The 53,977-nt window shown below is 66.1% G+C and carries 57 protein-coding genes, 2 tRNA genes and 2 pseudogenes (2 of these 61 only partly in view); 39 read left to right on the top strand and 22 right to left on the bottom strand.

The genetic code is table 11. From position 1 onward, the window contains the following. A protein-coding gene (locus HALKA_RS0105070) for a DNA polymerase sliding clamp (protein ID WP_018256963.1) crosses the window boundary here: on the bottom strand, positions 1-592 show its 5' portion. The gene continues 152 nt to the left of window position 1, outside the view; only the first 592 of its 744 coding nucleotides appear in the window; it begins with the start codon at positions 590-592; the stop codon falls past the left edge of the window. A gap of 73 nt (positions 593-665) precedes the next feature. After that, complete coding sequence (gene nirK / locus HALKA_RS0105075) at positions 666-1,760, bottom strand: copper-containing nitrite reductase (protein WP_026190161.1); 1,095 nt, start codon at positions 1,758-1,760, stop codon at positions 666-668. Positions 1,761-2,238: 478 nt separating this feature from the next. Between nirK and HALKA_RS0105085 the strand changes: the two genes are divergently transcribed. The 5 genes from HALKA_RS0105085 (at position 2,239) to HALKA_RS0105105 (ending at position 5,574) form a co-directional block, all read left to right on the top strand. Next, positions 2,239-3,027 (top strand): 23S rRNA (uridine(2552)-2'-O)-methyltransferase, encoded by a 789-nt coding sequence (locus HALKA_RS0105085; protein WP_018256966.1) that lies wholly within the window; start codon positions 2,239-2,241, stop codon positions 3,025-3,027. A gap of 91 nt (positions 3,028-3,118) precedes the next feature. Continuing rightward, the gene (locus tag HALKA_RS0105090; protein WP_026190162.1) at positions 3,119-3,739 is read left to right on the top strand and encodes an SWIM zinc finger family protein; all 621 of its coding nucleotides are present in this window, start codon (positions 3,119-3,121) and stop codon (positions 3,737-3,739) included. 102 nt (positions 3,740-3,841) lie between these two features. Then, on the top strand, positions 3,842-4,279 hold the full coding sequence (locus tag HALKA_RS0105095; RefSeq protein WP_018256968.1) for a TRAM domain-containing protein: 438 nt from the start codon (positions 3,842-3,844) through the stop codon (positions 4,277-4,279). Between the two features lie 139 nt (positions 4,280-4,418). Next, positions 4,419-4,754, top strand: a complete 336-nt coding sequence (locus HALKA_RS0105100) for a hypothetical protein (RefSeq protein WP_018256969.1) — start codon at positions 4,419-4,421, stop codon at positions 4,752-4,754. Positions 4,755-4,791: 37 nt separating this feature from the next. Next, complete coding sequence (locus HALKA_RS0105105; RefSeq protein WP_018256970.1) at positions 4,792-5,574, top strand: SDR family oxidoreductase; 783 nt, start codon at positions 4,792-4,794, stop codon at positions 5,572-5,574. Here the strand turns inward: HALKA_RS0105105 and HALKA_RS0105110 are convergent. Then, positions 5,571-5,807 carry a hypothetical protein gene (locus HALKA_RS0105110; RefSeq protein ID WP_018256971.1) on the bottom strand — a complete coding sequence of 79 codons (237 nt, stop codon included), beginning with the start codon at positions 5,805-5,807 and terminating at the stop codon, positions 5,571-5,573. The genes HALKA_RS0105105 and HALKA_RS0105110 overlap by 4 nt on opposite strands. A gap of 57 nt (positions 5,808-5,864) precedes the next feature. Beyond that, complete coding sequence (locus HALKA_RS0105115; RefSeq protein WP_018256972.1) at positions 5,865-6,863, bottom strand: mannose-1-phosphate guanylyltransferase; 999 nt, start codon at positions 6,861-6,863, stop codon at positions 5,865-5,867. Between the two features lie 106 nt (positions 6,864-6,969). Here HALKA_RS0105115 and HALKA_RS19935 point away from each other — a divergent pair, with 106 nt between their 5' ends. Beyond that, positions 6,970-7,398 carry a hypothetical protein gene (locus HALKA_RS19935; RefSeq protein ID WP_018256973.1) on the top strand — a complete coding sequence of 143 codons (429 nt, stop codon included), beginning with the start codon at positions 6,970-6,972 and terminating at the stop codon, positions 7,396-7,398. Positions 7,399-8,095: 697 nt separating this feature from the next. On the opposite strand, the gene HALKA_RS0105125 is transcribed toward HALKA_RS19935, so the two are convergent. Beyond that, on the bottom strand, positions 8,096-8,389 hold the full coding sequence (locus tag HALKA_RS0105125; RefSeq protein WP_018256974.1) for a DUF7091 family protein: 294 nt from the start codon (positions 8,387-8,389) through the stop codon (positions 8,096-8,098). Between the two features lie 215 nt (positions 8,390-8,604). On the opposite strand from HALKA_RS0105125, the gene HALKA_RS0105130 reads away from it, so the two are divergent. From HALKA_RS0105130 to HALKA_RS0105140, 3 genes are all read left to right on the top strand, one after another. Further along, on the top strand, positions 8,605-9,537 hold the full coding sequence (locus HALKA_RS0105130; protein WP_026190163.1) for a replication factor A: 933 nt from the start codon (positions 8,605-8,607) through the stop codon (positions 9,535-9,537). A gap of 1 nt (position 9,538) precedes the next feature. Continuing rightward, complete coding sequence (locus HALKA_RS0105135) at positions 9,539-10,150, top strand: RPA family protein (RefSeq protein ID WP_018256976.1); 612 nt, start codon at positions 9,539-9,541, stop codon at positions 10,148-10,150. Positions 10,151-10,251: 101 nt separating this feature from the next. After that, a complete protein-coding gene (locus HALKA_RS0105140; protein WP_015762002.1) occupies positions 10,252-10,689 on the top strand; it encodes a DUF8146 domain-containing protein in 438 nt (145 codons plus the stop codon). Here the strand turns inward: HALKA_RS0105140 and HALKA_RS0105145 are convergent, their stop codons facing one another. Then, positions 10,690-11,142 carry a DUF5814 domain-containing protein gene (locus HALKA_RS0105145; RefSeq protein ID WP_015762003.1) on the bottom strand — a complete coding sequence of 151 codons (453 nt, stop codon included), beginning with the start codon at positions 11,140-11,142 and terminating at the stop codon, positions 10,690-10,692. Between the two features lie 101 nt (positions 11,143-11,243). Here HALKA_RS0105145 and HALKA_RS0105150 point away from each other — a divergent pair. After that, positions 11,244-11,314 (top strand) — tRNA-His (locus tag HALKA_RS0105150). Between the two features lie 104 nt (positions 11,315-11,418). Beyond that, positions 11,419-12,297 carry an HNH endonuclease gene (locus tag HALKA_RS19125; protein ID WP_044956484.1) on the top strand — a complete coding sequence of 293 codons (879 nt, stop codon included), beginning with the start codon at positions 11,419-11,421 and terminating at the stop codon, positions 12,295-12,297. On the opposite strand, the gene HALKA_RS20780 is transcribed toward HALKA_RS19125, so the two are convergent. From HALKA_RS20780 to HALKA_RS0105180, 4 genes and pseudogenes are all read right to left on the bottom strand, one after another. Then, positions 12,222-12,611, bottom strand: a complete 390-nt coding sequence (locus HALKA_RS20780; RefSeq protein WP_155119363.1) for a hypothetical protein — start codon at positions 12,609-12,611, stop codon at positions 12,222-12,224. The genes HALKA_RS19125 and HALKA_RS20780 overlap by 76 nt on opposite strands. A gap of 80 nt (positions 12,612-12,691) precedes the next feature. Next, the gene (locus HALKA_RS0105165) at positions 12,692-13,885 is read right to left on the bottom strand and encodes a site-2 protease family protein (RefSeq protein WP_018256979.1); all 1,194 of its coding nucleotides are present in this window, start codon (positions 13,883-13,885) and stop codon (positions 12,692-12,694) included. Positions 13,886-13,933: 48 nt separating this feature from the next. After that, positions 13,934-14,532, bottom strand: a pseudogene (locus tag HALKA_RS22350) (DUF5789 family protein). 151 nt (positions 14,533-14,683) lie between these two features. After that, on the bottom strand, positions 14,684-15,367 hold the full coding sequence (locus HALKA_RS0105180) for a DUF4013 domain-containing protein (protein ID WP_018256981.1): 684 nt from the start codon (positions 15,365-15,367) through the stop codon (positions 14,684-14,686). Between the two features lie 140 nt (positions 15,368-15,507). Here HALKA_RS0105180 and HALKA_RS0105185 point away from each other — a divergent pair, with 140 nt between their 5' ends. From HALKA_RS0105185 to HALKA_RS0105245, 13 genes and pseudogenes are all read left to right on the top strand, one after another. After that, positions 15,508-17,601: a DEAD/DEAH box helicase gene (locus HALKA_RS0105185; RefSeq protein ID WP_018256982.1), complete on the top strand. Its 2,094-nt coding sequence runs from the start codon at positions 15,508-15,510 to the stop codon at positions 17,599-17,601. Positions 17,602-17,838: 237 nt separating this feature from the next. After that, positions 17,839-19,793 (top strand): annotated as a pseudogene (locus tag HALKA_RS19135) (SLC13 family permease). Positions 19,794-19,858: 65 nt separating this feature from the next. After that, positions 19,859-19,931, top strand: a tRNA-Pro gene (locus HALKA_RS0105195). Between the two features lie 382 nt (positions 19,932-20,313). Next, a complete protein-coding gene (locus HALKA_RS0105200; RefSeq protein ID WP_015762010.1) occupies positions 20,314-20,529 on the top strand; it encodes a DUF7557 family protein in 216 nt (71 codons plus the stop codon). After that, entirely contained in the window at positions 20,530-20,931 is a 402-nt protein-coding gene (locus HALKA_RS0105205; RefSeq protein WP_018256983.1) for a type II toxin-antitoxin system VapC family toxin, read from the top strand. A 565-nt stretch (positions 20,932-21,496) separates the two neighbouring features. Continuing rightward, positions 21,497-22,390 carry a hypothetical protein gene (locus HALKA_RS0105210; RefSeq protein ID WP_018256984.1) on the top strand — a complete coding sequence of 298 codons (894 nt, stop codon included), beginning with the start codon at positions 21,497-21,499 and terminating at the stop codon, positions 22,388-22,390. A gap of 123 nt (positions 22,391-22,513) precedes the next feature. Beyond that, positions 22,514-26,044, top strand: coding sequence for an LAGLIDADG family homing endonuclease (locus HALKA_RS0105215; protein ID WP_018256985.1), 3,531 nt, complete (start codon positions 22,514-22,516; stop codon positions 26,042-26,044). Further along, positions 26,045-26,317 carry a DUF7854 family protein gene (locus HALKA_RS0105220; RefSeq protein WP_018256986.1) on the top strand — a complete coding sequence of 91 codons (273 nt, stop codon included), beginning with the start codon at positions 26,045-26,047 and terminating at the stop codon, positions 26,315-26,317. A gap of 48 nt (positions 26,318-26,365) precedes the next feature. Further along, positions 26,366-26,926: a DUF7504 family protein gene (locus tag HALKA_RS0105225; RefSeq protein ID WP_018256987.1), complete on the top strand. Its 561-nt coding sequence runs from the start codon at positions 26,366-26,368 to the stop codon at positions 26,924-26,926. A gap of 39 nt (positions 26,927-26,965) precedes the next feature. Continuing rightward, complete coding sequence (locus tag HALKA_RS0105230) at positions 26,966-27,301, top strand: DUF7855 family protein (protein WP_018256988.1); 336 nt, start codon at positions 26,966-26,968, stop codon at positions 27,299-27,301. Further along, entirely contained in the window at positions 27,298-28,095 is a 798-nt protein-coding gene (locus HALKA_RS0105235) for a DUF7856 family protein (protein ID WP_018256989.1), read from the top strand. Before HALKA_RS0105230 ends, HALKA_RS0105235 begins: the two co-directional genes overlap by 4 nt. A 25-nt stretch (positions 28,096-28,120) precedes the next feature. Further along, positions 28,121-28,897 carry a DUF7857 domain-containing protein gene (locus tag HALKA_RS0105240; RefSeq protein WP_018256990.1) on the top strand — a complete coding sequence of 259 codons (777 nt, stop codon included), beginning with the start codon at positions 28,121-28,123 and terminating at the stop codon, positions 28,895-28,897. Beyond that, complete coding sequence (locus tag HALKA_RS0105245; RefSeq protein WP_018256991.1) at positions 28,894-29,568, top strand: MinD/ParA family ATP-binding protein; 675 nt, start codon at positions 28,894-28,896, stop codon at positions 29,566-29,568. Before HALKA_RS0105240 ends, HALKA_RS0105245 begins: the two co-directional genes overlap by 4 nt. Positions 29,569-29,598: 30 nt before the next feature. On the opposite strand, the gene HALKA_RS0105250 is transcribed toward HALKA_RS0105245, so the two are convergent. Then, positions 29,599-30,459 (bottom strand): transcription initiation factor IIB, encoded by an 861-nt coding sequence (locus HALKA_RS0105250; RefSeq protein WP_018256992.1) that lies wholly within the window; start codon positions 30,457-30,459, stop codon positions 29,599-29,601. Between the two features lie 193 nt (positions 30,460-30,652). Between HALKA_RS0105250 and HALKA_RS0105255 the strand changes: the two genes are divergently transcribed. Continuing rightward, a complete protein-coding gene (locus tag HALKA_RS0105255; protein ID WP_018256993.1) occupies positions 30,653-31,159 on the top strand; it encodes a DUF7858 family protein in 507 nt (168 codons plus the stop codon). 193 nt (positions 31,160-31,352) lie between these two features. Here the strand turns inward: HALKA_RS0105255 and HALKA_RS0105260 are convergent, their stop codons facing one another. Both HALKA_RS0105260 and HALKA_RS0105265 read right to left on the bottom strand, forming a co-directional pair. Then, positions 31,353-32,066: a ParA family protein gene (locus HALKA_RS0105260; RefSeq protein WP_018256994.1), complete on the bottom strand. Its 714-nt coding sequence runs from the start codon at positions 32,064-32,066 to the stop codon at positions 31,353-31,355. A 47-nt stretch (positions 32,067-32,113) separates the two neighbouring features. Further along, the gene (locus tag HALKA_RS0105265) at positions 32,114-32,533 is read right to left on the bottom strand and encodes an HIT family protein (protein WP_018256995.1); all 420 of its coding nucleotides are present in this window, start codon (positions 32,531-32,533) and stop codon (positions 32,114-32,116) included. Positions 32,534-32,730: 197 nt separating this feature from the next. On the opposite strand from HALKA_RS0105265, the gene HALKA_RS0105270 reads away from it, so the two are divergent. The 5 genes from HALKA_RS0105270 to HALKA_RS0105290 all read left to right on the top strand — a co-directional run bounded on the left by HALKA_RS0105270 (position 32,731) and on the right by HALKA_RS0105290 (position 36,862). After that, complete coding sequence (locus HALKA_RS0105270) at positions 32,731-33,111, top strand: secondary thiamine-phosphate synthase enzyme YjbQ (protein ID WP_018256996.1); 381 nt, start codon at positions 32,731-32,733, stop codon at positions 33,109-33,111. 125 nt (positions 33,112-33,236) lie between these two features. Continuing rightward, positions 33,237-34,478: a hypothetical protein gene (locus HALKA_RS19140; RefSeq protein ID WP_018256997.1), complete on the top strand. Its 1,242-nt coding sequence runs from the start codon at positions 33,237-33,239 to the stop codon at positions 34,476-34,478. A gap of 242 nt (positions 34,479-34,720) precedes the next feature. Further along, the gene (tnpC, locus tag HALKA_RS0105280; protein ID WP_026190087.1) at positions 34,721-36,136 is read left to right on the top strand and encodes an IS66 family transposase; all 1,416 of its coding nucleotides are present in this window, start codon (positions 34,721-34,723) and stop codon (positions 36,134-36,136) included. A 17-nt stretch (positions 36,137-36,153) separates the two neighbouring features. Further along, positions 36,154-36,513, top strand: coding sequence for an ArsR family transcriptional regulator (locus HALKA_RS0105285; protein WP_018256998.1), 360 nt, complete (start codon positions 36,154-36,156; stop codon positions 36,511-36,513). A gap of 1 nt (position 36,514) precedes the next feature. Continuing rightward, complete coding sequence (locus HALKA_RS0105290; RefSeq protein WP_018256999.1) at positions 36,515-36,862, top strand: DUF7521 family protein; 348 nt, start codon at positions 36,515-36,517, stop codon at positions 36,860-36,862. A gap of 125 nt (positions 36,863-36,987) precedes the next feature. Here HALKA_RS0105290 and ileS read toward each other — a convergent pair whose 3' ends face one another. Both ileS and HALKA_RS0105300 read right to left on the bottom strand, forming a co-directional pair. Beyond that, the gene (ileS, locus tag HALKA_RS0105295) at positions 36,988-40,212 is read right to left on the bottom strand and encodes an isoleucine--tRNA ligase (protein ID WP_018257000.1); all 3,225 of its coding nucleotides are present in this window, start codon (positions 40,210-40,212) and stop codon (positions 36,988-36,990) included. A gap of 89 nt (positions 40,213-40,301) precedes the next feature. Continuing rightward, on the bottom strand, positions 40,302-40,487 hold the full coding sequence (locus HALKA_RS0105300; protein WP_015762029.1) for a hypothetical protein: 186 nt from the start codon (positions 40,485-40,487) through the stop codon (positions 40,302-40,304). A 145-nt stretch (positions 40,488-40,632) separates the two neighbouring features. On the opposite strand from HALKA_RS0105300, the gene HALKA_RS0105305 reads away from it, so the two are divergent. Then, positions 40,633-41,454, top strand: coding sequence for a bacteriorhodopsin (locus HALKA_RS0105305; RefSeq protein ID WP_026190164.1), 822 nt, complete (start codon positions 40,633-40,635; stop codon positions 41,452-41,454). Positions 41,455-41,561: 107 nt separating this feature from the next. Here the strand turns inward: HALKA_RS0105305 and HALKA_RS21300 are convergent, their stop codons facing one another. After that, positions 41,562-41,735: a hypothetical protein gene (locus HALKA_RS21300; protein WP_018257002.1), complete on the bottom strand. Its 174-nt coding sequence runs from the start codon at positions 41,733-41,735 to the stop codon at positions 41,562-41,564. Between the two features lie 85 nt (positions 41,736-41,820). Between HALKA_RS21300 and HALKA_RS0105315 the strand changes: the two genes are divergently transcribed. Continuing rightward, on the top strand, positions 41,821-43,299 hold the full coding sequence (locus HALKA_RS0105315) for a RecJ family nuclease (protein WP_018257003.1): 1,479 nt from the start codon (positions 41,821-41,823) through the stop codon (positions 43,297-43,299). Positions 43,300-43,324: 25 nt separating this feature from the next. Next, positions 43,325-43,564, top strand: coding sequence for a hypothetical protein (locus HALKA_RS0105320; protein WP_018257004.1), 240 nt, complete (start codon positions 43,325-43,327; stop codon positions 43,562-43,564). Between the two features lie 11 nt (positions 43,565-43,575). Here HALKA_RS0105320 and HALKA_RS0105325 read toward each other — a convergent pair whose 3' ends face one another. The 4 genes from HALKA_RS0105325 to HALKA_RS0105340 form a co-directional block, all read right to left on the bottom strand. Then, positions 43,576-43,983 carry a DUF8057 family protein gene (locus tag HALKA_RS0105325; RefSeq protein ID WP_018257005.1) on the bottom strand — a complete coding sequence of 136 codons (408 nt, stop codon included), beginning with the start codon at positions 43,981-43,983 and terminating at the stop codon, positions 43,576-43,578. Continuing rightward, the gene (locus HALKA_RS0105330) at positions 43,980-44,666 is read right to left on the bottom strand and encodes an RAD55 family ATPase (protein WP_015762035.1); all 687 of its coding nucleotides are present in this window, start codon (positions 44,664-44,666) and stop codon (positions 43,980-43,982) included. Before HALKA_RS0105330 ends, HALKA_RS0105325 begins: the two co-directional genes overlap by 4 nt. Positions 44,667-44,802: 136 nt before the next feature. After that, positions 44,803-45,051 (bottom strand): DUF7577 domain-containing protein, encoded by a 249-nt coding sequence (locus HALKA_RS0105335; RefSeq protein ID WP_018257006.1) that lies wholly within the window; start codon positions 45,049-45,051, stop codon positions 44,803-44,805. 497 nt (positions 45,052-45,548) lie between these two features. Then, the gene (locus HALKA_RS0105340) at positions 45,549-46,451 is read right to left on the bottom strand and encodes an acyltransferase (RefSeq protein WP_018257007.1); all 903 of its coding nucleotides are present in this window, start codon (positions 46,449-46,451) and stop codon (positions 45,549-45,551) included. Positions 46,452-46,610: 159 nt separating this feature from the next. Here HALKA_RS0105340 and HALKA_RS0105345 point away from each other — a divergent pair, with 159 nt between their 5' ends. The 5 genes from HALKA_RS0105345 to HALKA_RS0105365 all read left to right on the top strand — a co-directional run bounded on the left by HALKA_RS0105345 (position 46,611) and on the right by HALKA_RS0105365 (position 51,576). Continuing rightward, complete coding sequence (locus tag HALKA_RS0105345; RefSeq protein WP_018257008.1) at positions 46,611-47,621, top strand: CPBP family intramembrane glutamic endopeptidase; 1,011 nt, start codon at positions 46,611-46,613, stop codon at positions 47,619-47,621. Between the two features lie 160 nt (positions 47,622-47,781). Continuing rightward, positions 47,782-48,876, top strand: a complete 1,095-nt coding sequence (locus HALKA_RS0105350; RefSeq protein ID WP_018257009.1) for an aldo/keto reductase — start codon at positions 47,782-47,784, stop codon at positions 48,874-48,876. A gap of 87 nt (positions 48,877-48,963) precedes the next feature. Continuing rightward, the gene (gene rnz, locus HALKA_RS0105355) at positions 48,964-49,884 is read left to right on the top strand and encodes a ribonuclease Z (RefSeq protein WP_018257010.1); all 921 of its coding nucleotides are present in this window, start codon (positions 48,964-48,966) and stop codon (positions 49,882-49,884) included. A gap of 43 nt (positions 49,885-49,927) precedes the next feature. Then, complete coding sequence (locus HALKA_RS0105360) at positions 49,928-50,863, top strand: NAD(P)H-binding protein (RefSeq protein ID WP_018257011.1); 936 nt, start codon at positions 49,928-49,930, stop codon at positions 50,861-50,863. Then, on the top strand, positions 50,860-51,576 hold the full coding sequence (locus tag HALKA_RS0105365; protein ID WP_018257012.1) for a DUF7530 family protein: 717 nt from the start codon (positions 50,860-50,862) through the stop codon (positions 51,574-51,576). Before HALKA_RS0105360 ends, HALKA_RS0105365 begins: the two co-directional genes overlap by 4 nt. On the opposite strand, the gene HALKA_RS21305 is transcribed toward HALKA_RS0105365, so the two are convergent. Continuing rightward, the gene (locus HALKA_RS21305; protein WP_018257013.1) at positions 51,577-51,750 is read right to left on the bottom strand and encodes a DUF5786 family protein; all 174 of its coding nucleotides are present in this window, start codon (positions 51,748-51,750) and stop codon (positions 51,577-51,579) included. It lies immediately after the preceding gene. Positions 51,751-51,867: 117 nt separating this feature from the next. On the opposite strand from HALKA_RS21305, the gene HALKA_RS0105375 reads away from it, so the two are divergent. Then, on the top strand, positions 51,868-52,863 hold the full coding sequence (locus tag HALKA_RS0105375; RefSeq protein ID WP_018257014.1) for a DUF5784 family protein: 996 nt from the start codon (positions 51,868-51,870) through the stop codon (positions 52,861-52,863). Between the two features lie 14 nt (positions 52,864-52,877). Here HALKA_RS0105375 and HALKA_RS0105380 read toward each other — a convergent pair whose 3' ends face one another. Then, positions 52,878-53,977 carry the 3' portion of an excinuclease ABC subunit C gene (locus HALKA_RS0105380; RefSeq protein ID WP_018257015.1) on the bottom strand. Its footprint extends 625 nt past the window's final position, so 1,100 of the gene's 1,725 nt are visible here — the last part of the coding sequence; the start codon falls outside the window, past its right edge; its stop codon occupies positions 52,878-52,880.

Consider the following 53,977-nt stretch of genomic DNA (forward strand, 5'->3'; position numbering starts at 1 on the left):
CCAGCGAGAACAGCGAGTGAGCGTCGCCGGGCGTGAGATCGATCAGGTCCTCGCGGTCGAGTTCGAGGTGGACGTCGTCGGTGTCGCCCTCCGCGTCGACGTAGAACAGTTCGTCGGTGGCGTCGACGCCCAGGGCGATGTGATCGGAGACCATGTCGGCGGCCGTTACGGAGCGGTCGATATCCTTGCCCTCGATAACGACGTGGGCCGCCAGATCGAGATCGGGCAGGTCCGGCTCCTGCCGGATCGAGTCGGGGTCGATCAGCGCGAGCGTGTACTCCAGCCCGTCGATGGCGATGTGGAGCTTGCGCGTCTCTTCGTCCAGTTCGAGGTGGACGAGCTGTCCGGCGTCGGCCATGCCGGCGATGTCTTCGAGCCGCGAGAGGTTGACACCGATGAGGCCCCCGTCGGTCTCGTAGGATTCGAAGGCTGCGGCTTCGAGTGTGAGATCGACCATCCCGACGTTGGCGGGATCGACGGCGCGAATTTCGAGGCCCTCATCGTTCAGGTGGATCTTGCACTCGTCCACCAGCACGCTCACGGAGTCGAGTGTCGCCTGGAGCGTGTCTGCGCTCACGATGGCGTTGAACATCTTGGCCACGGCTACGCCCCCATCCATTAAAAAAGACGCCATTCACCGCGTGCGCGTGCGGCGACGACTGTCGTCAGGGCTCGGGGTCGAACACGTCGGTCTGTTCATCGCCCTCCCGCATGATGACGGCCATGAAGCCCTTGCGAGCGACCCGGCTGAGAGCGTGATCCACGAGCTTGATCGGGCCGGGGACCTCGGCGTGCAGGGTCGTGATCGCGGTCGAGCCCGGCGGGACCGGCGTCGTCTCGACGAAGCGGTTGGGCTCTCCGGCGATCGAGCCCTGTTGCCACACCTTGTCCCAGACGGAGCCGATCGGGTGGTAACTGGACATGAGATTCGGACCGCCGGAGACGAAGTACACCCGAGCAGTGTCGCCCACGTCGATGCTGGGCGAACCGTAGCCGTCGGGGGTTATCGCGTACTTCTCGCCGTTCATGAGGACGTAGGTCGGCTCCTCGGCGGCCATCGCCTCCATGTCGAAGTCGTGGTGGCCTTCCTCTCCGGTCTCGCCGGTCGTGTACAGCTCGTGCTGGCCGAAGTAGAACTCGTGGTCCACTTCGGGCAGGCCGTCTTTGGGTTCGACGAGGATCAGCCCGAACATCCCCGACGAGATGTGCATGTCGAGGTTCGGCACGGCACAGTGGTAGGTGAAGCTTCCGGGGTAGGTCGCCTCGAAGCGGAAGGTCTCGGTCTCGCCGGGGGCCACCATCGACGCCTCCGCGCCGCCGCCGGGGCCACGCACCGCGTGGAGGTCGATGTTGTGAGGCATCGAGTTGCCCTCCTCGTTGGTGACGGTCATCTCGACGGTGTCGCCCCGACGCACGCGGATCATCGGTCCGGGGATCTGGTCCTCGAAGGCCATGTACGTGTACGTGACGCCGGGCTCGACCTCGGCGACCAGCTCTTTGGTGGTCAGTTCGACCTCGTGGGTCGTCGGTTCGTCCCGATCGATCGGGTCGGGAATGTCGGTCGGGTCCGCGGCGATACGGTCGACGTCGGTCTCCGTGGCTGGGTTCATGCTTGGCTCCTGTGGGGTCGCGCGATCAGTCGTCGATACCTCGGTCGCCTCCTGGTTGCTCGGCGCGGTACAGCCGGCGAGGGCGGCCGTCCCGCCGACGCCGAGCGCCTTGAGCACGCGGCGACGCGTCGAGCGTGGAATAGATGACATTGAGCTTGCCTCCGACATCTGCACCTTTCTGCCCAGACCGCATATATGCAGAAGCGGTTTCTCAGGCCGTCAGAAGCGCCCTCACGCGCTGAGAACGGGGCGAACTGGTTCGCTTCGTTCTATACCAACACTCGATTTTCTCCGGACTGTCCGCGTGGCCGTGCCGTGCGTGTCGACACCACACTATCGTTTAACTGGCCTCGGGGAACATCTTCGACGGCGTTCTTGGGCCTCGTCACCGAGCGCGAGCCCCGGCCCGGTCGCCGACGTGCTGGCCGACGAGACCGATAGCCCCGAACCGACCGTCGAGGCGATGCGTCGCGGGCCCGAGGAGTGGGCGATCCGCATCGAGAAGCGCGCCGCGGTCGAGGCGACCGCGGACTGACGGCCACGTCCCGATTGCCGCTCGCGACGCCCGCGCCGTGGCGGTGCTCCGAGCGAGTTATCCGTCTCGGCGGGCTACTCCGGACAACTGATCATGTCTGGTAAAGACGACTACTACAACAGGGCCAAACAGGAGGGGTATCGCGCCCGGTCAGCCTACAAGCTACAGCAACTCGACGAGACCGCCGGCCTGCTGGGGCAGAACCGAACGGTCCTCGACCTCGGGGCCGCACCCGGCGGCTGGATGCAGGTCGCCGCGGAACGCGTCGGCAGCGGCGGCGTCGTGATCGGCGTCGACCGCCAGCGTATCGACGACCTCGACGACCCCGACGCGAAGGTTGAGACGATCCGCGGGGACATGACCGACGAGTCGACCAGAGCCGAAGTGCGCGACGTGGTCGGTGCCGAGGGCGACGAGCGCCCGGTCGACGTGGTCATCTCCGACCTCGCGCCCAACATGACCGGTCAGTACGACCTCGATCACGCCCGGTCGATCCACCTCGCGCGCCAGGCGTTCGCGGTCGCCGAGGACGTGCTCGCGACCGGCGGGGACTTCGCGGTGAAGGTGTTCGACGGCCAGGACCTCGCCGACCTGGAGGCCGACATCGAGAGCGAGTTCGAGTACGTCCGGCAGGTCCGGCCCGACGCCTCCCGGGACTCGTCGTCGGAGCTGTACCTCGTCGCGAAGGGCTTTCTCACCGCGCCGGTCCGCGAGGGCGACACGGTAGAGGTGACCATCGAAGACGTGGGCAGCGAGGGCGACGGCATCGCCAAGGTCGAGGGGTACACGCTGTTCGTCTCCGGGACCGAAGCGGGCGACACCGTCACGGTCCGGGTCGACGACGTGAAACCGAACTTCGGCTTCGCACAGCCCGTCCAGTAGCGTCTCGGAGGGGTCGCCGAGCGATTTAGGTGTGTTCGGCACCTACCTGTTCGTACGGACACACCCGCCCGAACACCCGTGTCCGCCAGCTATGACGCTCATCGATCCCGCCGACGCTCCGCGCAAGACTGCACTGGCTCCCGACCTGCGACGACTCGATGAGCGGGCCGCTCGCGCCTGGACGGAGGCGATGGCGGTACGGTCGCTCCCGGGCTCGCGCTACGCCGTCGACTCCGAGAGCGGTGCGACCTACGTCGTCGACGCGACGACCGGCAGCTGTACCTGTCCCGACCACGAGATCAGAGGCCGGCGGTGCAAGCACGTCCGCCGGGTGGCAATCGAGATCACCGCCGGTCGGGTCCCACCGCCGGGGCAGGTCCGGGCGGCGTGTGACGCCTGCGGGACCGAGACGTTCGTTCCCGAGGACGCCCCGACGCCCCATCTCTGTGGGACCTGCGCGCTCGATCCGGGGACGGTCGTCCTCGACCGGGAGACGGGTGACCGGCTGGTCGTCGTCCGCGTTACCGATCGCCGGGCCGACGACGTCCGCGTCGACGCCACGGACTGTACGGTCGCGGCCTACCCCACCAACGAGGGGTATCCGGCCGACGACGTCGTCGTCGAGGCGGCGTATCTGGGCGACGGCGACCGCCGGTACTCGTTCCCCCGGTCGCGGCTCCGGCGAACGGACGACGCGGCGCTGCTCGCGTGACCGAGCGCCGTCCCCAGGCCCCGACGCGCCCACACGACGCCGTTCGACCCCGAGAATCCGTCGCTCGTAAGCGTTTTGCCGACGGCCACAGTAGCCAGTCGCATGGCCGACTGTCCACTCGCGGACGACTGCCCCGAGTTTAGCGAGCGCATCGAGGGGATGGGGTGTCAGCACTACGGCGACCGCGGTGGTGCCGAGTGGTGCAACCACTACAACCAGCCGATCTCGGACCTGAAGAGCCAGCCGGTCAAACTCGGCGAGGAAGTCGTCGTCGAGGTCGACGACATCCACGAGAGCGGTGCCGGCGTCGGCCGCACCGAGGACGGCTTCATCGTGATGGTCGACGGCCTCCTCCCACCGGCGAAGGCCCGCGTCCGGATCACGAAGGTCCGGTCGAACCACGCCCGCGCCGACGAGGTCGAGCGTCTCGAACTGGACGAGGACGACGAGGGGGAAGACGACGAAGACGAGGGGTACCAGGGCGACGACGAGGAGGACGACGAGCGCCTCGGCAGCCGCGACAACTTCTGGGGCGGATAGCGCCGTCGGGGTGGACAGTCTCCCGTTTTTCCCGGACACTGACGGCGGATCATCGGATTTATTCGAGCCCGTCGGGCACGGTAGCCCGTGCCGTCGGCGTCTTCGCCCGAGTCATACGGACGGTTGTAGGAATTTACCGGTGAGCGTCTACCCCGTGGCGACGCTCACCGGTAAGCAACTACAACTTTCCGTATCAGACACCGCTCACGGCGACGAGCACAGCGAGGCGTCCGTCGAGGCGACACTCGACGACGCGCTCGAACGGGTCGCCCACGGTGCGACGGTCTCGATTCCGGGCATCCTCTTCCAGCGCGCGCTCACGCTGGCGTTTATCGCCGTTCTGACGAACGGCTTCAGCGCCGGAGCCTACGGCGTCTTCGCGGTCGTCCTGCGGTGGCTGGGGTTCACACCGACGGAGCGACGACTGGCCGAGACGCTGCTCGACCGCTATCGCACTCGCCTGTCGAGGCGCTGACGACGACGTTTTGGGGCTGCCGCGCGCATCGGACCACATGGATCTGAAACTCGACGGCAACGTCGCACTGTGTACCGCAGCGACCAGCGGCCTCGGACTGGCGAGTGCCACGGCGCTGGCCCGCGAGGGCGCTCACGTCGCGATCTGTGGCCGCACGGCGTCCCACGTCGACGACGCTCGCGAGCAACTCGAAGCGACCGGCGACGGCGACGTGCTGGCCGTCGAGGCCGACATCACCGATCAGGATCACGTCGCCGCCTTCGTCGAGGAGACCGTCGGCGAACTGGGCGGGCTGGACCACGTCGTCACGAGTGCCGGCGGTCCCTCCAGTGGGGACTTCCGCTCGACGACCGACGACGACTGGTACCACGCCTACGACCTGCTGGTGATGAGCGCGGTGTGGACCACCCGCTTTGCCTACTCCCATCTCCGGGACTCAGCGGCCGGGACAGTCGTCAACATCACCTCCCGCTCGGTCAGAGAGGTCATCGACGACCTCGTGCTGTCGAACTCGGTCCGGCGGGCCGTCATCGGCCTCATGAAGACACAGGCCCGCGAGTTCGCCCCCGAGGTCCGGGTCAACGCGGTCCTCCCCGGCGCTCACGAGACCCCCCGCATTCAGGAACTGATCGAGGACGCCGTTTCCCGCGGGGAGTACGACAGCTACGAGCAGGGGCGGGCCGAGTGGTCCGACGCGCCGCTGGGCCGGATCGCCGACCCGCGAGAGCTGGGCGACGTGGTCGCGTTCCTCTCCAGTGCGCGCTCGTCGTACGTGACGGGGGCGGCACTGCCCATCGACGGCGGATCGATGCGGAGCTAGCGCTGCTCGCGTTCGTCGATTCCGCCGACGACGGTGCGCTCGCTGGCGACGGACTGCCAGACGACGATGCCGAGCGACGCGACCGCGACGATCGCCGTCAGCAGGTAGCCCGTGCTGTCGACGGTGTAGAGTTCGCCGGGGAAGAAAAACGACAGCGCCAACAGCCCGACGGCCGCGAAGCCGACGATGAACGGAATGACGAACAGCCAGAACTGCCGGGCAGCGCCTGCCATGGCGTCGGTTACAGCCGGCTATGGCAAGACTTTTTCGACAGTGGCGGTCGGGTCACGTCAGAACGCGTCCTCGTCTCGGAGGCGAGCGACGACCTCGCGAACGCGCTGGCTCTCGTCGGCGGGGACGACCAGCGTTCGGTCGCCGTAACTCGCGACGACGAGGTCGGAGACGCCGACGAGACTGACGTGGCCGTCGGTCGCGACGACGTTGTCCCCCGCGTCGACGGTCACGGCGTCGCCGAGCACGGCGTTGCCGTCGTCGCCCGCCGGCAAGTGCCGCGCCAGCGCGTCCCACGCGCCCAGGTCGTCCCAGGCGAAGTCGGCGGGCACGACGAACACGCCCTCGGCCCGTTCGAGGACGGCGTAGTCGACGCTGACCGGATCGACGGCGTCGAACCCCCGTTCGGGTTCGCCCCGCTCCAGTGCGTCGGCCAGATCCGACAGCGGCGACGCCCGCGCGGCCGACAGCAACGCCTCGGGCGTCCACGCGAACATGCCGGCGTTCCAGTAGCAGCCACGGTCGACGTAGTCTGTTGCGGTCTCGCGGTCCGGCTTCTCGTGGAACTGCGTGACCGTCTCGTACCACTCTCGGCGCTCTCCGGGCTCGATGTAGCCGTAGCCCGGTTCCGGGCGCGTCGGTTCGACACCGACGGTCACCAGCCCCTCCGTTTCGACTGCGGTGCGAGCCGCCCGTCGCCCGACGGCCTCGAAGCCGTCGCCGACGACGTGGTCGCTTGGCACCGCAAGGAGCACGCAGTCGCCGACCTGCTCGCGGATCCGGTGGGCGGCGTAGACGAGCGCGGGGCCGGTGTCTTTCGGCGCTGGCTCGGTGAGGACGGCGGCCTCGGGCGCGTGGTCGTGAACCGCGTCGGCGAAGGCCTCGCGAGTGAGGACGTACGTCTCGTCGGCGAAACTGACTCGCTCGACGGCTCTGGTCAGCAGCGACCGGTCGCCGCCGAACGACTGGAACTGTTTGGGCTGGTCGGCCCTGCTGGCCGGATAGAGGCGCGTCCCGGTCCCGCCGGCCAGTACCAGGGCGACGATGGGGCGATCCATGTGTCCGCTTGGACGCCGGCCGCTCTCAAAAATTCTGTCCGATAGACCGTCGCCCGAGTCCGCGACCGCCGAAGGATTGAGTGTCGTGGCAGTTCGTCCCTCGAATATGGTCCCGGATATCTCTCTCCTCGCCCTCGATCGCCGATCGGTCGCGCTCGCAGCGGTCGGCGGGATCAGTCACCTGGCGCTGGTCGCCGCGCTCTGGCTGTGGTTCGGATTCACCACGCGCGTCGCGGACAACGAAGCGTTCCTCGTCTACACCACTCTCGGCGCGGTGGCTCTCGGAGCGGTACCGACGCTGCTGATCGCGGCGAGACGGCTCGCGTCTCCGCTCGTCGTCGTCGGCGGGACCGGCCTCGCGACCGCGGCCCAGACGTGGCTGGTTTACGTTGCGCCCCAGACGCCGCCGGCACCGGTCGGCCCGACGCCCTTCGGCTGGTATCTCGTGGGCTGGCCCGTCGTCGCCGCGGTCGCGCTCGCGGGTGGCGCGACCGAACACCGACTTCGGCGAACGGGTCCACGAACCGGGACGTAATGCTTCCGGCTCACGTCGGTGGGATCGTACAGACGACGACTGGTACGGGTTATTGTCGCCGTCTGCTCGGTCGACCGCACGGCGTCCGGTCGAACTCTGTGCGGACGGGCTCGGGAGGCGACGGATGGAGTCTCCCGGTGGCGTGCGGTCGGTCCGGTACAGATCTACAATGCTCCGTCTGAACGCCCTCGCCGCGCTCGCGGGCGCTGGCAGGCATCTCCTCGCTCACTGCGTTCGCTCGGATAGGGGTCGGCCAGCGCCTCCCTTCGTGTCACTCACCGCGAGACGCGTCTCGCCCTTTCGATCCACCAGGAGAGCACGCTCTCCTGAGCCCTCGTTCACTCCGTTCACGAGAACACCGGGCCACAGCAGACAGCACCGAGCCACGCCCTCCCCAGCCGAGTCGCTCGTTCGCGTTGCTCACTCATACGGATTATTGTAGCGATTTACCGGTGATCGTCGCCACGGGATAGACGATCACCGGTACGCAACTACAATAAACCGTATCACTCCTCCCTCGCACACTGTCGGCGCTCGACGGAGTGAGCGACAGCGTGCGCCAACGTCGCTGCTGTCGGCATTCGCGCGATTCACTCGACCGAACGCAGTGAGGTCGAGCCTTTTTCGTCGACGTTTTCGCGCGAGTGGTTCGAGTCGCGGCTTCGCCGCGCTCGAACCCGAAGCGGAAAACGGTCGGTCACCACGTCTCGACGCTGCCCGTTTTCACGTCCTCGGCACAGCCCTGGCAGTCGGGGTGGTCGGGATCGAAGCAGGCCGGGCGCGCCTGGTCGTCGAGGCGGACTGCGCGGCGCTCGGCGTAGCGTCGACAGACGATGCGAGCCTTCCCGTCGTCGTTCTGTGGGAGATCCGCGAGCGCGGACCGCTTGGCGTCGGTGTATGCCTGTTTCGCGTCCTCGATCTGGCGGCCCGCCGACCGGAGGGTCGTCCTGATCATCTGCTGAAAGAGGGTCGTCCGGTCGTCGTCGGCCATACGTCCCGTTTCGGCTCGCGCCTCAAGAATCTTCTCTGGCAACTGGCGTGACGGGCCCCGATCGGTGCCGGGGCCGGACCTGATACCGACGCCGGAGACGGGGCCGCCGAGGAGGGCGTCGCTTTCACTTTCAGTGTGGTTGACGAGGGTTTATGTACCGAGACGACCAATCGACAGGTGTCTCCCATCGAAAACACGCGGAGACAGAGACACCAATGACCGATTTGCATACCCCTGCGACAGAGATACAAGAGCAGTTCGACGACCAGCTTGACGTGACCGTCGACGAGATCGAGGAGCGCCTCGAAACGCTGGTCGAGGAGTACAAGGTCCCGCTCAGCGAGGCCCGCCGCAGCGTCGTCAACACGTACCTCGACGACGCCGGCATGGACCGCGACCAGCTCTCGGGCGGTGGCGGCAACGAGCACGTCGACATCGCCGACGTGGACGCACCCGAGGAGTGGATCGACGTGACCGCGAAGGTCGTCGAGCTGTGGGACGCCACGGCCGACGCCGTCGCGCAGGTCGGCCTGCTGGGCGACGAGACCGGGACCATCAAGTTCACCAAGTGGTCCAAGTCCGACCTCCCGGAACTCGAAGAAGGGCAGGTCTACGAGCTTCGAAACGTCGTCACCGACGAGTACCAGGGTCGCTTCTCCGTGAAGCTCAACCGGACGACGACCATCGAGGCCGTCGACGAGGAGATCGAGGTCGGCGACGACGCCGTCGAGGTCGAGGGCGCGCTGGTCGACATCCAGTCGGGCAGCGGGCTCATCAAGCGATGTCCCGAGGAGGACTGTACGCGGGTCCTCCAGAACGGCCGCTGCAACGAGCACGGCGAGGTCGAAGGCGAGTTCGACCTCCGCATCAAGGGCGTCCTCGACGACGGCGAGGAAGTGACCGAAGTCATCTTCGACGAGGAGGCGACCGAGGCACTGACCGGCATCTCGCTGGCAGAGGGCAAGGAGATGGCCATGGACGCACTGGACACGACCGTCGTGGCCGACGAGATGCGCCAGAAGGTGCTGGGACGGTACTACCGAGTCACCGGCCCGACGCTCGGCCGATACGTCCTGGCGAACGAACAGGAGCGACTGGACGGGCCAGTGGACGCAGAGGCGATGCTGATCAAAGCGAGGTCGATCTGAGATGGCTGCAACACCCACCCGCGAAGTCGCACGCCGCGTCTTCGCCAGCGAGTTCAACGACGCGAGTTACACGTTCAAAGAGTCCGACGACGAGCGCGCACCCGTCTACGTCCTGTTGCCGACGGGCGAGCGGGCCAACCGCGTGTTCCTCGTCGGCACGCTGACCGAGACCGAGGACGTGGGCGAGGACAGCGAGTACTGGCAGGGACGGGTCGTCGACCCCAACGGCGACACGTTCTTCATGTACGCCGGGCAGTACCAGCCCGACGCCGCCTCGATGCTGCGGGAACTGGAGCCGCCGGCCTACGTCGCCGTCGTGGGCAAGCCCCGCACGTACGAGACCGACGACGGTGAGGTCAACGTCTCGGTTCGACCGGAGTCGATCTCGCAGGTCGACGAGGCGACCCGCGATCGCTGGGTCGTCGAGACGGCCGAGCGGACGCTCGATCGCATTCAGGCCTTCGACGACGAGGACGGTGCCGAGATGGACGAGTACGTCCAGATGGCAGGCGAACAGTACGACCTGCCCGTCGAGAACTACCGACGCGCCGCGGTCGGCGCACTGGAAAGTCTCGAAGACGAACAGCGAGAGACGACCACCGCCGAGCAGTAGTCCGACTGCCGGCACCCGTTCGTTTTCTTTCGGTCCCCCGCCAGCCGTGCGATCGTCTGACAAACGGTTAAGTATGATGCGGAGACAAACCCAACACAACGATGAGCAACAAGAACAAGACGATCTCGTTCCGGGTCAGCCAGGAGAAGTTCGAGACCCTCCGTGGTATCGCCGAGGAACGAGACATCTCGCTGTCTGCGGTGTTTCGTGACTACGTGGATCTCCTCGTCGCTCACGACGGCCAGGTCGAGGTCGTCCCCGAACACGAACTCAACGAAGCGACGGACACCGAGGAGACGACCGAGAGCTTCCCGCCGAAAGTCGAGGTCCCCAAGAGCTTCGTCCGCGAACACGAGCGACTGGAGTTAGAGGCCGACCATCTCCGCGAACAGCTCGAAGAGCACAAGCGCTACGTCACCCAGCTCCGCCAGCAACTCGACGAGCACGACCAGGAAGACATCGTCCAGCTCGAAGATCTCGACGGCGAGGACGACGACGACGCGTCCTACCGCATCGGTAGCTTCGACGATCTCGACTAGCTACACCAGTTCGTCTCTGCTCTCGCGTGCCTGCTTCGCTACGTCCGGTTTTTCGTCGACGTCTGCCAGTGCCTCGACTGCTTCGAGCGTCCTGACCGAGTCGTCCAGAAAGGAGAGCACGTCGCCGGGATAGGCGTACAGCATGTAGTCGTCGCCCATCACGTCGACGATGGCGTCGGGTCCCAGTCCCTGTGCCCGCAGCTCCAGGAGGTACCGGACGAACTTCTCCTCGGGACAGCCACAGTGGGGATTCGCCTGACAGTCACAGTCGAGGAAGTCCTCGGCGAAATCGAGGACCCGATCCTGGCTCGCCTCGTTGAGCTTCGCGAGTCCCTCGCCCTGGAAGAGGATGTCCAGCGTCGCGCCCTTGAACGCGCCCTTCGGGAACGAGGTCTCCAGCTGTGAGGCCAGCTGGCGGTGGTTCTTGACGTAGATTTTGTCGGTGATGGCCACGCTTAGGGGCCGTTGGGGTGCGGCGTGTAAAAGCGTCTCGAAGGCCGTACGGAGTCGTAACGTATATGTCCGCGACCCGGTTACCGACGTATGCAAGCGTGTCCGGGTTGGGGTAGTGGTATCCTCCAGCCTTGTGGTGGCTGGGACGTGGGTTCAATTCCCGCACCCGGACTAGTTAATTTTCCGACAACAATACTCGACAGCAGACCCCTCCATAGTTTCACTTCCACTACGGTCGGCCCAGATATATATTTCATAGCGGAAGATAAGAAATTTATGGCAGAGAATGAGTGTCCAAACTGTGGCCGAGTGTTCGAGAGCAGACGTGGACTCGGTGTTCATCATACACGTGTCCACGACGAGCGGTTACCGAACAGAGAGTGTGCACACTGTGGCGACTCATTTTATTGTGAGTACCAGCGGAAGTACTGTACCGAAGAGTGCCACGACGAGGCAGTCTCGTTTGCTGGGTCGGCGAACCCGAACTACGATGATGGCAAGAGCCAAGCGGATTGCGACATCTGTGGCAGTGAATTCGAATATTACGAGTCCGAGAAGCCGGGTCTGTATTGTCCCGATTGCGTCGAAAACGAACGGTGGCGAGATCCACCCGTCATCAGGGGCAGTGAGCATCCCCGCTGGAGCGGCGGCAAAGCCACCGTCGCCTGTGACGAGTGCGGTGCGACCGTCGAGCGCTACCCCCATCAGATCACCGGCGAGGCCACGTTCTGCGGTCTCGACTGTCACGCGTCGTGGCTCTCGGAGCAGTTCACAGGCGAGGGCCACCCGAACTGGGAGGGCGGCGGCGTCGGCCCGTACGGGAAGGGATGGAACGCCGTCAGGGAGGCGGCACTCGAACGCGACGGCCACGAGTGCGTGGTCTGTGGGACGACGGCCGACGAACTGGGTCGGAACCCGGACGTGCACCACATCGTTCCCGTCCGGGCGTTCGTCGAGACGCCGGTGCTGGCCGAGCGGGACGCCCATACACTGGACAACGTCGTCTCGCTGTGTCCGGCGTGTCACCGGCGGGCGGAGTTCGGCCGGATCTCACGCGAGGAACTGCGGTGGCGGACGGCTCAGTTCGATGGTGTAGGTGAGTGTAGTCGATCCGGGCCGATTTCGACCGATTCGGGGCCTACGATCTCGACGTAGACCTGCTGGACATCTGATTGCATGCGGATCGTCGCTACGCGGGCTGTCTCGTCGTCAACGATCACGCGGAGATCGACCGCGTGTGTGTAATCTTCGTAGGGGACGAGGCCCTCGATCGTGCTGGATTCGTCGGCGGATAGGTCACCCGCCGTCGACTGGCTCCCGTCGACTTCTACCTCGTAGGTGTGCGCACGATCGTCGCCGTTCCGAACGACCAGTGCAGCGCCATCGCCGCCGGAGAGGCCAGGACAGCCCGCGACGAGCGCTGATAGTCCCAGTCCAGCGCCGACGCTCACGAACTGTCTTCGATGCATACTCTGCTGGAAGAAATGCGCCACGATAGGTTTTGTGCTACAGCGACGGACAGTGTGCAGTCCGGTAGTGCTGTCCCTGCTCACGCCTGCGGTTCGAAGACGGTCGCCTCGCCCTCGTCGTCGGCCCTGTAGTCGGGATTCTCCTTGATGATCGTCAGTGCCGTCATGATGTCGCTGCGGGTGAGCAGCCCCTGGAACGCGTCGGCCTCGTCGAGGACGATCAGGCGGCCGACGTTGTTCCCTTCCAGTTCCGAGAGCGCGGTCATGACGTCCTCGTCGGGGGCGACAGCGATGAGCTCCGTCGTCATGATGTCGCTGACGGTGTAGGCGTCCCGTTCGACCTCGCGCACGGCGCGGGCGTCTTCCAGCGTGACGAGGCCGACGATCTCGCCGTTGCGCTCGACGGGGTAGCCGGTGTGGCGCTCCTCGAACATCGTCCGGATGAGATCGCGGACCTTCGTGTCGGGGTCGACGGTGGTCACGCGGTCGGCGGGCGTCATCACGTCGGCGACGGTGACGCCTTCGAAGGCCGCTCGCATGACCGTCTGGCGGGACTCGCCGGCCGCGCCGATGTAGATGAAGAAGGCCAGGCCGATCAGCAGCGGATTGAAGGGTGGGAACAGTCCGAACAGCGCCAGCAGGATCGCGAACCCCTTCCCGACCTCGGCCGCGATCTCCGTGGCGCGAGCGTAGGGATTCGACCGCGCGAGCAGAGCCCGGAGGATGCGGCCGCCGTCCATCGGGAACCCCGGGAGCATGTTGAAGACGGCCAGTGCGACGTTCATCAGCGCGAGGTAGCCGAGGACGAAGCGGACGGCAGCGAACGTCGTCGTCGTCGTCCCGCTGGGGACCAGCACGAACCCGATCAGCGAGACAAGCCCGACGAGGACGCTGACAACGGGGCCGGCCAGCGCGATGAGAAACTCCTGTCGCCAGTCTTCGGGCATCTCGTCTAACTGTGCGATGCCGCCGAACAGCCACAGCGTGATCGACTCGATCGGGTAGCCGTAGCGGATCGCCACGAGTGAGTGGCCCAGTTCGTGGAGGACGACGCCGGTAAACAGGCCGATCGCGGCCGCGATGCCCAGCAGCCACGGCAGGAGATCGGTGGTGAGGACTGCCGGGTCGAGGTTCCCACCGAACCGGTTGAGCAACTCGACGGTCGGCTCGACCTGCGAGCCGATGATCCACGCGAACAGTGGCAACACCAGCAGGAAGGTCAGATCCAGCTGGATCGGAATTCCGAAGGCACTGCCGATACGGAATCGTCGCATAGTCGTCGCTTGTCGTGGGAGGGGCTTAAGCCCCCTGCGTGACCGACCCTAGACGCCGAGCCACTCGTCGTTGCGGACGCTGTAGCCGTTCTCGCGACAGAACGTCGCGGCTTCCCGGCGTACGGCTCGCGATCCGGGTAGCTTGCCCGTCTCGTCGACCAGTTCGACGATCCAGTCGGCCATGTACTGGATCCCCTCGTCGTCGTCGTCCGCGTCGATCGCTTTCAGCGCTCGGAACGTCTTCTCGTAGGCCTCTCGCTGCGAGGTGCCCAGCGAGGTCTGCTGGACCGTCCGGCAGTGTTCGACGATGCGTTTCATCGCCGCGGCGATGGTCGGACGCTGGACGCGGGTCCGGACGGTCGCCGGCTCGTCGAAGATCTCCTGATCGGTCTCTGGGAGGAGCTCCGCGACCGTGTGGACGTTCGCGTCCGACTCGACGGTCGGTCTCCGACGGCTTCGACGACTTCCCGCGCTGTCGCGGGGAACGACAGCGTGTCCAGTTCCGTCTCCAGTTCGCCTAGCGCCCGCTCGTCGACGGGCGGCTCCGTTTCGTCGTTGCGTTCGAGCGCGGTGAGGATGTCCCGCTCGCGCTGGCGACGGTCGGCGTTGTCTGCCTGCTCGTCTCGTCCGCTCTTATTATCTGCCATTGTGAAATATTATTTCTCCAACTAGATAACCTTGTGGTCCTGCCCTACGCGACGCTGGGACTCTCGTCGACGGTCGACTCGACGTGCGTGTCGGTCGCAGCGGCGAACCCGTCTCCGAGGAGCCACCCCGCGATGATCAGGGCGTAGAAGCTCATACGGAAAGTTGTAGGTCTTTACCAGATCGACCGCACGCCGTCGTGCGGTCGACTGGGTAAACGTCTACAACTGTCCGTATCAGGAAGACGCCGACGATCCCGCCGAGGATCGGAACGACGTTGAGTGCTCCAGCGAGGACGCCGACGACGACGTTGAGCGCGATCACGTAGAGCCACGCGACGGCGTAGTCGCGTGACGTGACGGCAGTTCTGATGACGGCCACGTCGAATCCGGCACCGAACGACCGCTCTCTCGCGTAGTTCGCGACGCCCGCCAGTCCGACGTAGCCGAAGACGATCGCCAGCACCCACCAGAGGAGCAGGCCGCCGAACAGTCCCAACAGCCCCAGTCCCGCGGCGGTCTCTGAGCCGGTCGCGAACGCGACGATCGAGCCCCCGACGAACACGCCGAACACGACCGTCGGGACGAGCTGGTAGACGAACGTGATGACCGCCGCGACCAGCCCCTCCTTGAGCAGTGATTCCCACTCGTCGAAGACCGGGGGCTCGCGCGCGTCTTCCATTCCGGCCCGGAGCGCCCGGACCGTGTAGCCCGTGACCACGAAGATCGGCACCACGAACACCGCGAGTAGCGTCGCTGCTCCGCCGATCGCGACGGTCACGATCCAGTCGTCCGACTCCATCGGATACCGTGCCAGTTCCTCGATATCGGGGTCCATATTTATGTTGTAATCTTCATATTTATGCGGCGTAAGCGTTCGCATCGGATCCCTGCCGAGTGGCTACCAGGCACTCACACCGTCGGACACATCGACGAGGTTCCGAACCGCTCAAATAGCTCCGCCGCGTTCGTTTGGACGTGTCTCAGCAGGTCGCACGCGTCGATACGCTGTTCCTCCACGAGCACGGCGACGACTACCGAGTCGTCGTTCGTCGGGACGGCGATCGAGTGTTTCACGGCGTGCTCGAACTCAAACAGACCGACGCCGGGCCACGGCCCCGTCGGCTCCGGATCAAGCGCGGGGCCAGCGAGGACCTGCGCAGTCCCGACCAGTTCGTCGAGTTGGCCCGTCGGGCCTCGCGGATCCGCATCTCCGAGCAGACCTCCGGACGGGGCCGCGAGGAGCTACGGGCGATGCTCGACGGCTACCAGCTCTCCGCGAAGGTCGTGCGCACCTGTCGGTACTGTGCCTCCAGTGGCCGCTACTCGCCGATCACGGGCGAGACGGCGATCAAGGCCGACGACGAACACATCTGTCCGGACTGCGCTCGCGAGGAACTGGACCGCGAACTCGCACTCAACGGGGGGATCACCGGCGACGCCCAAGCTCGCCTCGAAGAGCTCCTGCTGGACGTGCAGGACCTCGATCGCATCGAGAACCTCCTCTCTGGCGAACTCGATCCCGACCTGACGAAGTTCGACGAGATCTCGGCGACCGTCGACGACATCGACCTCGTGCCCGTGGACTCGCTCGATCTCCACCCCGGCATCCAGCAACACCTCGAAGGTCGCTTCGACACGCTCTTGCCGGTCCAGAGTCTCGCCGTCGAGAACGGCGCGACCGACGGCAGAGACCAGCTCGTCGTCTCTGCAACGGCCACCGGGAAGACGCTGATCGGTGAGCTGGCCGGTCTCGACCGCGTGTTGAACAACAAGGGAAAGATGCTGTTTCTCGTCCCGCTGGTGGCGCTGGCAAACCAGAAGTACGAGTCCTTCGAGGAGCGCTACGGCGACATGGTCGACGTGTCGCTGCGTGTCGGATCGAGCCGGATCGACGGCGACGGCAACCGCTTCGACCCGAACGCCGACGTGATCGTCGGCACCTACGAGGGCATCGACCACGCGCTGCGGACCGGCAAGGATCTGGGGGACATCGGGACGGTCGTCATCGACGAGGTCCACACGCTCGGCGAGGGCGAGCGTGGCCACCGCCTCGACGGGCTCATCTCGCGGCTGAAGTACTACTGCGAGCAGGGCGAGACCGTGGAACAGTCTCGGAAAGGGCGAACGGGCGACGCCCGTGAGCAAAACGTCGGGCTGGACGGCACCCAGTGGATCTACCTCTCGGCGACGGTCGGCAACGCCAGCGACCTCGCCAAGCAGCTCCGGGCGAACCTCGTCGAGTTCGAGGAGCGACCGGTCCCCATCGAACGCCACGTCACCTTCGCCGACGGACAGGAGAAGACCCGCATCGAGAACAAGCTCGTCCGGCGGGCCTTCGACACGAAATCCAGCAAGGGCTATCGCGGCCAGACGATCATCTTCACCAACTCCCGGCGGCGCTGTCACGAGATCTCGCGGAAACTGGAGTACGACTCCGCACCGTACCACGCCGGACTGGACAACAAGCGCCGCCACCGCGTCGAACAGCAGTTCGCCGACCAGGACCTCGCCGCGGTCGTCACGACGGCGGCGCTGGCCGCCGGGGTCGACTTCCCGGCCTCGCAGGTCGTCTTCGACTCGCTGGCGATGGGCATCGAGTGGCTGTCGGTCCAGGAGTTCAGCCAGATGCTCGGCCGCGCCGGCCGGCCGGACTACCACGACAAGGGGACCGTCTACCTGCTGGTCGAACCCGACTGCTCCTATCACAACAGCATGGAGATGTCGGAAGACGAGGTCGCGTTCAAACTCCTCAAAGGCGACATGGAGCCGGTCATCACCGAGTACGACGAGGCCGCGGCCGTCGAGGAGACGCTCGCCAACGTCACCGTCGCCGGCGACCAGGCCGCGCGACTCAACGACCGCATGATCGGCGAGGTCCCGACCAAGCACGCGCTGGGCAAACTCCTCCAGTACGAGTTCATCGACGGGCTGGAGCCGACGCCCCTCGGTCGGGCCGTGACGCGGTTCTTCCTCGCGCCAGATCAGGCCTTCGCGATCCTCGATGGCATCCGCAAGGACCTGCATCCCTACGATATCGTCGCCGAGATGGAGCTGCGAGACCGGGAGTAACACGACCGATCTCGTCTATGGCGAGCGGGAGCGAAGCGACACGCGAGCTACGGGACCGCGACTATAGTAACGATTGAAACGATTTACACACCGATCGCACTGCCGTCGTGCGATCGGGTGTGCATTGATTTTCAATGGCTACTATAACAGGAGCGGCTCGGGATAAGCGAGCGCGAACGCGACCGGCCCGCGAGGGTGACGTTTTTATCCTCGCCGGCCCCCTCCTCTGCTGTGACACTGCCACCGATCACGCCGGCGATGGCGTTCGTCTTCGCCGTCGTCGCCGGTGCGCTCGTCCTCTTCGCGACCGAGCGCGTGCCCGTCGACGTGACCGCCATCGGCGTGATGGTGGCGCTGCTGGTCGTCGAACCGCTGACCGCGCTGCTGGCCGACGCCGGAGTGCTGGCCGGGCGACTCTACGTCCTCCACGAGCCCGGTGACGCCGTCGATCCGGTGGCCGTGGGGCTCTCGGGCTTTGCCTCCCCGGCGACGCCGTCGATCCGGTGGCCGTGGGGCTCTCGGGCTTTGCCTCCCCGGCGACGATCACCGTCCTCGCGATGTTCGTCCTCTCGGCGGGAGTCCAGCGGACCGGCGTGATCCAGGTTCTGGGGGCCAAGGTCGCCGCTCTGACCGGCGACAGCGAGTCCAGACAGCTCGGGGCGACCGTCGGCATCGTCGGTCCGATCTCGGGCTTTATCAACAACACGGCGGCCGTCGCCATCCTGCTGCCGATGGTGACCGACCTCGCACACGAGGGCCGGACCTCACCCTCGAAGCTGTTGATGCCCCTCTCGTTCGCCTCGATGTTCGGCGGGATGCTCACGCTGATCGGCACCTCGACGAACATCCTCGCCAGCGACCTCGCCGGCCGACTGGCGATCGAAGATCCGGCGCGGTACGGCGATCTCCACGCGTTCTCCATGTTCGAGTTTACCCAGCTCGGCGTCATCTTGCTGGTCGTCGGCTCGATCTACCTCATGACGATCGGTCGCCGGCTCACCCCAGAACGCATCAAACCGCGGGGCGATCTGACCCAGAAGTTCGAGATGGCCGACTACCTCACCGAAGTCGTCGTCCGCGAGGACTCGCCGATCGTCGGCCAGACCGTCCACGACGCGCTGGAAGAGACCGACTTCGACATCGAGATCGTCCAGTTGATCCGGGATCGGCGCACCTTCCTCGAACCGCTCGGATCGAAGTCGATCCGGGCCGGCGACGTGTTCGCGATCCGGACCGACCGGGACACGCTCGTCGAACTGCTCGACGCCGAGGGTCTGGACGTGGTTCCCGACGCGGTCGTGGGCGAGGCGGAACTCGAAGCTGCCGAGGAACGACAGAACCTCGTCGAAGTCGTGATCGCACCGGGTTCGGAACTGGTCGGCGACTCGCTCCGGTCGACGAACTTCCGACAGCGCTACGACGCCAGCGTCCTCGCGCTCCGACGCGGCGGCGAGTTGATCCGCCAGCGGATGGACCGGACGACGCTTCGCGTCGGCGACACGCTCCTGATTCAGGGAGCCGGCGACAGCATCGACCGCCTGAACAACAACCCGAACTTCATCGTCGCTCGCGAGGTCGAACGCCCCGACTTCCGGAAGTCGAAAGTCCCCGTCGCCGTCGGTATCGTCGCCGCCGTCGTCGCCGTCGCGGCACTCACGCCGGTCCCGATCGTCGTCTCGGCGCTGGCCGGGGCGCTCGGGATGGTCCTCTCTGGCTGTCTGCACTCCTCGGAAATCTACGACGCCGTCCAGTGGGACGTGATCTTCCTGCTCGCGGGCGTCATCCCGCTGGGGCTCGCCCTGGAGGCGACCGGCGGAGCGACGCTGCTGGCCGACCTCCTCGTGCTCGCCGCGCCGTCGTTCCCGCCGCTCGTGGTGCTCGGGCTGATGTACGTCGTCACGGCTGTCCTGACGAACATCATCTCGAACAACGCCAGCGTCGTCCTCATGATTCCCGTCGCCGCCGAGGCCGCCGTCCAGCTCGGGGCCAACGCCTTCGCGTTCGTGCTGGCCGTGACCTTCGCCGCCTCGACGGCCTTCATGACGCCCGTTGGCTACCAGACGAACCTCTTCGTCTACGGCCCCGGCGGCTATCGCTTCACCGACTATCTGCAGGTCGGCGCGCCGCTACAGGCGGTCTTTGCCGTCGTCACGACGCTGGGCATCGCCTACTTTTGGGGTCTGACTCCGTGACAGGGTGTGTCGATGTGCCACCGCAACGAAACCCTTTACTCAGCGACGGCCGCATCTCTGTGTACGGGATCGTGGGTTAGCCTGGTATACTTCGGGCCTTGGGTGCCCGTGACCCCGGTTCAAATCCGGGCGATCCCATCCACCTTTTTCATCGTCGCCCTTCCTCGCGAGCCTGCGGCTCGCTACGGCGAGGGCTCCTCGAAAAACGTGGGCGAAAAAGACTCTCCGAGTCGCACCTCCGGTGCGCTCGGAGTGAAACGCCTCGCTTCGCTCGGCGTATGCCTGACGCCACGAAGCCTTTCGGGATGGCCGACAAGAATCGAAATGAGGCCCTGCTGAGAGTAAGCCCGCGAGGGCTTCGACTTCGAGGCGTGGAAGGCCGCCGAGCGGCTGGACACGTCTCGATCGACGATCAACCGTGCGCTGGACCGCGCTGACCTGTACGGTCTGTAGAGCGCGAGACCGTCGACTGGCTGTCGCGGCGAAAGAGATACCAAGCAACCGTACACAACGTATACATATGACCACGATTCGAGTCAACGACGAGGTGAAGGAACGACTCCGAGACCTGAAACGGGACGACGAGAGTTTCAACGACCTGCTGGACCGTTTGAGCCGGAGCGAGAAGGACGTGGAAGCAATTGCCGACTCACTCCCGCCTGTCGACGACGAAGATATCGAGCGGATGGACAATGCGCGGGATCGGTTGAACGACTCGCTGGAGGAACGCCGGTAGATGATCGTCCTCGACAGAGACGTTCTTGTGAAGCTGCGCAACTCCAACGAGACAGTCGTTCAGCACCTCCAGCAGTACAGCACACGCGAGTGGACGATCCCTTCGCACGTCGCCTGGGAATCGTTTCAGTACCATAGCACTCGGGCGGAGATGCTACAAGAACAGCACCATCTCCGGTCGAGCTTCGACAGGATTCTCTCCTTCACAGCCGATGCAGCACTTGAAGCCGCCTACATCGATCGGAAGCTACAGTCACAGGACGTGACTCTCGACGGGATCGACCTGCTGAATCTGGCGACCGCCCACGAAGCCGGTGGGATGTTCGTCACACACAACAGGAGTGACTTCGACAAGGAGCCGATTACGCAGTTAGCCGATGTCGACGTTGTACACACCGAGTGAATATCTTGCGTCGGGAGAGCAGTACCCAGCGGGGTAGGATTGCCCCGACACTGCCCGAATAGAACAGCAGTTCGGACGACGTGAGTGCCTACACGCTTCGCCAGAGCGTTGCGTGGTGGATGGCTCCAGGCAGCGGATGGAAACACGCTCTCCGACGTTCGAAACCGACACATACAGCCGACAGTATCAGTGCTATCTGCCGATTCGACAGAGCAGAATCGACCGCACGACGGCGGCGATTGTCCGTATGAGTGGTAGTGTTCAGATAAGCCGCTGCATTTTCTGAGTTGGAGACACCGAAAGCCCTCGTACAGTTGCGGTCCCGCGACTCGCTGTGCGCGCTTCGCGTGCTTGCATCGTCGGGGTTCCCGCAACTGTACTCGCCCTTTCATACGGACGGTTGTAGGTATTTACCCATTCGACCGCACGATGGCGTGCGATCGATCTGGTAAAGATCTACAACTTTCCGTATCAGTGCTTCAGACTGCCTGCACTGATCTCTTATCTGAACACGACCGTATGAGTGGACAAAGCGTTTGTAACCGGGTACGGAAGTGTGGCAGAGATGGTCAACACGACGAAGCTGCTCTTGGGTCTCACCTTCGCACTGGTGCTTTTGATAGTGGACGTGCTCGTCTCGTATTTCACTGGCTCCCTGGGCGAAGGCGTTGCGACGTTTCTCATTCAGGCGCTCGGGACTGTTGCCACCCTCCTTTTCGTCGGAGCGACGTTTCTCACGGTCCGTCAAAACCGAAAGACGATCCAGGAGCTCAGAAAGGATCGAAAAAAGCAAGTCGTCATCGACGAACTCCAGTACGTCATCCAGCCCGCGATAGATCGCCTCGCCGGGAATATCGAGAAGCTGGAAGCGGGGTTCGTCGGCTGGAAACCCGGCGACCAAGCATTTCCAGCAGACGAGCAGTGGGTGCCCGAGGGTGGGCTGTCGATTCAGAAGCCCCTCTCGAAGACGCGAACGGACGAGGCAGCACTGTTGCGTTCGAAAGAGCGCCATCCGGCGTTACACTCGGAACTGGAGTCGTACGACACGACGGTCGATGATTTGACGGCGGCGGCACATGACGTGGTGCGGACAGCTGGTCCCGAACTGACGGCAAAAGTCGAACGTGACGTGGCCCGGTTCGATTTCTCTCGGGGGAGCATGAGTGTCGACCCGCCGCGGCTTTTGTCGTATCTCTTAGACGGCGAGGGGCAGGAGTTCCGAGACCTCCATACCGGCTGGTCGCAATTACTCGAACAGTACGGAGACGAGTTCCGGGCGCTCCTCGACGAGGTTGCTCTCGAAGAGCGCCAGCAACTCCGCAACGAGAAGCGTCGAACGCTCGCTGAATCACGACGGCTGCGGTCCGATCTCATCGAGATACGGAACACGCTCCAAGAGGAGTACGGGGTCTCGGTCAGCGAATTCACGCAGGAGAATCTCGTCGAGAGCGCCACATAACGACTACTGCAGCCGTCGATATGGTCCGAACCGGGGCTGACACGGGCACCTATCGTCTGGCACTGACTAGTTCCACCCTGGTTTGCGAACCTTCTTGAGCGAGGACGCACTATCTCGGTTTCAATGGCTACCGGCGTCGACAACACCGAACTCACCGACGCGTTCGAGGAGTTCTACCGGGACTACTACCGCAACGAGATCGGTGAACTCGCCCAGAAGTACCCCAACGACCAGAAGTCGCTGTGGGTCGACTGGGACGACCTCTATCGCTTCGACCCCGACCTCGCGGACGACGTGCGCAACCGGCCCGAGCAGATGCAGGACTACGCCGAGGAGGCGCTGCGCCTGTACGACCTCCCGGTCGACGTGAAGCTCGGCCAGGCCCACGTCCGCTTTCACGACCTCCCCGAGTCCGAGGACATCCGTGCGATTCGCCACGAGCACCACGGGATGCTCATCGCCGTCCAGGGGATCGTCCGCAAGGCGACCGACGTTCGGCCAAAGGTCACGAACGCCGCCTTCGAGTGCCAGCGCTGTGGCACCCTCACCCGGATTCCCCAGGTCGCCGGCGACTTTCAGGAGCCCCACGAGTGCCAGGGCTGTGAGCGCCAGGGGCCCTTCCGCCTGAACATGGACCAGTCGGAGTTCGTCGACGCCCAGAAGATCCGCGTTCAGGAGTCACCAGAAGGACTGCGCGGCGGCGAGACCCCCCAGGCCATCGACGTGAACATCGAGGACGACATCACCGGCGAGGTGACCGCCGGCGACCACGTCCGGGTCACCGGTGTTCTCAAGCTCGACCAGCAGGGCGACGACCGCAGCCAGTCGCCGATGTTCGACCTCTACATGGACGGGATCGACGTCTCCATCGAGGACGAACAGTTCGAGGACATGGACATCACCGAAGAGGACAAGAAAGAGATCATCGAGCTGTCCAACGAGGACGACCTCTACGACAAGATGGTCGGTGCGATCGCGCCGTCGATCTACGGCTACGAGCGAGAGAAACTCGCGATGATGCTCCAGCTGTTCTCCGGGGTCACCAAACACCTCCCCGACGGGTCTCGGATACGGGGTGACCTCCATATGTTGCTGATCGGAGATCCGGGTACGGGGAAGTGCGTCGCCGGAGACACCCGTGTGACACTCGGCGATGGGACCGAAGTACCGATACGGGAACTCGCCGAGGACAATCTCGACGACCCGAAGCCGATCGACGACGGGGTCTGGGACAACGTCGACTTCGAAGTGCCATCGTTGCAGGACGACGGAACGATAACACGGCAACGGGCGACGAAAGTGTGGAAGCGAGAGGCACCGGATCACCTCTATCGAATCCGAACAGGCACGGGACGAGATCTGGACGTGACGCCGTCCCATCCGTTGTTTGTCCAGTCCAACGGGCGATTCCAGACGGTCACAGCCGACCATCTCTCTGAGGGAGACTTCGTCGCTGTGCCAAAAGAGGTCCCTGCCAACGGATCCGCGGATTTGGAGGTCAATTTCCGTCAGTCACAGTCGCACAACCGAATCGACCTGAAACTACCAGATGAGTGGACACCGGCACTCGCGCGACTGATCGGTTACATCGTTGCAGAGGGATACGTGGAGCAACGCGACGATAACACCGGATTCGTCTCGATAACGAACAACGATCGCGAAGTGCTCGATGATGCGACGAAGACACTGGAATCGCTGAATCTGAATGTGACGGAGCGCGCGGCCCACGAGGGGAAAGACGCACGTGATCTGATGTGCTCGGCCGGCGAATTCGTCAGTTTTCTCCACGAGCTCGATCCTGCTCTCTTGTCCTCGTCTGCGAACCTTCGAGTGCCACGGCCGCTGATGCAAGCGACCGAGGGCGCAAAAACTGCGTTCCTTCGGGGGTACATCGAAGGGGAAGGGCACGTGTCTGCGTCGCAACGGGAGATTACCGTTGCTTCGATGAGCAGAGGACTGCTTGAAGACGTTCGGACGCTTCTCTTGTCTGTCGGTGTCACGTCACAGCTACAATCGAGAAATAACGGGAGCTACCGTCTTCGAATCTCCGGTCGTTCCTTCGACAGATATGTCGACCGTATCGGGTTTGTCACCGATAGAAAAGCCGAGGCGTGTACGGAGTACGACGGCCAATCACAGAATACAAATCTCGATGTGATTCCCAATATCGGGGCAGAGCTCCGGCGAATCCGCGAAGCACTTGAGCTAACGCAGCACGACTGTGGCATCCCACGAACGACATACCAGCACTACGAGCGCGGTCGGCAGAATCCAAGTCGTCACAGCCTCTCGTCGGTGCTTGATGCTTTCGAACGCCGCTGGGCCGAGATCGAAACCACCGACGAGCACGTGTCCAGTGCCCACGCGGACGGTGGGGGTCTCGCAGCGATTCGCCGTGATCTTGATGCACTTCGAAACCTGAACGACGGCGACACCGCATGGGACAAAATCGAGTCAGTCGAACGAATCGAACCCGACGACGAGTGGGTGTACGACCTCGAAATCGAGGGGACACACAACTATCTCACGAACGGTGTCATCTCGCATAACTCCCAGATGTTATCATATATCCAAAATATCGCACCACGGTCTGTCTACACCTCCGGGAAGGGATCCAGCAGCGCCGGCCTGACTGCTGCGGCTGTGAGAGACGACTTCGGCGACGGCCAGCAGTGGACGCTGGAGGCGGGTGCGCTCGTGCTCGCGGACCTCGGGATCGCCGCCGTCGACGAGCTCGACAAGATGAATCCGGACGACCGCTCCGCGATGCACCAGGCCCTCGAACAGCAGGAGATCTCTATCAACAAGGCCGGGATCAACGCGACGCTGAAGTCCCGGTGTTCCCTGCTGGGGGCGGCCAACCCCAAGTACGGCCGGTTCGACCAGTTCGAGCCCATCGGCGAGCAGATCGATCTCGAACCCGCGCTGGTCTCGCGGTTCGACCTCATCTTTACGGTGACCGACGAGCCCGACGAGGAGGAAGACCGCAATCTGGCGAGTCACATCATCCAGACGAACTACGCGGGGGAACTCCACACCCATCGCGTGGAGAATCCCACCTCGGACTACAGCCAGGAGCAGGTCGACGCCGTCACCGAGGAGGTCGCGCCGACGATCGAGCCGGACCTGCTGCGGAAGTACGTCGCTCACGCGAAGACGAGTTGCTTCCCGACGATGACCGAGGAGGCAAAGACCGAGATCGAGGACTTCTACGTCGATCTGCGGGTCCAGGGGACCGACGAGGACGCCGCGGTGCCGGTGACGGCCCGAAAGCTGGAGGCGCTGGTCCGTCTCTCCGAGGCGTCGGCGCGGATCAGGCTCTCGGACACGGTCGAGAAAGAGGACGCCGATCGGGCGACCTCGATCGCTCGCTACTGCATGGAGCAGATCGGCGTCGATCCCGAGACCGGCGAGTTCGACGCCGACGTCGTCGAGACCGGCACCTCGAAGAGCCAGCGTGATCGGATACAGAACCTCAAGGGGATCATCTCCGACATCGAGGCGGAGTACGACGAGGGCGCGCCGGTCGACGTGGTCGTCGAGCGAGCGGAGGAGGTCGGAATCGAGGAGTCCAAGGCCGAACACGAGATCGAGAAGCTCAAGCAGAAAGGCGAGGTGTACGAACCACGGACCGATCACCTGAGGACGACGTAGATGGACCGCATCTCAGCACTCCGGAACGTCGAGGACGCACTCGCTCGCTTCGAACGGGGCGAGTGTTCGCTGACCGATCTCGAAGCGGAGGTCCGGGGCGTCTTGCGAACCTACGCGACCGACTTCGACGGGGAGTTGCAGGCCTACCGCGCGGACGGCGGCGACGCCGACGGCGTCGTCGTCCTGGCGAGTTCGCGCCCGGACGCCCGCGACCGAGTCCAGGCGCTCGTCGAGTCGCCGGGCCGCTTCGAGGTGACGCCGGTCGATCCCTGATCTGGCAGTGGAAAGGGATTTGCGGGTGTAGTCCCTGTGGTTCCGGTAATGCAGTCCGTGATCGACCGGTTGGACGGTGTGACGACGCTCTTGCTCTGTGGGTCGTGTGCGCGGACCGACGAACTCTGTGGGCGACTGCTGGCCGAGGGCGGTGCCGCGGGCCGGACGGTGCTGTGGGTCTCTTTCGGGCAGTCGCCGTCGGAGTGTCTCGACGACACGGTCGCGGCGGACGCCGACCGTGCCGTCCTCGCGGTCGGCACGACCCCCGCGGGCGAGCGAGACGACGACGTCACCGTCGAGGTGATCTCGACGCCCAGTGACCTCGCGGCGCTGGGGATCAAACTCAGCCAGTTCATCGCGGAGACCGACGGCGAGCTGACGGTGTGTTTCGACTCGTTGACCGAGCTGCTCGGCCACGTCGCGGTCGAAACGGCCTACGAGTTCTTGCACACGGTGACCCGACAGTGCTACCTCGCGGACGCTCGGGCCCACTTTCACCTCGATCCGGCGGCCCACGACGCACAGGCGGTCGCCTCGATCACGTCGCTGTGCGACGCTCGTGTCGACCTCGACAGCACGCCGCCGGTCCGCGTTCGAAACGATCGGTAGTCCGTAAATTTAAACACTGAAAGCGAGGATCGTGGGCGTATGTTCCTCGTGATCACGTACTCGCGGTCGGCACGGTCGTCGCTGCGCAACGTCACGCGGGCCCACGAGGAGACGACCGTCCGGCAGTTCGGCCGCGCGGCACTGCTCGCAGGGACGGCCTTCGGGGCGTTTCAGGCGTGTCGACTCCGCGAGAAGCACGGACGGGACGTACAGGTCGAGCGCGTCGAGCCGTTCGTTCCGGCGGACGTGCCCGCCGACGTTCGCGATGCCGCCGAGGCCTACGAGGACCGCGACCAGCCGTCGGTTCCCTATCGCCAGTTTTCCGCCGGGACCGACCACCCCGGGCCGTCGGCGCTCCGGGAGCGAGACCTGTGATCGTCCGGACGGCAGACCGAACGTGGTGTGGCAGCGTCGCGGACCTCCGGGCGACCGGCGTCTCCAGCCACCAGGTCGCCGATGCCGTCCGCGGCGACGACGCCCCCTGTCGCGTCCACTGTCCCCCACCGGGACCGCTCTTCGACCGCGCGGGGCACGTCCACCCGGAGATGGGACTCCGGATCCGGCCGGCGCTCGCGGTCGCCGCCAGGACTCGCGGCCTCACGCCACCACAGGCCGACGAGATCGAGCGACTGCGGGCCGAGCGAGACGAGATCGACGTGGACGAGCGCGTGCCACAGCACGCGACACCGCCCGAAGACGATCCGGGAGCTCTCGAAGAACGCGTCGCCGAACTCCGCGGTCGGATCTCGGCACTGCGAGCGCACGACCTGGACGCCAGCGACGAGCGGGCGGCACTGCGTGAGGCTGCCGCGCGGCTGTCGGAGGCACAGACGACCCGTCTCGCGGCCGCACAGACCCGGCAGGCGACACGCGAACAGCGAGACCGACGCCAGCGTCGCCTCCGCCTCGACGACCGGATCGCCAACCGCGAACGCGACGCGCGCTCGTGGCTGGTCGAGCGCGTCCGCGGGCCCTACGAACGGGCCGTGTTCGCGCTCGATCCCGGTGCCGACCCGTTCGACTGTGACCCGACGACCGCCGCTCTGGCGATCCTCCGTGTCGGGACCCAGCGAGGGCCGGTCGTGCTCGCGACGGAGCAGTTTCCGACGCCGGCCGCCGCGGCCGCCTGGATCGAGGGACCTGTCGTCGCCTGCGGCCCGGACGTTTAAATCGCGTGACGGGGCCACTGACCGTATGGTTTCGGTGGACGCGAGTGCGACGGCGATCGACGGTGTGACGCTCGTGACGGTCTCGCTGGACAGCGACGGGCCAGCCCGTCGGGTCCGCGTCGAACAGCGACTCGACGGTCCGGTCTGGCCGCCCCGCTGTGAGGGCGAACCCGAGCGCGGCTGGGACGAGTCGGGATACGAGGGCGTCGTGCCGGCCGACGGACGGCTCGCGCTGGGGTACGCGACGCCGGCACCACCGGCTCAACAGCCGGTCGCGGTCGAGGAACGCGAGGTCGTCCCGGACGCGGAGGACGCCGCTGGCGAGGACGCGACGGCGGTCCTCCAGCGGCTCGGCGATCCGTCACCGCCCCGTGATGGGGTGCCCGCACCGGAGGCGACCGTCCGGGCCGACCCGCGTCCCGACTGTGACACGCTTCCGGCGGCCGAGGAGACGCCGGACGATCCCGGTCACGTGCCCTCTCCCGAGCACCCCGCGGGCGACGAGTCGACGGACCAGACAGTGCCGGACCGACGAGTGGGCTCGACAAATCCGGTGACCGACTGGCTCGACGGCGTCGAGGAGCGGGTGACGACTCTCGAACGACTGGACGCCGTCGAGACGGTCCCCGAGGCGACGACGGCCCTCCAGTCGACGGGTGGACTCGCCGCCGGCCGGCGAGCCGCCCGCGCGTGTGCCGCCGACCGACGCCGGCTCCTGTCGGTCGCAGACCGCGCACGCAGACTCGCAGATCGGATCGAGGCGACCGATCCGCCGCTGTCGTCGCTGGAGCGACTGACATGATCCTGGCCGTGACGGGCGGCAAGGGCGGCGTCGGGAAGTCGACGGTCGCGTACAACCTCGCCGCCAACCTCGACGCCGTCGTCGTCGACGGCGACCTCGGTATGGCAGACCTGCCCGCCGACCACGGGCCGGATCTGCACGACGTACTCGCCGGACGTGCGGATCCTATCGAGGCCGTCAGAGAGGGGCCACCGGTCTCGATCCTGCCGTGTGGACGCAGTCTGGCCGGCGCTCGTGCCGGCGATCCCACGGCGCTCGTCTCCGCGATCGAAGCCGTCGAGCGCGCCTACGGCGACGTGGTCGTCGACTCTCCGGCGGGGTTGCGAGCCGATGTCGGTCTCCCGCTGTACGTCGCCGACGCGTGTGTGCTGGTGACTACCCCGTCCGAATCGGCCGTTACGGACGCGGTCCGGGTTCGTGAACTGGCACGGGAACTCGACGCCGGCCTGGCACGCGTCGTCCTCAATCGCGCGGACGACGGCGCGAACCCCGACGCCGTCGCGGCGACGCTCGGCGCGCCGGTGACCACGGTGCCCGACGACGCAGTCGTCGCGGACGCACAGGCCGCTGGCCAGCCGGTCTGTCGGGCGTCGCCGGGAACGCCCGCCTGCCAGGCGTTTCGATCGCTCGCCGACGCCGTCGAACGGGTCTGTCGCGGCCACCGCCCGTAGCTGCTGTTCCGTGCCGTTTGTCGCCGACCGTCAGTCCTGGAGGGCCTGATACGTCGACCGAAGCGTCACCGGACTCACGTCTGCGACGGCGGCCGCCCGAGCCTGCGTCAGCTCGTAGTCCGCCTCTCGGGCGGCGGTGTAGAGACACGCGGCGGCGACGCCACCGGGATTCTTGCCCGCGATCAGATTGCGCTCTGCTGCCAGATCGGCCAGTGCCGTCGCTCGGCGTTCGATCTCGTGGGGCACGTCGAGCTCGCTTGCGAACCGCGGGAGATACTCGCGCGGATCGATCGGACCCGTCGGCAGTCCCAGCTCGCGGTTGATCGCGTCGTAGGCGACCCGTAGCTCGCCGCTGCTGGCCTGAGCGTCGGCGGCGACCTCCTCGACGGTCCGCGCGATCTCGCTCGTGCGACAGGTCGCGTACACCGCTGCGGCCGCGAACCCCTCGATCGACCGTCCCACCAGGAGATCGGCCTCCTGTGCGGACTCGAAGAGGACACAGGCCCGATCCCGAATCGTCGACGAGAGGTCGAGCCGACTCACGAGTCGCCGGATCTCGATGAAGCCGATGCGCTGGTTCCGATCGCGCTTCGAGCCCGTCTGGGCGCGGCTGTGCTCCCGACGGAGGCGCGCCATCTGGCGGCGCTTGCGCCCCTTGAGCCGGGTCGATCGTCCGATCTCCGTCGAGAGCCCGCGGTCGTGGCGCGAGCGGGTCAGCGGCGCGCCGGTGCGTGCCTTCTGCTCTCCGTCGTCCTCGAACGACCGCCACTCGGGGCCGCGGTCGAGCTGGTCCTCGTCGACGACGAGGCCACACTGGGTACACACTGCTTCGCGTGCCGATGCATCGATCGAGCCGTCACACTCCGGACATCGCTGTGCCGTTTGACTCATTGTATTTCGAGATTCGTCCGGATGGACTATTTAAAACCGGGTCGTTCGGCCGGTGATCGGCGGTTTCGCGAGAATTTTACCAACCGGTAACCGGTAGGTAAAACGTCAGTGTGGCCGGTCGAACCCGTCACCGACCAGCGCCGGCTTTCGACGTTCAATGGGTTTAAATTACGTGGAGACTGAACTGATGGTAATGACTCTCTCCGAGATCGCGGCCGGCATCGAGGTGACTGCCACCCAGCGCCAGCACGGCGTGGCGTCGGTCGATCGAACGGAGGGGACGCTGGCGGAACGCCTCGACGGCGTCGCGACCCGGCTCCCCTGTGATCCCGAGCGGGCGGCGACGCTGGTCGAGGCCTACGCGGCGGGCGAGAGCGTCGGTGACGCCGGGCGGGCGGCGGGACTCACACCGCTTACGGCAGCCAAGACGCTCCACCTGTGTGGCGAACACGTCTGTCCGCTCAGCCCGCGCCAGCGCGACGTGCTCGACGACTGGCTATCGGGCGACCTCGCTCGCAGCGAGGCGGTCGCACTCACCGGCGCGAGCGAACGCGAGTTCGCGCTGGCGACGTACGTCGCAACGCACGAACCGATCGCCGACGCGCGCGAAGCGCTCGAAGGCGCGCTGACCGACGGTCGGGGGACCGACCGACAGGCGTCGCTTGGCGACGCCGTCGAGCAGCCGTCGGATCTGTTTTGATACGGTTTATTGTAGTTGCTTACCGGTGATCGTCTACTCCGTGGCGACGATCACCGGTAAATCGCTACAATAATCCGTATGAGACGGGGGAGACGCTCACCGGTACGTCGCTACAACTGTCCGTCTGCGGCCGTGGCCGTCACCGTCGTCTCATCTCCGGCCGCTGTTCGACACCGCAGGCAAGCCAGCGGTGTCACCTCAGCAGACCCTCTTCCGGGAAGTCGAGATCGAGCGAGCAGCGACACAGGGCTTCGGTCATCGCCGCGACGGCGGGTGCGAACTCCGTGTCGGGATCGGTCGCGGTCGGCTCCGTCGCGCCACGTTCGGCGGTCGGGAGCTCGTAGTCCGCCGACAGCGCTGCCTCGCCGTCGGCGAACGTCCCAACCACCGCGTCGGCGTCGAATCCCAGGTCGACGAGTCGCCCGCGCATCCGGGGCAGGTGGTCGTTGCCGCGCCGGGTCGCCGGTGCGACGAGCGCTCGCCGATCGGCCCCGCGGACCGCTGCGACGGCCTGGTTGTCGGCGACCGGGGGCACGTCAAGCAACACGTGGTCGTACCGTCCCGCGGCGTGGTCGATACACGTCTCCAGTCGCTGTGCCGCGTCGACCGTCTTGGCGCGTGCGAGTCGCTCGAACGGTGCGTGGGCGGGGTACAGTGCCACCTCGCCGTCCAGCTCGGGCCACCCCGGAATGGCCGCCTCCGAGAAGCCGGTCTCCTCGACCAGGACCGCCGTGAGATCGGGGTCCAGTCGCCCCTCGACGTAGGTCGACAGTCCCTGTGTGTCGAGCGCGGCGTCGAGGACGGCGACCGAGTGACCGCCCCGCGCCAGCGTCGCCGCGGTCTCGACGACGGTGCGTGTCGTGCCGACGCCGCCAGCGACGCCGACGAACGCGAGCGTGTCTGCCATCGTAATCTTCGCTCACTCGCCACAGAATAAAAAGGGTCGGACTCCGGTTACGGCTCGATCGCCGCTTCGATCTCGTCGAGTTCGTCGTCCGAGAGGTCGGGCCGGGAGCCGAATATCGCGTGGATCGGACCGCTGCCGTCGCCCTCGAAGCGGGGGACGACGTGGGCGTGGACGTGGGGGACCTCCTGACCGGCGTCCTCGCCGTTGTTGAAGGCGACCGTCGTGGCCGGTGCGTCGACGGCGGCCTCGACGGCCGGGACCACCTGGTGAAGCGCGCTGTACAGGCCCGTCGCTTCCTCGGCCGGCACGTCGTCGAGGCGCTCGTGATGGTTTCTGGGGATCACGAGCGTGTGGCCGCGAGCCAGCGGGTTCGCGTCGAGGAACGCGACGGCGTCGTCGGTCTCGTGGACGATTCGGCCGGGGATGTCGCCCTCGACGATCGAACAGAAGATGCAGTCCTCGCTCATACTCTCCCGTGGGTCCGGCGACCAAATCAAAGTTCGCCACTCGTCCGTCGGTGCCCGCGACGATCACTCGCGGATACCGACCGGTTCACGTTCTCCGCCATTCACGTCTGATACGGAAAGTTGTAGGTCTTTACCAGATCGACCGCACGCCGTCGTGCGGTCGACTGGGTAAACGCCTACAACCGTCCGTATGAGCCATGCCGACGTTCACAGTCGAGACGGACCGCCGCTGTCAGGTCGTCGACGTGACCGACCAGGTCGAGTCGGCGCTGCCCGCCGATGCCAACGGAACTGCGACGATCTTCGTCCGACACACGACGGCCGGCGTCGCCGTCAACGAGGCGGAGTCTCGCCTGCTCGGTGACTTCGAGTCGATGCTGACCGATCTCGTGCCCGACGACAGGTGGGACCACGACCGACTCGACGGCAACGCCGACGCCCACCTTCGGACGCTGCTGCTCGGACCGGGCGAGACCGTTCCGGTCGACGAGGGAGCCCTCTCGCTCGGGACCTGGCAGTCCGTGTTGCTCGTGGAGTGTGACGGTCCACGACGGCGGACGGTGACGGTTCGAGCGTGACGACCGATCGTCCGATACGCTCCGGTCGCTTCTCAGACGGCGTATAAACCCTTCGCCGATGCTTGCCGGCGCGCGGTCGACGACCCGGTATAAAGGTGTCCGGCTGTCATCGATTACGTACCACGATGGTTCCACCAGACGACCCCTCCCGACCGACGCGTCGCTCGGTTCTCCGCCGCGGCGCGACGGCCGTCGCGATCGGTCTTGCGACCGGACTCAGCGGCTGTACTGGAAGCTTGCCACCGCTGAGCAGCAAACCGAGGTACGGCCGCGTCGACGTTCCGGACGCCGGTCCGCCGAAGTACCGCCGCTGGCTCCCCGCGGGGTGGGACAGCGAAACGGACGAAGACTGGGTCATCACCTACGCCGAGCCCGGTCCGTTCGAGGGCCCCGTCCCCGAGGAGTTCGTCGCCAGGCGGGGGTTCCACAAGCTGGAGCTCGACTACTTCGGCATCGGCTACGAGAACTACGACAGCCTCACGACCACGAACCTCGCCACGGTGATCGAGGCCGAGTTCACCGCCGACGATGTCGCCGCCACGCTCGCGGACACCGGCTACGAGTCCGAGAGATCGTATCGCGGCTACGACGTGTACTCCCGTTCGGACGTACGCAGACGGGCTGCAGTACGAGACGGCGTCGTCGTCTGGGCAAGCGCAAACGAGCACAACGCCCCGGATATCGAGGGGACGATCGACGCCGGACACGGCCACACGGAACGGTATCACGAGCAAAACGACGCGTTCGAGGCGGTCACCGACGCGGCCGGTGCGAGCAGAATGTTGTACATCGGCGGCTCGCATCCCGGACTCAACCCTGAAATTGCCGAACTCGGTGCCGACGCGTTTCGGATCGACGACGGTGTCGCCTACCACCTGCTGATCGAACGGTACGAATCCGCCGCTGACAATTCCGCAGACAGGACAAAAAGCGCCCTCGAACAACAGCGACACGAACTCACCAAAGAGGCACGGACCGTCGACGTCGAGGCCGACGGCCGATTCATGACGGTCTCCGCCCGGGTTCCGACCCGGCCGAACCGCGAGCGCGATCCGATCGACGATCCGCCACAGGTCACCTGGGGTGGAAACTTCGATGCCGCGGCTCGAACCGTCACGCTTCGTCACGAGGCCGGCGAGTCGGCTGATTCAGATCTGATCTGCTACGACATCGACACGCCCGAGGACGGGGGAGAGGTCGAGAAGAAACCGCTCTGGCCCGACCAGAAGACGGTGAGTACAGGTGACGAGACGACTATCGACCTGAGCGACGAGCCTACCGCAGACGGGATCAGCGTGGTGTACGGACCGGCGGACGACGTTGGCTTCCGGATGCTATTCTCTCTGCCACTGGAGGACGACCGATGACAGTCGCGATCGCGTCTCGTCTCACACCTTCCCAGACGACACGACCTCGGACGACCGAGAGGAAGCTATTTGTTCCACGGTACGTGTTTAGCCCCAGCTGATTTCGTCACTGTCTCGTAGGAGGTGGTCTATGACAGACACATGGTCCGTCAGCAGAGAGTGAGTTTGTTTCCACAGGGATGGTCTCCGCTCCTCGGAGACCATCCCGTTGGCTCTGCTGGTGTCAATTCGTGGTGGGAGTGGTGAACGAGGACGATCTCACCAAGGACGAACTTCTCTCACGGTTTCTCCAGATGGAGGAGAAAATCCACGAGTTAGAGGAGAAACTCGACCAGAAGGATGAGCGGATCGAAGAACTCGAAACACGCCTGCGGAAGTACGAGAATCCGCACACGCCTCCCAGTAAGCGACGGTCGGGGACCGATGAGTCCCCGACCGAGCAAGACGACGAAGACGACGATGTCCGAACTGACGGTGGCACTCCTGGTCGGAAGGACGGTCACGACCCGGAGTGGCGTTCGACAGCTGATCCCGACGAAGAAGTCGAGGTCACCTGCGATTGTTGTCCTGAGTGTGGCGACCACTTCGACGAGTCGGTGGGCGTCAGCCCCCGACTCGTCGAGGAAATCCCGGACCCACAGCCACCGGAAGTCACCCAGTACAACCGCCACTGCTACCAGTGCCATTCCTGTGGAACGGAGACAGTTGCGACTCACCCCGACTGCCCCGATGAGGGGCAGTTCGGGGTGAACGTCATCGCCCAAGCAGCACTGTCTCGGTACGATTATCGCCTTCCCCACCGGAAGATCGCTGATCGCTTTGAGCAACTACACGGACTGGAGTTGTCGGGCGCGTCCGCGTGGCACGCGACCGAGCGCGCTGCGCGCGCCGGTCGCTGCGAGTACGAGCAGCTCCGACAAGAGATTCAAGATGCTGACGTGGTTCACATCGACGAAACAGGCGTCAAACGCGACGGTGAGCAAGCGTGGATTTGGACGTTTCGGACAGGCAAGCACACGTTATACGCGGTTAGACAGAGTCGTGGGAGTGATGTTCCCGCAGAAGTCCTCGGCGAGGACTTCGCGGGAACGGTCATCTGTGACGGATGGACGGCGTATCCAGCCTTCAGCAGTAATCTTCAGCGGTGCTGGGCACATCTTTTCCGGGAAGCCGAAGACGCTGCGAGTGACCACGAGGAGGCAGAACCGGTGTACCGATATCTCAAGCAGATGTTCGTCGGTCTCCAGTCGTGGCTGGAGACCGACCCGAGTCCTCGTGAACGAGCGCAGATGCATCGCTCATGCCAGAACGGACTCAGATCGCTCGTTGAGCGGTCAGTGACCACCGAATCAGTGGTAACACTGCTCGGGAAAATCGAAGGTGGGATCGACCACTGGCTCACCTTTGTGGGTGAGCCAGCGGTCTCCCCGACGAATAATACGGCTGAGAACGCACTTCGTGAACCTGTTGTTCTCCGGAAAATCATCGGCACGCTTCGGAATGACCGAGGAATGTTCGTTCACGAGACGGTCTTGTCCCTGCTGGCGACGTGGCGCCAGCAGGGACGCAATCCCTACCAAGAGCTTCGTCGAGTCGTCAGCAGCAATGAGATGATCTCACGCGCTCACGCTGTGCCGGCTGTTGAGACCTCCGGGTAAACACATACGTTCCACGTATGTCAGACAACGCTGTGAGCGAGGAGCCAGACGTTGCCGATGTCGTCGGCCTGCTCGACGACGAGCACGTTCGGTCGATCCTCGTCGCGACGAGTGCGGAACCGCTGTCGGCGAAGGAACTGGGAGAGCACTGCGATCTCTCGGTGTCGTCGATCTACCGCCGGGCCGACGAGCTCTGTGACTGTGCCCTCCTCGCCGAGCGAACGCGACCGCGCCGCGACGGCCACCACGAGACGGTGTACGTCTCGACGCTCGACCGGTTCGAGCTGACGATCCGCGACGGCGAACTGGACTGGACGATCGATCGGACGGAGAGCGACCCGGCCGACGAGCTCTCGCGGATGTGGGGACAGCTCTGAGATGAACGTCTTCAGCGCGCTCACCGACTTCACCGGCGTCGTCGGCCTCGCTGCCGGAGCGGCGGCGACCGGCTCCGCCCTCGTTGGCCTCTACATCGGCGGCCAGGCCTATCGCGGGCTCCGACGCAACGACGACCCCTCGATGCGGTATCTCTCGATCGGGATGATCCTGCTCTTCGGCGTGACGTACGTCCTGGCGCTGGCTGGACAGGGGCTCCTCACGTTCCGCATCGTCTCGATTCGCTACCAGAACGTGTTCCGGCTGATCGTCCGTCTCCTCCAGTTCGGCGGGCTCCTCCTGATCGCCTACTCCCTGCGTATCGCGACCGACGCTCGAACTGAGGAGTGATAGCTGCTCGCCCCGCTGGCGCTTCCGCCGGTCGTGATCCGTCTTCTCGGTGCAGTGTGACCGTTTCCCCGGTCGACCGCACGCAGTCGTGCGGTCGATCCGGTACAGATCTACAATACTCCGTCTTAGTCGTCTGCTTCGGCGGTCTCGACGGTGGCGATGGCGATCTCCATCTCGACGCCTTCGACCGTCCAGGTCTTGCGGTGGCCGTCCTCGACCTCGTCGAACTCGTCGGCGCGGACCTCCTCGGCGATGAGCTGCTCGTGTTCGCGCACGAGCTCGTCGATGCGCTCGTCGGCGACAGCGAGATCCAGCCGGATGCGCTCCTCCAGGTCTAGTTCCAGATCCTTGCGCATCTCCTGGACGCGGCGGATCACCTCGCGGGCGTACCCCTCGCTCTCGATGTCCTCCGTGAGCGTGGTGTCGACGTAGACGACGCCGTGGCCGCCCAGTGCCTCGAACTCGGTGCTCGCGACGCCTTCGGGCGTCTCGCGGCGGAACGACACCATCTCGTCGGTGAGCGCGACGGATTCGCCGAGCGCGTCCGAGACGGCGGCTTCCAGCGTGTCGAGGTGGGCCTCGTCGATGCGGGCCTCGTTGAGCGCGTTCATCACGCGGCCGGCGTCGTCGCCGAAGGCCGGGCCGAGTTCGCTCATGTCGGCCTCCGCGGAGTAGGCCAGTTCGCCCCAGGCGTCGCCGCCGCCGACGATCTCGACGGTACGGGCGTTGAGCCGGTCGGCGACGAGGTCGGTGTGGGCCTCGATGGCCGCGGTGACGTCGTCGCTGTCGGTGTCGATCACGACGCGCGTGACCGGCCAGCGGAGCTTGCGCTCGGCCTGCTGGCGGGCGTTCGAGCCGGCCTCCTCGACGGCGCGGGCGACGGCGACCTCGTCTTCGAGCGTGGGATCTCGCAGCTCCTCGTCGGCCGTCGGCCAGTCGCACATGTGCACCGTCGGGTGCTCGCTCTCGCCGGTGAGCGTCCCGTAGATCTCCTCGGCGACGAACGGCGTGAACGGTGCCAGCAGCGCGACGACCTCGCGGAGCACGCGATACAGCGTCGCGTAGGCGGCCCGCTTGGACTCGCTGTCGTCTTCCTCCCACATGCGCTCGCGGACCAGCTGGACGTAGTAGCGGGACACGTCCTCGACGACGAAATCGAGGATCCCCTCGATGGCGTCGTCCTGACGGAACTCCTCCATCGCTTCCGTCGCTTCGGCCTCGACCGTCTGGAGCCGCGAGAGCACCCACTCGTCGGCCAGGTCCAGCGTCACGTCGTCGACGGTCGTCGCCTCTGGGTCGAACCCGTCCATCCGCATGTACGGCAGCGGGAAGCGAAAGACGTTCCAGAGGATGTTGAGCCGTCGCTGCATCTCCTCGGTCCCGTCGTACGAGAAGTTCATGTCCTCGCCGCGGGCGGCAAGCGACAGGAGGAACGCGCGCATCGGGTCCGCGCCGTAGTCGTCGATGACCTCGCCGGGGTCGACGCGGATGTCCCTGGACTTGGACATCGCGCGCCCGTCGGGCATCAGCGCGTGGCCGTGCATCACGACGCGCTCGTAGGGACTCGCGCCGACCGCCGCCGTCCCCATCCCGAGCTGGGACCAGAACCAGCCGCGGGTCTGGTCGTGGGCCTCGATGATGAGGTCGGCGGGCCACAGTTCGTCGAAGGCCTCGGTCTCGGAGGGGTAGTCGATCGTTCCCCACGTCGCGACGGCGGAGTCGAGCCACACGTCGAACACGTCCGGCACCCGCTCGTAGGTGACCCCGTCTTCGGTGATCGTCAGGTCGTCGACGGTGTCCTTGTGGAGGTCGACGGTCTCGGGGTCGATCTCCTGGTCGACGGCGTCGGCCAGCTCCTCGCGGTCGCCGACGACGATGGCGTCGTCCATGTCGCCGCTCCACTCGACGGGCTCGCCGTCGGCGTCCTCGCTGGGCAGCCAGATCGGGACCGGTGTCCCCCAGTACCGCTGTCGCGAGACGTTCCAGTCGGGGGCCTCCTCGACGAAGTTCCGGAAGCGGTTCTCGCGGGCCTCGTGGGGGTACCACTCCGAGTCGCCGATGTTGGCGAGCAGGTCGTCTTTGATGTCCGTGATCGTGATGAACCACTGGTCGGTGACGATCTGGACGATACCCGTGTCACAGCGCCAGCAGTGGCCGTAGCTGTGTGTCGTCGTCTCGGCGGCCAGCATCCGACCGCGCGCTTCGAGGTCGTCGATGATCTCGCCGTCGGCGTCTTTGACGAACTGGCCCTCGTACGTCCCGGCGGCCTCGTCGTAGACGCCGTCCGGACCGACCGGACAGAAGGTCTCCAGTCCGAGTTCGCGCCCGCGCTCGAAGTCTTCCTCGCCGTGGCCCGGTGCGGAGTGGACCAGCCCGGTCCCCTCGCCCTCGGTGTCGACGTACGGTGCTTCGTACACCTGTCCAGCACCATCGCCGTCGGGTGCGTCGGGCACTACCTCGCGAAGCGGGTGGTCGTACTCCCAGCCGAGCAGGTCTTCGCCGCTCAGTTCCTCGACGATCTCGTAGTCGTCGTACCGACCCGCCCGGAGTACCTCGTCGACCTTCGGCTCGGCGACGTACAGCAGTTCCGTCTCGCCGTTCTGGGTCGCCTCGACGCCGACGTACGTCCCCTCGTCGTCGACCGCGACGAAGGTGTTTGCCGGGATCGTCCAGGGCGTCGTCGTCCAGACGACCAGATTCCCCTCGCGGTCGGCAAGGTCGAACTTCACGTAGATCGACGGGTCCTTTACGTCCTCGTACTCGACCTCGTTGTTGGCGATGGCGGTCTCACAGCGGGGACACTGGGTGATCGAGCGCTGGCCCTGCTCGACGAGGTCCCGCTCGTGAGCGTTGGCAAAGCCCCACCAGGCGGCCTCCATGTACTCGGGCTCGACCGTCCGGTAGGGATTGTCCCAGTCCATCCAGACGCCGAACGACTTGAAGTCCTCCTGCAGGCCTTCGAGGCTCGTCTCGGCGAACTCCCGGCAGGCGTCGACGAAGTTCTCGACGCCGAACGCCTCGATGTCTTTCTTGTTCCGGAACTCTTTCTCCTCCTCGACCTTGGTCTCGATCGGCAGGCCGTGCATGTCGTAGCCCGGCCGGTCGGTCACGTCGTAGCCGCACATTCGCTTGTAGCGGATGTACACGTCTTTGAGGCTCTTGTTCCAGGCGTGGCCCATGTGGGCCGAACCCGAGGTGTAGGGCGGTCCGTCGACGAAGAAGAAGTCCTCGCCGTCGGCCCGGTGCTCCACTGTCTTCTCGTAGGCGTCGATATCGTCCCAGTACTCGAAGACCCGCTCCTCGACCGCGGCGGGGTCGTACTGGTCGTCGACGGGGGCGAAGCGTTCCATACCCGACTACAGCGACGCCGGGACTAAAGGACAATCGGTTGTGTGTGACCCCGCCGCGGGGCACGCCGAGACGCCCGGCCGGGTCGTCCCTACACCTCGCGCTGGAGCAGGAGACTGACCGTCTCCCCGGTCTTGTCGGTGATCGGAGCGGCGACGTCCCACCCCTCCGCACCGAGCTCGTTCAGCTCGTCCATCGGGGGCGCGACATCGCCGCCGAGCCCCGCGATCATCACTTCGCTGTCGACCTCGATCGTTCGGTACTCGTAGGAGGGCATGCGTTCACCGGCGCGGCCACGTCGCGGCCGTCCGCGAGGTGGTCGGCGACGGATCGCTCCGTTCCTCGCATCGGTAAAAATACGCACCCGATACTGCCGGTTTGGTATCGCCTACTTAAGTCAGTCGGACGATAGAACTGTATACATGTCAGCAACCACCACCCTCTTGCAGGCCACACAGTCGGAGGCGGTCACGGCGATCGAGAACGACGTACTGTTGAGTTCGTCGCTGTGGGCGAACGTCGCCCTCGCCGGGCTGGCGATCCTGCTGTTCGTGTACATGGGCCGCAACGTCGAAGCGCCGCGGGCGAAGCTCATCTGGGGGGCGACGCTGATGATACCGCTGGTGTCGATCTCCAGTTACCTCGGCTTGCTCTCGGGGCTGACGGTCGGCTTCATCGAGATGCCGGCGGGGCACGCACTGGCCGGCGAGGAGGTCATGAGCCAGTGGGGCCGATACCTCACGTGGGCGCTGTCGACGCCGATGATCCTGCTGGCGCTGGGGCTCCTGGCGGATGTCGACATCGGCGACCTGTTCGTCGTGATCGCGGCCGACATCGGCATGTGCGTGACCGGACTGGCCGCGGCGCTGATCACGTCATCGTACGGGCTCCGGTGGGCGTTTTACCTCGTCAGCTGTGCCTTCTTCCTCGTCGTGCTGTACGCCATCCTGGTCGAGTGGCCACAGAGCGCGACGGCGGCGGGCACCGACGAGATCTTCGGAACGCTACGGGCGCTGACGGTAGTCCTGTGGCTGGGCTACCCGATCATCTGGGCCGTCGGTATCGAAGGGCTGGCGCTGGTCCAGTCGGTCGGACTCACGTCCTGGGGGTACTCGGCGCTGGACATCGGCGCGAAGTACCTGTTCGCGTTCCTGCTGTTGCGCTGGGTCGCTGCGAACCAGGACGTCGTCGGACAGCCCAGCATCGGCACTCACTCCGAGGGGTCGGCCCCGGCCGACGACTGATTCTGTCGGCCCTACCGCTGCAAGCTATTCGTCACGGGCAGGCAGCCGCCCCGAGACGGCCAGCTGCGACCGTCTCGGCCAGCCGCGACCGTCTCGGCCGATCGCGACTACTCGGCGAAGTAGCTGGTGAAAAAGCCCGAGAGGAACGACGAGATGGCGACCGCCAGTGCCACCTCGCCCAGTCCCCACGGTCCGTCGTCGTCGCCGGCCAATGCGACCGTGACGCCGACGCTGACGATCAGTGAGACGATCCCGTTGACGAGGTGCTTTCCGAAGCCCATACGTCTCCTTCGTCGGCCAGCGTCTCCACTCTTTCGCCGAGATGGACCGGAGATTTAAACCCGATCAGGGACCAACCTCGCGCCGATGGGACCAGTCCCCGACCTCGACGACGTTGCGACCGCGTGCGCCCAGCGGCTCTGTCGCGCGGATCGCGTACTGTTGGCGTCACACATCGACGCCGACGGCCTGACCAGTGCCGCCGTCGCCTCGCTGGCACTGGAGCGGGCGGGAATCCCCTTCGAGGTCGTGTTCAAGAAGCAACTCGACGAGACAGAGATCGCCTCGATCGCCGCCCGCGAGTACGACACCGTCCTCTTTACCGACTTCGGCAGCGGGCAACTCGACGTGATCAGCGAGCACGAGCGAGCGGGCGACTTCGAGCCCGTGATCGCCGACCACCACCAGCCGGCCGTCGTCGACGAGCAGAGCCCGTCTGCCAGTGGGACAGACTCTCACCCTGCCGAGACGGAGTTTCACCTGAACCCGCTGCTCGTCGGCCTCGACGGGGCCTCGGAGCTGTCGGGTGCGGGCGCGAGCTACGTCCTCGCGCGGGCGCTGGCCGAGGTCGGCGAGACCGAGCCACCCGACGGGAACCGGGACCTGGCCGGTCTGGCCGTCGTCGGCGCTGTCGGTGACATGCAGGCCGTCGACGGCGAACTCGTCGGCGCGAACACCGGCATCGTCGAGGAGGGCGTCGCGGCCGGCGTCCTCGAAGAGGGGACCGACCTGACGCTGTACGGCAAGCAGACCCGGCCGCTGCCGAAGCTACTGGAGTACGCCACGGAGGTCCCGATCCCCGGCATCTCCAACGACGAGGCCGGCGCGATCCGGTTTCTCGAATCGCTCGGGCTCGACCTGAAGCGGTCCGGCGAGTGGCGCACGTGGGCGGACCTGACCGACGACGAACGCCAGACCGTCGCCAGCGCGCTGGTCCAGCGGGCCGTCGAGCGCGGCGTGCCCGCCGACGACATCCAGACGCTGATCGGCACGACGTACACGCTGACCGAGGAGCCGACGGGGACGGAGCTGCGCGACGCCAGCGAGTTCTCGACGCTGCTGAACGCGACCGCCCGCTACGAGCGTGCCGACGTGGGCCTTGCGGTGTGTCGCGGCGACCGCGAGGCCGCGCTCGACCGCGCCCAGACGCTGCTCTCGAACCACCGGCGGAACCTCTCGGAGGGACTGACGCTGATCCAGGAGCGGGGCGTGACCCACGAGGACAACGTCCAGTGGTTCGACGCCGGCTCGGCGATCCGCGAGACGATCGTCGGCATCGTCGCCGGCATGGCGCTGGGGACGGCCGGCGTGGACGCCGACAAGCCGATCCTCGCGTTCGCCAGCAAGGACGACGACGAGACGAAAGTCTCCTCGCGCGGGACCGGCCCGCTCGTGGGACGGGGCCTGGACCTCTCGGCGGTGATGCGCGAGGCGGCCCGTTCGGTCGGGGGCGACGGCGGCGGCCACGACATCGCGGCCGGCGCGACCGTTCCGGCGGGCGAAGAGCGGGCCTTCGTCGACGCCGCCGACGAGATCGTGGCCGACCAGCTCGGCAACAAGAGCTAACTACCTGCCTCACCGAATGCGGGTGATGGACGAACGGGACGTCTTCGACCTGCTACTCGTCGTCGGGGTGTCGCTGGCCGCGTACGTTCACGTCTACGGGCTCGCCGATCCGCTCGCGACCGCCGACGAGATCGCGGCCCTGCTGCTCGCGTTGGACGTACGGGTCTACCTCGTGCTCGGCAGCGTCACGGGCGTGTTCTTCGTCGCCTACCTCGTGGTCTATCTCCCACGGAAAGACACCAACCGTTCGGTCCGACGCTCGTAGGGGATCGGGCGTCAGCGATCGAGAAAGTCCGGTAGATCGAGCGCCTCGGTGCTGTCGACGTCCTGGCGATCGAGGAGTTCGGTCGGATCGAGCGCCGACGGGAGCCCGTCGCGACCGCCGGTCGGGCGGTCGTCGGGGTCGACGAGGATCGTCTCGCCCTCGACGAGGTCCGCCCAGACCGCGTCGCCGTCGGCGTCCGTCGACTCGACGGCCGCACGGGCCTCCTGGCGGCCCTCCCGGTAGGCGAGTTCGACCATGCTCCGGTTGTAGTTGGTCGCCATCTCGTCGTAGATGGCCTCCAGTTCCTCGCGGTTGTACTCGCCGAGTCGCTCCGCGACGCCGATGGCGTAGGCCCGCTCGGTGGCCTCGTCCTTGTCGAGGGCGTCCCACTCGTCGTACTCGGCGTGGTACAGGCTCATGATTCCACTTTCTCGCTCGGGTGGACCCGGAGTCCGGTGTCGGAGAAGCTGATCCGTCGGATGTCACAGTCGATGGCGGTGCCCCGCATCTTGATGACCTGGAGCCCGCGGGTCATGCTCCCGCTATCGAGGAAGTTGTGGAAGAAGACGACGCCGTGGGCGAGGTAGTGCTCGTCGGAGTACGAGGTGGGGTCGGTCATCTCGGAGATGAGCAAGACGGTCGCGTCGGTCTGTTTCAGCGCCGAGAGAAAGCCGGTGATCTCCTCGGAGACGTCCGTCAGAAAGTGCTGGAGCAACATCGTCGAGTCGACGACGACCCGTTCGACGTTGTTCTGCTCGATGAAGGCGACGAGGCGGCTCGTCAGTCCGCCCTCGGAACCGAACTGGGTGATGGTCCGCTTGCCGCTCTCGGTGACGAGGTTGAGAAACTGGATCGCGTCGGACTGCATCGCGCGGTCGAACCCGAAGTCGTAGCCGGCCATGTCCTGCATCAGCTCTTCTTTGGTCTCGTGCATCGTCACGTAGAGACAGTCCTCGCCCCGCTTGGCTCCCTGGGTGATGAACTGTGCGCTGAACGTCGTCTTGCCGCTTCCGGGCGGACCGCTGATCACGTAGAGCCGGTTCTCCAGCAACCCACCCTCCACGAGCTCGTCGAATCCCGGCACACCACTCTCGAGTCGCATACCGCTAGTCACAGCGAATCACGTAATAGGTGTTTTCGCTCCGTTTTCACGCCTGATAACTCACAGACGTGAACTGAACGAGGGCGGGCCCGTCGACGGTCACGTCGGGCGGACCGACGGTGACCGACCTCGTCGATCACTGGAGACGGGCCCCACACTGCCGGCAGTAGACGAACGCGGGGTCGTTCTCGTTGTGCGTGCCACACTCGCGACAGCGGCCGCCGCCAGTGGGATCGCCCGCGTCGACAGACGCCGGGGCGGCGGTGTCCACTCGGCTCGGCGTCGCGTCGGGCGCGGGGTCGTCACGCTGGAAGTACCGGTAGAGCAGCAACTGCACGAGCCCGAACCCGAGGACGTACGCGACGAGCCAGAACACCACGCCCATACCGTGTGATTCGGTACCGAGGAACTTGGCTGTTTCGGCAGGTTCTCATACGGACGGTTGTCGGCCTGTACCCGTGGGCGTCTACCCCGTGGCGACGCTCACCGGTGCGCAACGACAACCTTCCGTATCAGAGACGATAGTTCGGCGGGTCCCGTCGAACGGCGGTGTTCAGATAAGAGATCGAGAGTGGCGGAAGTAAAGCACCGAAAGCCCTCGGCCCGCTCGGCGGTTCTGTGGCGGATATCCTCACTACGCTCGGATAGTGCCGCCGCAGAACCGCCGACCGCGCCTCGCCCTTTCATCCGCCAGGTATCGGCTATTTGATCGTCTGAACCCTGGCGGATGAAAGGGCGAGTGCAGTTGCGGGAACCCGGACCCCGCAAGCACCTACTGGAGCGCAGCGTGGGTCCCGGGACCGCAACTGCACGAGGGCTTTCGGTGTCTACAAGTCCACTGACGCAGTCGCTTATCTGAACACTACCCATCGAACGGATCCCTCACCGATCGGGCGGAGACAGATCGCGACCGAACTCGTCGAACTGGGCGACGTCGTCGGGGACCGTACTGTCGAGTTTGCGCTGGTCGCGCCGGTCGACGGTGGCACCGTCGAGCGGGTCGGCGACGGACTCCCAGCCGTCCTTGATGGCGACACTCTCCGCGGGGGTGCCGGCCGCGATGTGGTGGGCGGGCACGTCGCGGCTGACCGACGACTTGGCCGCGAGAACCGAGTTCTCGCCCAGCCGGACGCCGGCCCGGACCATCGAGTCGTAGGTGACGCGGGCGTCGTCTTCGATGATCGTGTGGTAGTTGTCGACGTGGGTCTGGTCGACTGGATCGTGATCGTGGGTGTAGACGTGTGCGTCGTCGGAGATAGAGACGCGGTCACCGATCGTCAACCGTCCGCGGTCGTCAAGGTGTACGTCGTCGTGGATCACGACGTTGTCACCGACGGTGATGTTGTGGCCGTAGGTGAACGTGATTCCCTTGAAGAACCGGCATCCGTCGCCGACTTCCTCGAAGAGGTGCTCCGCGATCATCCGGCGAAAGCGCAGCGCGAACTCGACGTTGTCCGCCATCGGCGTCGCGTCGAACTGCCGCCAGAGCCACTGGAGGTACTTCGACTCGGAAAAGGCGTCTTCGTCTTTCTCCGCGTAGTACTCGCTCTCCAGGGTCGCGTTACAGGGATCGTACCCCTGCAGACGGACCCGCTCGGCCGGCGACACGTCCTCGCCCGACTGCCATCGCTCGTAGGCCTCCCGGTCGCCGTGGAGGTCGACCAGCACGTCCTCGACGACGTCGCAGGTGTCCTCGTCGCTCGCGAGGCGCTCGTCGACCTCGGCGATGAACGCGCGCAGGCCCTCCTCGGCCAGCGGCGGCAGCGAGACGTGGCGCTTCGTCATACTGCGAGGATGGCGGTGCCCGCTGATATGGGTTTCCGTTGCGTCGCCGTTACCGGCGAGTAACCCGGCGACGTGGCCGTAACGTGGCGATCGGACCCGGTGAATGAGGGGCTCGGAGAAGGGGAGCTACTTTGCCCTCGCCGCCCCCACCGTCGGGCAATGGCGAGATCGGATCTCATCACGGAGGTACGCCGCGTGCTCGTGAACCCGCGGGAACGACGCCTGCGGGCGGGCTGGCGACTGCTCGTCGGACTGCCGGTGCTCCTGTTCGTGCTGGCGGTCGCTGGCGTCGGTCAGCGGGCGGTACAGGCCATCCCGCTCACGGTGCCAGTGCTCGCAGGCGGGGCGGTTCTGGTGGGAGCGCTGTTGTTCTACGGTGCCGGGACGGGCACGCTGGTCGGGCTCTCGTGGTGGCTCGGCGGGCGGACCCTCGCGGGACTGGGACTGGGCGGCGACGGCTGGTGGCGCAACCTCGGGTTCGGACTCGCCGTCGGGATCGCGATGACGACGGCGATCTTCCTCGTCGAGTTGGGCCTGGGGCTGATCGCTGTCGACGGCGTGCTCGTCGCGAGACCGACGAACCAGCTCGGCGTCGCCCTGCCGGTCGTGGTCGCCGTTCCCGTCACGCTCCTCTTTTTCGTCGGCGTCGGCGTCTTCGAGGAGGTGCTGACGCGTGGCTACCTGCTGCACAACATTGCCGAGGGGCTGAGCGGTGTCGGACCGGTCGGCAAGCGGGGCGCGATCGCGGCCGCGGCGGCCGTGACCAGCGCCGTCTTCGGCCTGTTGCATCTGACGAACCCCAGCACGACGCTGTTTTCCACGCTCAACATCACCGTCGTCGGCCTGTTTTTCGCGGCGACCTACGTCGTCACCGACGACCTGGGAATCCCGATCGGGATCCACATCACGTGGAACTTCTCGCTGTCCTCGCTGTACGGCTTCCCCGTCAGCGGACTCGCGATGCCGGGGACCGTCCTCTCGGTCCGCCAGACCGGTGCCGACGTGGTAACCGGCGGCACGTTCGGCCCGGAGGGGGGACTGATCCTCTATCTCGGGCTCGCGGTCGGGATCGCGCTCACCTGGTGGTGGGTCCGCCGAGCGGACGGCGCAGTGCGTTTTCGGACCGACATCGCCGACCCCGATCTGCGCGATCCGCCCCGCCCCGGGTGATACGGACGGTTGTCACAACGTAGCGGTGAGCGTCTCCCCCGTGGCGACGCTTACCGATACGCAACGACACCGTTCCGTATGAGGCCGGGCAGGCAGCGCCGGTGTCCTCGCGTGTGCCGGGACCAAGAGGGCTAAGTGCACGCATCAGTAACGTCGAGACATGAACGAGCGGGAACTCGGAACGTCAGGCGTCGAAGTTTCGGAGATCGGTTTCGGGGCCTGGGTCGTCGGCACCGACTGGTGGGGCGACCGCAGCCGCGACCAGGCCATCGAGATGGTTCACCACGCCATCGACCAGGGCGTCACCTACTTCGACACCGGCGACGTGTACGGCCACGGGGCGAGCGAGGAACTGATCGGCGAGGCCCTCGCGGAGTATCGCGAGGACGTGACGGTCTCGACGAAGGTCGGCTACGACTTCTACAACAACCCTCAGGCCGGCCACGGGGAACTCCCCAAGCGGATCGACGGCGAGTGGATTCGGGAGGCGCTGGACAACTCTCTTGAGCGCCTCGACATGGAGTACGTCGATATGCTCATGTTGCACAACGCCAACGCCGACGAGGTCGACGCGGACGTGCTGGCGACCCTCGACGACCTCCGAGAGGAGGGCAAAGTCGAGTCGATCGGCTGGGCGCTCGGCCCCTCGATCGGCTGGCTGGCCGACGGCGACGCCGCCGTGCAAAACGAGTTCGACGCCCTCCAGACGGTCTTCAACATGTTCGAGCAGGTGCCGGGCCAGCACTTCCTCGACACCATCCGAGAGCTGGACGCCGACACCTCCGTCATCGCCCGCGTGCCCCACTCCTCGGGGCTGCTCAACGAGCAGGTCACGTCCGACACCGAACTCGGCGAGGGCGACCACCGATCCCACCGTCCCGAAGAGTGGTACGAGACCGGGTGGGAGAAAGTCGACAGCGTTCGGTTCCTGGAGCGCGCGGACGGCGCGAGCGGTGACGAACCGCCAGCGGACCACGCCGACGGTCAGCGCACGATGGCCCAGGCCGCCCTCCAGTGGCTGCTGTACCACGACGAAGTCGCGAGCGTCACGCCGACGTTCCGGACCGCCGCCGACATCGACGAGTGGGCCGGCGCACCGGCCACCCCGGCGCTGTCCGACGACGAGTACGAGCGCGTCCAGGAGCTGTACGCGGACAACTTCGGCATCGACCGCGACGACGGGATGGACCAGCTCCGGTCCTCGGTCGGCGGCGAGGACTTGGACGAGACGGGGACGGCTCCGGCCGACGACTGACCGGCGGCGCTTTTCTCCTGCGATCCGGACGCACGGAGCGCTTCGAAATTCGACACGGGTTTATCCACGCTCGCCCAGAACCAGAGCATGCGCGTGACGTTTCTCGGGACGAGCGGAGCGGTGCCGACGACGGAGCGCAACCCCAGTGCGCTGTTCGTCAACAGAGACGGCGACAAGCTCCTGTTCGACTGCGGCGAGGGGACCCAGCGCCAGATGATGCGTTTCGGGACGGGGTTCGCCGTCGACCACCTCTTCGTCACGCACACCCACGGCGACCACGTGCTGGGGATCTCTGGACTCCTCCAGACGCTCGACTTCAACGACCGCGAGGAGCCCCTGGCGATCCACGCGCCCGCCGGGACGCGAGGGACCATCGAGGACCTCGTCTCGGTCACCGGCGACACGCCCTCGTTCCCGGTCCGGATCACGCAGGTCTCGGCCGGCGACACCGTGCTCGACGGCGACGGCTACGAGGTGCGGGCGATCCGCACCCAGCACCGCTGTCAGTCGGTCGGCTACGCCGTCGTCGAGGACGACCGCCCCGGCCGGTTCGACCGCGAGAAAGCCGAGGAGGAACTCGGGATCGAGCCCGGCCCGAAGTACTCGAAGCTCCACCGCGGCGAGCCGGTCGAACACGAGGGGCGGACGATCCAGCCCGAGGAAGTCGTCGGTCCGAGCCGGCCCGGCCGGACGCTGGTCTACACCGGCGACACCCGCCCCACCGACGCCGTGATCGAGGCTGCCACCGGGGCGGACCTGCTGGTCCACGACGCCACCTTCGCCGACGACTGGGCCGAGCGGGCACGCAAGACCGCCCACGCCACCGGTCGCGAGGCCGGCGAAGTCGCACGGGAGGCGGGCGCGAAACGGCTCGCGCTCACCCACATCTCGACGCGCTACGGCGGCAATCCGACACCGATCCTCTCCGACGCCCGTGAGGCCTTCGACGGCGAGGCCTTCGTCCCCGACGACGGCCGCCGGATCGACGTGCCCTTCCCCGACGAGTGAGGTCGGGCCCAACAGTTACGGTAGCCTGGCACACAGTAGGACCATGAACGTGCTGGTCACCGGTGCGACCGGCTTCGTCGGCGGGAACCTCGTGCCCGCGTTGCTGGAGCGGGGCCACGATGTCCGGGCGCTGGTCCGGGATCCGACGGGGTACGACGGACCCGACGACGTCGAGGTCGCCGTCGGCGACCTACTGGAACCGGACAGCTTCGACGACGCGCTCGACGGGATCGACGCCGCGTACTACCTCGTCCACTCGATGCGGGCCGGCGAGGACTTCGAGGAGCGCGACCGGACCGCGGCGCGGAACTTCGCCGAGGCCGCCAGCGAGGCGGGCGTCGACCGCGTCGTCTACCTCGGCGGGCTGGGAGAGGAGACGACGGAACTCTCTTCTCACCTCGAATCGCGACGGGAGGTCGAACGGCTGTTGCGAGACGGCGACTACGACCTGACGACGCTGCGGGCGGCGATCATCGTCGGCGACGGCTCGGCGAGCTTCGAGATGGTGCGCCAGATGGACCGCCGGCTGCCGGTGATGACGACGCCACAGTGGGTCGAGACGCCCAGTCACCCCATCGCCATCGACGACGTGATCGCCTACCTCGTCGGCCTGTTGGACGTGCCCGAGACCGCGGGCGAGACCTACGACATCGGCGGGCCGGAGGTCATGTCCTACGCGGAGATCCTCAAACGGACCGGCAAGGTGATGGGCACCGGCGAGCCCTACATCATCCCGATCCCCGTCCTCTCGCCGCGGCTGTCTTCGTACTGGATCGGCTTCGTCACCGACGTGCCCACCAGCGTCGCACGGCCGCTGATCGAGGGGCTGAAAAATCCCGTCGTCGCCAACGACGAGCCGATCCGCGAACTGCTGCCCGTCGAGCTGACGCCGTTCGAGACCGCGGTCGAGCGGGCGCTTGGCAAGCGCGAGGCCCGCCTGGCCGTCGAGCGGCTCCCGGCGGAGGTCCGGTCCCGGTGAGCCAGGACCGGCGACCGCTCCGGTACGGAGAGACGTGGGTCTACGAGAGCATCGTCGGGGCGCTACCGGGGATCAGCCTGCCGGCGTGGGCGGCCGTCGCCATCCAGTTGCTGGTGTTCGAACTCGGCGTGCTCGTCCTGGCGGCGTACTACGACCTCTGGGCGGCCGCGGTCGCCGGCACGGCCGCGGTCGTCGTCGCCGCGATCGGCAGCGTCGAGATGCTGCGGATCGGGACGCTGGTCCGTCGGATCGACGTGCCCGGCGACTACCGCGATCTCCTCTTTAGCTCGAACGTCGAGGTCGTCCTCTCGGTGCTCGCCTACATCGCGCTGGTGACCCACCTGTTCGTCTTCGATCCCCAGCAGGGCGGGGAGACGCTGGTCGGGCGGCTGTTCGGCCCCGACCAGCCGATACTGGTCGTCTACCTGATGTTGCTGGTGCTGTGGGACGTGTGTTATCGGATCGGCACCGGCTGGTGGGCCGCGATCACGTCGCTGTGGCGGTCGGCTCGCTACCGGTTCGACCCGGAGACCGCCGCCGTGTTGCGCCGGGCGGATCTGGAGATCCTCGGGTTCGGACTGCTCCAGCTCGTGTTGGTCCCGTTCGTCCTGGAGTTTCGGGTGCTGCTCGCGGCCGTCGTGGCACACGTCGTCGCGGTGACGGTCGTGATGTCACTGTCGGTGTTCCTGCTCGGTCGACAGACGACGGCGTAGCTACGAGGATTTGATCTGCTCGAACTGGTCGAGCAGTTCTTCGGTCGAATCGCTGGAGTCGTACTCGACTTCGCCGTGGTACGCTGTCCGGTCGTCGTCGTCGCTCAGATCGACGTCGCTGTTCTTGCGCTCGCGGCGTTCGTGTTCGTCTTCGTCATATGCGCCCATCGACATTGCTTACCACACTCAATGTAATGTGGTAGTAGTTATCAATGTAACGGTCTGCTGAAATGCGACTGACAGTTTCGCCCATGCAGAACCCTCAAACGGGCTGGGCGCGTACGGTGATTCGTGGCAGGCCCGATTCGATTCCGACGCTCGTCCGAACGCTGGAACGCGGGACGAGTACACGACGCCCTCTATCAGCCGCTCGACGCGAAGTTCGGCGCGACCACGGCCGATCCGTGGTACCGCCCGCCCGACGGCTACGAAGCGCGCCGCATTGCGATGGACAACGGCGACCTCGCGCTGTTTTGCTGGTCAGACGACGACGCCTACTGGCTGGGCAACACCGAGACGCCGAAGACGCTGTGGCGCACGAACAAGTGTAGCTTCGAGGAAGCGCCACACGGCGTCGCCCGCTGGGGGAAACGCGAACTGCTCGCCCAGCTCGAACAGGAGGACCCGTGGCTGGCCGAATACGACTGTCTGGCCTGGTTCTTCCTGCCGGTCTTCTTCTCGAAGGACGGCCGGGAATCGACGCGAGCGTTCTTCCGGGACCACGCCGGAGGGTTCCCCGACGCCGACCGCGAGGCGGCGCTGTCCTTCTACGAGGAACTGCTCTCGACGGGGCTGCTCGACGATCACCGCTACACGATGGCGAGCAAGCTCGGGACCAGCGACGGCGTCGATCTGACCAGAATGCAGGCGACGATGGGCGAGTTCAACGCCGCCAAGCTGCTCGCCGACGCGGGTCACGACTTCGAACCCGAGGTCGAACTGGGGTCGGGCCACGCGCTGGACTTCCAGGTCGACGACATCCTCGTCGAGGTGACCCGTCCCCAGCCGACGAACCGCCGCAAGATCGACTCGCCGATCCACGCGGTCAAGGCCAGCGGCGACGCCAAGACCCGCGACCAGATCGCGATCCACGGCAACGCCGCGCTGTTCGTGGACTGCTCGTCGTTCCCCGACGACGACTGGCGACGCATCCTCGGCGAGCGCCCAGACGTGGGCCACGAGCCCGCCGTCGTCTTCCGGATGCGTCCGGACGGCACGACCGAAGGCTACGTGAAGGGGACCTTACACCTGGACGTGGCCGGCGAACTCGAACGGCCGGCACGGTAGCGGTCTCGGGAGCCCTAGGACAGTCGCGACTGGAGCGTCGCCGCGGTCGCTTCGCCGACGCCCTCGACGGTCAGCAGTTCCTCCGTCGAGGCCGCCCGAACGTTGTCGACGCTCCCGAAACGCCTGAGCAGTCGCTTGCGGGTCTCGGGACCGACGCCGGGCACGTCGTCCAGCGCCGTCGTGACCTCGTCGCGGACCGTCTGGTGGTACTGGACGGCAAAGCGGTGGGCCTCGTCGCGAACTCGCTGACAGAGGTGGAGCTTCGGGTCGTCGTCCCAGTCGTGCGTGCCAGTGGGAGTCACGACCAGTTCCTCGTCCTTGGCGAGTGCCACGGCCGGCACGTCCCAGCCGGTCTCGGCCAGCGCGTCCCGGGCCGCGCCGAGCTGGCCGTCGCCGCCGTCGATCAGGAGGAGGTCGGGGTCGGGGCGGTCGTCCCGGTCCTCGATCGCTCGTTTCGCCCGCCAGCGAACCAGCTCCCGCATGTTGGCGTAGTCGTCGTTGCGCTCCGTGAGCTTCTTGCGGCGGTAGTCGCGCTTGGCGGCGTCGCCGTTGACGAACGCGACGTTCGACCCGACGACGGCCCGCCCCTGCGCGTGGCTCACGTCGAACCCCTCGATCCGATCGGCCGAGTCGAGAGCGAGCGCGTCGGCCAGCGCGGCGGTGTCGTCGCGTGCCGGCCCGCCACGGCGGGCGTTCTTCAGCGCGAGGTCGACCAGCGTCGCCTCTCGGCCCGCACCCGGCACGCGCACGTCGACGCCCTCGCCCGCGAGCCACTCGACCACGTCCTCGCCGGGGCGTTCCGAGCACAGCACCGCCTCCGGAAACTCGCGCTCGGCGTAGTACTGGGTGATAAACGCCGAGAGTACCTCGCCGACGCCGTCGCCGTCGGGCGCGTCGAGCCCGTGGCGCTCGCGATCGATCAGCTGGCCGTCGGCGGCGTGCAGGCGGGCGACGGTCGCGCGTTCGCCCTCACGGACGGCCCCCAGCACGTCGACGGCCCGTTCGTCGCGGGTCGTCTGGACCGCGTCGTCGGCGTCGCCGTGGAACGCCTCGACGGCTTCGAGCTCGTCCCGGCAGTTGGCCGCGCGCTCGAACTCCTGGGCCTCCGACGCGG

The sequence above is a fragment of the Halomicrobium katesii DSM 19301 genome, from assembly GCF_000379085.1.
Lineage (GTDB): Archaea > Halobacteriota > Halobacteria > Halobacteriales > Haloarculaceae > Halomicrobium > Halomicrobium katesii.

What these genes read in the sequence shown, in the direction of transcription:
- nirK (WP_026190161.1), bottom strand. Translation starts at nt 1,760, where the DNA reads ATGTCATCTATTCCACGCTCGACGCGTCGCCGCGTGCTCAAGGCGCTC.
- HALKA_RS0105085 (WP_018256966.1), top strand. Translation starts at nt 2,239, where the DNA reads ATGTCTGGTAAAGACGACTACTACAACAGGGCCAAACAGGAGGGGTAT.
- HALKA_RS0105090 (WP_026190162.1), top strand. Translation starts at nt 3,119, where the DNA reads ATGACGCTCATCGATCCCGCCGACGCTCCGCGCAAGACTGCACTGGCT.
- HALKA_RS0105095 (WP_018256968.1), top strand. Translation starts at nt 3,842, where the DNA reads ATGGCCGACTGTCCACTCGCGGACGACTGCCCCGAGTTTAGCGAGCGC.
- HALKA_RS0105105 (WP_018256970.1), top strand. Translation starts at nt 4,792, where the DNA reads ATGGATCTGAAACTCGACGGCAACGTCGCACTGTGTACCGCAGCGACC.
- HALKA_RS0105110 (WP_018256971.1), bottom strand. Translation starts at nt 5,807, where the DNA reads ATGGCAGGCGCTGCCCGGCAGTTCTGGCTGTTCGTCATTCCGTTCATC.
- HALKA_RS0105115 (WP_018256972.1), bottom strand. Translation starts at nt 6,863, where the DNA reads ATGGATCGCCCCATCGTCGCCCTGGTACTGGCCGGCGGGACCGGGACG.
- HALKA_RS19935 (WP_018256973.1), top strand. Translation starts at nt 6,970, where the DNA reads ATGGTCCCGGATATCTCTCTCCTCGCCCTCGATCGCCGATCGGTCGCG.
- HALKA_RS0105125 (WP_018256974.1), bottom strand. Translation starts at nt 8,389, where the DNA reads ATGGCCGACGACGACCGGACGACCCTCTTTCAGCAGATGATCAGGACG.
- HALKA_RS0105130 (WP_026190163.1), top strand. Translation starts at nt 8,605, where the DNA reads ATGACCGATTTGCATACCCCTGCGACAGAGATACAAGAGCAGTTCGAC.
- HALKA_RS0105135 (WP_018256976.1), top strand. Translation starts at nt 9,539, where the DNA reads ATGGCTGCAACACCCACCCGCGAAGTCGCACGCCGCGTCTTCGCCAGC.
- HALKA_RS0105140 (WP_015762002.1), top strand. Translation starts at nt 10,252, where the DNA reads ATGAGCAACAAGAACAAGACGATCTCGTTCCGGGTCAGCCAGGAGAAG.
- HALKA_RS19125 (WP_044956484.1), top strand. Translation starts at nt 11,419, where the DNA reads ATGGCAGAGAATGAGTGTCCAAACTGTGGCCGAGTGTTCGAGAGCAGA.
- HALKA_RS20780 (WP_155119363.1), bottom strand. Translation starts at nt 12,611, where the DNA reads ATGCATCGAAGACAGTTCGTGAGCGTCGGCGCTGGACTGGGACTATCA.
- HALKA_RS0105165 (WP_018256979.1), bottom strand. Translation starts at nt 13,885, where the DNA reads ATGCGACGATTCCGTATCGGCAGTGCCTTCGGAATTCCGATCCAGCTG.
- HALKA_RS0105180 (WP_018256981.1), bottom strand. Translation starts at nt 15,367, where the DNA reads ATGGACCCCGATATCGAGGAACTGGCACGGTATCCGATGGAGTCGGAC.
- HALKA_RS0105200 (WP_015762010.1), top strand. Translation starts at nt 20,314, where the DNA reads ATGACCACGATTCGAGTCAACGACGAGGTGAAGGAACGACTCCGAGAC.
- HALKA_RS0105205 (WP_018256983.1), top strand. Translation starts at nt 20,530, where the DNA reads ATGATCGTCCTCGACAGAGACGTTCTTGTGAAGCTGCGCAACTCCAAC.
- HALKA_RS0105210 (WP_018256984.1), top strand. Translation starts at nt 21,497, where the DNA reads ATGGTCAACACGACGAAGCTGCTCTTGGGTCTCACCTTCGCACTGGTG.
- HALKA_RS0105215 (WP_018256985.1), top strand. Translation starts at nt 22,514, where the DNA reads ATGGCTACCGGCGTCGACAACACCGAACTCACCGACGCGTTCGAGGAG.
- HALKA_RS0105220 (WP_018256986.1), top strand. Translation starts at nt 26,045, where the DNA reads ATGGACCGCATCTCAGCACTCCGGAACGTCGAGGACGCACTCGCTCGC.
- HALKA_RS0105225 (WP_018256987.1), top strand. Translation starts at nt 26,366, where the DNA reads ATGCAGTCCGTGATCGACCGGTTGGACGGTGTGACGACGCTCTTGCTC.
- HALKA_RS0105230 (WP_018256988.1), top strand. Translation starts at nt 26,966, where the DNA reads ATGTTCCTCGTGATCACGTACTCGCGGTCGGCACGGTCGTCGCTGCGC.
- HALKA_RS0105240 (WP_018256990.1), top strand. Translation starts at nt 28,121, where the DNA reads ATGGTTTCGGTGGACGCGAGTGCGACGGCGATCGACGGTGTGACGCTC.
- HALKA_RS0105245 (WP_018256991.1), top strand. Translation starts at nt 28,894, where the DNA reads ATGATCCTGGCCGTGACGGGCGGCAAGGGCGGCGTCGGGAAGTCGACG.
- HALKA_RS0105250 (WP_018256992.1), bottom strand. Translation starts at nt 30,459, where the DNA reads ATGAGTCAAACGGCACAGCGATGTCCGGAGTGTGACGGCTCGATCGAT.
- HALKA_RS0105255 (WP_018256993.1), top strand. Translation starts at nt 30,653, where the DNA reads ATGACTCTCTCCGAGATCGCGGCCGGCATCGAGGTGACTGCCACCCAG.
- HALKA_RS0105260 (WP_018256994.1), bottom strand. Translation starts at nt 32,066, where the DNA reads ATGGCAGACACGCTCGCGTTCGTCGGCGTCGCTGGCGGCGTCGGCACG.
- HALKA_RS0105265 (WP_018256995.1), bottom strand. Translation starts at nt 32,533, where the DNA reads ATGAGCGAGGACTGCATCTTCTGTTCGATCGTCGAGGGCGACATCCCC.
- HALKA_RS0105270 (WP_018256996.1), top strand. Translation starts at nt 32,731, where the DNA reads ATGCCGACGTTCACAGTCGAGACGGACCGCCGCTGTCAGGTCGTCGAC.
- HALKA_RS19140 (WP_018256997.1), top strand. Translation starts at nt 33,237, where the DNA reads ATGGTTCCACCAGACGACCCCTCCCGACCGACGCGTCGCTCGGTTCTC.
- HALKA_RS0105285 (WP_018256998.1), top strand. Translation starts at nt 36,154, where the DNA reads ATGTCAGACAACGCTGTGAGCGAGGAGCCAGACGTTGCCGATGTCGTC.
- HALKA_RS0105290 (WP_018256999.1), top strand. Translation starts at nt 36,515, where the DNA reads ATGAACGTCTTCAGCGCGCTCACCGACTTCACCGGCGTCGTCGGCCTC.
- ileS (WP_018257000.1), bottom strand. Translation starts at nt 40,212, where the DNA reads ATGGAACGCTTCGCCCCCGTCGACGACCAGTACGACCCCGCCGCGGTC.
- HALKA_RS0105300 (WP_015762029.1), bottom strand. Translation starts at nt 40,487, where the DNA reads ATGCCCTCCTACGAGTACCGAACGATCGAGGTCGACAGCGAAGTGATG.
- HALKA_RS0105305 (WP_026190164.1), top strand. Translation starts at nt 40,633, where the DNA reads ATGTCAGCAACCACCACCCTCTTGCAGGCCACACAGTCGGAGGCGGTC.
- HALKA_RS21300 (WP_018257002.1), bottom strand. Translation starts at nt 41,735, where the DNA reads ATGGGCTTCGGAAAGCACCTCGTCAACGGGATCGTCTCACTGATCGTC.
- HALKA_RS0105315 (WP_018257003.1), top strand. Translation starts at nt 41,821, where the DNA reads ATGGGACCAGTCCCCGACCTCGACGACGTTGCGACCGCGTGCGCCCAG.
- HALKA_RS0105320 (WP_018257004.1), top strand. Translation starts at nt 43,325, where the DNA reads ATGGACGAACGGGACGTCTTCGACCTGCTACTCGTCGTCGGGGTGTCG.
- HALKA_RS0105325 (WP_018257005.1), bottom strand. Translation starts at nt 43,983, where the DNA reads ATGAGCCTGTACCACGCCGAGTACGACGAGTGGGACGCCCTCGACAAG.
- HALKA_RS0105330 (WP_015762035.1), bottom strand. Translation starts at nt 44,666, where the DNA reads ATGCGACTCGAGAGTGGTGTGCCGGGATTCGACGAGCTCGTGGAGGGT.
- HALKA_RS0105335 (WP_018257006.1), bottom strand. Translation starts at nt 45,051, where the DNA reads ATGGGCGTGGTGTTCTGGCTCGTCGCGTACGTCCTCGGGTTCGGGCTC.
- HALKA_RS0105340 (WP_018257007.1), bottom strand. Translation starts at nt 46,451, where the DNA reads ATGACGAAGCGCCACGTCTCGCTGCCGCCGCTGGCCGAGGAGGGCCTG.
- HALKA_RS0105345 (WP_018257008.1), top strand. Translation starts at nt 46,611, where the DNA reads ATGGCGAGATCGGATCTCATCACGGAGGTACGCCGCGTGCTCGTGAAC.
- HALKA_RS0105350 (WP_018257009.1), top strand. Translation starts at nt 47,782, where the DNA reads ATGAACGAGCGGGAACTCGGAACGTCAGGCGTCGAAGTTTCGGAGATC.
- rnz (WP_018257010.1), top strand. Translation starts at nt 48,964, where the DNA reads ATGCGCGTGACGTTTCTCGGGACGAGCGGAGCGGTGCCGACGACGGAG.
- HALKA_RS0105360 (WP_018257011.1), top strand. Translation starts at nt 49,928, where the DNA reads ATGAACGTGCTGGTCACCGGTGCGACCGGCTTCGTCGGCGGGAACCTC.
- HALKA_RS21305 (WP_018257013.1), bottom strand. Translation starts at nt 51,750, where the DNA reads ATGTCGATGGGCGCATATGACGAAGACGAACACGAACGCCGCGAGCGC.